57 protein-coding genes (1 of these 57 running past the window's edge) are annotated in these 55,499 nt (G+C 66.3%); 47 read left to right on the forward strand and 10 right to left on the reverse strand.

The annotated features are described in order from the left end of the window. The 5 genes from ACAH41_RS24455 to ACAH41_RS24475 all read left to right on the forward strand — a co-directional run. The coding region (locus ACAH41_RS24455) for a cbb3-type cytochrome c oxidase subunit I (protein WP_370538576.1) at window positions 1–597 on the forward strand (597 nt) is incomplete at its 5' end. 24 nt (window positions 598–621) lie between these two features. After that, window positions 622–741: a cytochrome oxidase small assembly protein gene (locus tag ACAH41_RS24460; protein ID WP_325650461.1), complete on the forward strand. Its 120-nt coding sequence runs from the start codon at window positions 622–624 to the stop codon at window positions 739–741. Between the two features lie 13 nt (window positions 742–754). After that, the gene (locus ACAH41_RS24465; RefSeq protein WP_325650463.1) at window positions 755–1,378 is read left to right on the forward strand and encodes a cytochrome c oxidase assembly protein; all 624 of its coding nucleotides are present in this window, start codon (window positions 755–757) and stop codon (window positions 1,376–1,378) included. Between the two features lie 109 nt (window positions 1,379–1,487). Beyond that, window positions 1,488–1,733, forward strand: coding sequence for a DUF2970 domain-containing protein (locus ACAH41_RS24470; RefSeq protein ID WP_325650465.1), 246 nt, complete (start codon window positions 1,488–1,490; stop codon window positions 1,731–1,733). A 40-nt stretch (window positions 1,734–1,773) separates the two neighbouring features. Beyond that, entirely contained in the window at window positions 1,774–2,670 is an 897-nt protein-coding gene (locus tag ACAH41_RS24475; RefSeq protein WP_325650467.1) for a cytochrome c oxidase subunit 3, read from the forward strand. 55 nt (window positions 2,671–2,725) lie between these two features. Here ACAH41_RS24475 and ACAH41_RS24480 read toward each other — a convergent pair whose 3' ends face one another. Further along, window positions 2,726–2,947, reverse strand: coding sequence for a twin transmembrane helix small protein (locus ACAH41_RS24480; protein ID WP_325650469.1), 222 nt, complete (start codon window positions 2,945–2,947; stop codon window positions 2,726–2,728). A 51-nt stretch (window positions 2,948–2,998) separates the two neighbouring features. On the opposite strand from ACAH41_RS24480, the gene ACAH41_RS24485 reads away from it, so the two are divergent. From ACAH41_RS24485 to ACAH41_RS24505, 5 genes are read left to right on the forward strand one after another with little or no spacing between them, the layout of a single operon-like run. Beyond that, window positions 2,999–3,742: an SURF1 family protein gene (locus ACAH41_RS24485; protein WP_325650471.1), complete on the forward strand. Its 744-nt coding sequence runs from the start codon at window positions 2,999–3,001 to the stop codon at window positions 3,740–3,742. Between the two features lie 10 nt (window positions 3,743–3,752). Continuing rightward, window positions 3,753–4,400: a hypothetical protein gene (locus ACAH41_RS24490; RefSeq protein WP_325650473.1), complete on the forward strand. Its 648-nt coding sequence runs from the start codon at window positions 3,753–3,755 to the stop codon at window positions 4,398–4,400. Beyond that, window positions 4,400–5,545 (forward strand): COX15/CtaA family protein, encoded by a 1,146-nt coding sequence (locus ACAH41_RS24495; protein ID WP_325650474.1) that lies wholly within the window; start codon window positions 4,400–4,402, stop codon window positions 5,543–5,545. Before ACAH41_RS24490 ends, ACAH41_RS24495 begins: the two co-directional genes overlap by 1 nt. Before the next feature lie 8 nt (window positions 5,546–5,553). After that, window positions 5,554–6,471 (forward strand): heme o synthase, encoded by a 918-nt coding sequence (gene cyoE, locus ACAH41_RS24500; RefSeq protein ID WP_325650475.1) that lies wholly within the window; start codon window positions 5,554–5,556, stop codon window positions 6,469–6,471. Between the two features lie 32 nt (window positions 6,472–6,503). Further along, window positions 6,504–7,115, forward strand: coding sequence for an SCO family protein (locus ACAH41_RS24505; protein ID WP_325650476.1), 612 nt, complete (start codon window positions 6,504–6,506; stop codon window positions 7,113–7,115). Window positions 7,116–7,183: 68 nt separating this feature from the next. Here the strand turns inward: ACAH41_RS24505 and rpoH are convergent, their stop codons facing one another. Then, entirely contained in the window at window positions 7,184–8,101 is a 918-nt protein-coding gene (rpoH, locus tag ACAH41_RS24510) for an RNA polymerase sigma factor RpoH (RefSeq protein WP_325650478.1), read from the reverse strand. Window positions 8,102–8,408: 307 nt separating this feature from the next. On the opposite strand from rpoH, the gene ACAH41_RS24515 reads away from it, so the two are divergent. Next, window positions 8,409–9,527: a hypothetical protein gene (locus tag ACAH41_RS24515; RefSeq protein WP_325650480.1), complete on the forward strand. Its 1,119-nt coding sequence runs from the start codon at window positions 8,409–8,411 to the stop codon at window positions 9,525–9,527. Window positions 9,528–9,583: 56 nt separating this feature from the next. Continuing rightward, window positions 9,584–10,852 carry a hypothetical protein gene (locus ACAH41_RS24520; RefSeq protein WP_325650482.1) on the forward strand — a complete coding sequence of 423 codons (1,269 nt, stop codon included), beginning with the start codon at window positions 9,584–9,586 and terminating at the stop codon, window positions 10,850–10,852. Here ACAH41_RS24520 and ACAH41_RS24525 read toward each other — a convergent pair. Beyond that, window positions 10,849–11,820, reverse strand: coding sequence for a hypothetical protein (locus tag ACAH41_RS24525; RefSeq protein WP_325650484.1), 972 nt, complete (start codon window positions 11,818–11,820; stop codon window positions 10,849–10,851). The genes ACAH41_RS24520 and ACAH41_RS24525 overlap by 4 nt on opposite strands. Before the next feature lie 206 nt (window positions 11,821–12,026). Between ACAH41_RS24525 and ACAH41_RS24530 the strand changes: the two genes are divergently transcribed. Then, complete coding sequence (locus ACAH41_RS24530; protein ID WP_325650485.1) at window positions 12,027–13,151, forward strand: hypothetical protein; 1,125 nt, start codon at window positions 12,027–12,029, stop codon at window positions 13,149–13,151. A 57-nt stretch (window positions 13,152–13,208) separates the two neighbouring features. Here ACAH41_RS24530 and ACAH41_RS24535 read toward each other — a convergent pair whose 3' ends face one another. Continuing rightward, window positions 13,209–13,931: a site-2 protease family protein gene (locus ACAH41_RS24535; RefSeq protein ID WP_325650487.1), complete on the reverse strand. Its 723-nt coding sequence runs from the start codon at window positions 13,929–13,931 to the stop codon at window positions 13,209–13,211. A 139-nt stretch (window positions 13,932–14,070) separates the two neighbouring features. Next, on the reverse strand, window positions 14,071–15,162 hold the full coding sequence (ychF, locus tag ACAH41_RS24540; protein WP_325650488.1) for a redox-regulated ATPase YchF: 1,092 nt from the start codon (window positions 15,160–15,162) through the stop codon (window positions 14,071–14,073). Window positions 15,163–15,283: 121 nt separating this feature from the next. On the opposite strand from ychF, the gene ACAH41_RS24545 reads away from it, so the two are divergent. The 7 genes from ACAH41_RS24545 to ACAH41_RS24575 all read left to right on the forward strand — a co-directional run bounded on the left by ACAH41_RS24545 (window position 15,284) and on the right by ACAH41_RS24575 (window position 22,430). After that, on the forward strand, window positions 15,284–16,399 hold the full coding sequence (locus tag ACAH41_RS24545) for an FAD-dependent monooxygenase (protein ID WP_325650490.1): 1,116 nt from the start codon (window positions 15,284–15,286) through the stop codon (window positions 16,397–16,399). Between the two features lie 19 nt (window positions 16,400–16,418). Continuing rightward, window positions 16,419–17,162, forward strand: a complete 744-nt coding sequence (locus ACAH41_RS24550) for a DsbC family protein (RefSeq protein WP_325650492.1) — start codon at window positions 16,419–16,421, stop codon at window positions 17,160–17,162. Between the two features lie 112 nt (window positions 17,163–17,274). Further along, the gene (locus ACAH41_RS24555; protein ID WP_325650494.1) at window positions 17,275–17,748 is read left to right on the forward strand and encodes a DUF3429 domain-containing protein; all 474 of its coding nucleotides are present in this window, start codon (window positions 17,275–17,277) and stop codon (window positions 17,746–17,748) included. Between the two features lie 36 nt (window positions 17,749–17,784). Continuing rightward, window positions 17,785–19,530, forward strand: a complete 1,746-nt coding sequence (locus tag ACAH41_RS24560; RefSeq protein ID WP_325650495.1) for a PDZ domain-containing protein — start codon at window positions 17,785–17,787, stop codon at window positions 19,528–19,530. 89 nt (window positions 19,531–19,619) lie between these two features. Then, window positions 19,620–20,750: a DUF3108 domain-containing protein gene (locus tag ACAH41_RS24565; protein WP_325650496.1), complete on the forward strand. Its 1,131-nt coding sequence runs from the start codon at window positions 19,620–19,622 to the stop codon at window positions 20,748–20,750. Between the two features lie 175 nt (window positions 20,751–20,925). Then, on the forward strand, window positions 20,926–21,714 hold the full coding sequence (locus ACAH41_RS24570) for an enoyl-CoA hydratase (RefSeq protein ID WP_325650498.1): 789 nt from the start codon (window positions 20,926–20,928) through the stop codon (window positions 21,712–21,714). Window positions 21,715–21,842: 128 nt separating this feature from the next. Further along, window positions 21,843–22,430 carry a protein phosphatase CheZ gene (locus ACAH41_RS24575; RefSeq protein WP_325650500.1) on the forward strand — a complete coding sequence of 196 codons (588 nt, stop codon included), beginning with the start codon at window positions 21,843–21,845 and terminating at the stop codon, window positions 22,428–22,430. Window positions 22,431–22,457: 27 nt separating this feature from the next. Here the strand turns inward: ACAH41_RS24575 and ACAH41_RS24580 are convergent, their stop codons facing one another. Together ACAH41_RS24580 and lysS are read right to left on the reverse strand one after the other, a co-directional pair. Continuing rightward, window positions 22,458–23,114, reverse strand: a complete 657-nt coding sequence (locus tag ACAH41_RS24580; protein WP_325650502.1) for a pyridoxamine 5'-phosphate oxidase family protein — start codon at window positions 23,112–23,114, stop codon at window positions 22,458–22,460. A gap of 93 nt (window positions 23,115–23,207) precedes the next feature. Next, window positions 23,208–24,728: a lysine--tRNA ligase gene (gene lysS, locus ACAH41_RS24585; RefSeq protein WP_325650504.1), complete on the reverse strand. Its 1,521-nt coding sequence runs from the start codon at window positions 24,726–24,728 to the stop codon at window positions 23,208–23,210. A 188-nt stretch (window positions 24,729–24,916) separates the two neighbouring features. Here lysS and ACAH41_RS24590 point away from each other — a divergent pair, with 188 nt between their 5' ends. From ACAH41_RS24590 to ACAH41_RS24600, 3 genes are read left to right on the forward strand one after another with little or no spacing between them, the layout of a single operon-like run. After that, complete coding sequence (locus ACAH41_RS24590) at window positions 24,917–26,200, forward strand: nucleotide sugar dehydrogenase (protein ID WP_325650506.1); 1,284 nt, start codon at window positions 24,917–24,919, stop codon at window positions 26,198–26,200. A gap of 5 nt (window positions 26,201–26,205) precedes the next feature. Continuing rightward, window positions 26,206–27,147 (forward strand): Gfo/Idh/MocA family oxidoreductase, encoded by a 942-nt coding sequence (locus ACAH41_RS24595; RefSeq protein WP_325650508.1) that lies wholly within the window; start codon window positions 26,206–26,208, stop codon window positions 27,145–27,147. Then, a complete protein-coding gene (locus tag ACAH41_RS24600; protein ID WP_325650509.1) occupies window positions 27,144–27,734 on the forward strand; it encodes an acyltransferase in 591 nt (196 codons plus the stop codon). Before ACAH41_RS24595 ends, ACAH41_RS24600 begins: the two co-directional genes overlap by 4 nt. Here the strand turns inward: ACAH41_RS24600 and ACAH41_RS24605 are convergent, their stop codons facing one another. From ACAH41_RS24605 to ACAH41_RS24615, 3 genes are all read right to left on the reverse strand, one after another. Continuing rightward, the gene (locus ACAH41_RS24605; protein WP_325650510.1) at window positions 27,735–28,823 is read right to left on the reverse strand and encodes a S41 family peptidase; all 1,089 of its coding nucleotides are present in this window, start codon (window positions 28,821–28,823) and stop codon (window positions 27,735–27,737) included. It lies immediately after the preceding gene. Between the two features lie 69 nt (window positions 28,824–28,892). Next, window positions 28,893–29,597 carry a response regulator gene (locus ACAH41_RS24610; RefSeq protein ID WP_325650512.1) on the reverse strand — a complete coding sequence of 235 codons (705 nt, stop codon included), beginning with the start codon at window positions 29,595–29,597 and terminating at the stop codon, window positions 28,893–28,895. Further along, the gene (locus ACAH41_RS24615) at window positions 29,598–30,971 is read right to left on the reverse strand and encodes an ATP-binding protein (protein WP_325650514.1); all 1,374 of its coding nucleotides are present in this window, start codon (window positions 30,969–30,971) and stop codon (window positions 29,598–29,600) included. It lies immediately after the preceding gene. A gap of 74 nt (window positions 30,972–31,045) precedes the next feature. Here ACAH41_RS24615 and ACAH41_RS24620 point away from each other — a divergent pair, with 74 nt between their 5' ends. From ACAH41_RS24620 to rfaE2, 24 genes are all read left to right on the forward strand, one after another. Further along, the gene (locus tag ACAH41_RS24620) at window positions 31,046–32,146 is read left to right on the forward strand and encodes a DegT/DnrJ/EryC1/StrS family aminotransferase (RefSeq protein ID WP_325650516.1); all 1,101 of its coding nucleotides are present in this window, start codon (window positions 31,046–31,048) and stop codon (window positions 32,144–32,146) included. A 10-nt stretch (window positions 32,147–32,156) separates the two neighbouring features. Next, window positions 32,157–33,413 (forward strand): oligosaccharide flippase family protein, encoded by a 1,257-nt coding sequence (locus ACAH41_RS24625; protein WP_325650518.1) that lies wholly within the window; start codon window positions 32,157–32,159, stop codon window positions 33,411–33,413. Then, a complete protein-coding gene (locus ACAH41_RS24630; protein ID WP_325650520.1) occupies window positions 33,410–34,009 on the forward strand; it encodes an acyltransferase in 600 nt (199 codons plus the stop codon). Before ACAH41_RS24625 ends, ACAH41_RS24630 begins: the two co-directional genes overlap by 4 nt. Window positions 34,010–34,014: 5 nt before the next feature. Further along, window positions 34,015–35,100, forward strand: a complete 1,086-nt coding sequence (locus tag ACAH41_RS24635) for a glycosyltransferase (RefSeq protein WP_325650521.1) — start codon at window positions 34,015–34,017, stop codon at window positions 35,098–35,100. Continuing rightward, window positions 35,097–36,413, forward strand: coding sequence for a glycosyltransferase family 4 protein (locus tag ACAH41_RS24640; protein WP_325650523.1), 1,317 nt, complete (start codon window positions 35,097–35,099; stop codon window positions 36,411–36,413). Before ACAH41_RS24635 ends, ACAH41_RS24640 begins: the two co-directional genes overlap by 4 nt. After that, a complete protein-coding gene (locus tag ACAH41_RS24645; protein ID WP_325650524.1) occupies window positions 36,410–37,579 on the forward strand; it encodes a DegT/DnrJ/EryC1/StrS family aminotransferase in 1,170 nt (389 codons plus the stop codon). The genes ACAH41_RS24640 and ACAH41_RS24645 overlap by 4 nt, the downstream gene beginning before the upstream one ends. 13 nt (window positions 37,580–37,592) lie before the next feature. Further along, on the forward strand, window positions 37,593–38,186 hold the full coding sequence (locus ACAH41_RS24650; RefSeq protein WP_325650525.1) for a sugar transferase: 594 nt from the start codon (window positions 37,593–37,595) through the stop codon (window positions 38,184–38,186). A 21-nt stretch (window positions 38,187–38,207) separates the two neighbouring features. After that, complete coding sequence (locus tag ACAH41_RS24655; protein ID WP_325650526.1) at window positions 38,208–39,338, forward strand: glycosyl hydrolase family 18 protein; 1,131 nt, start codon at window positions 38,208–38,210, stop codon at window positions 39,336–39,338. Between the two features lie 22 nt (window positions 39,339–39,360). Continuing rightward, on the forward strand, window positions 39,361–41,238 hold the full coding sequence (locus ACAH41_RS24660; protein WP_325650528.1) for a nucleoside-diphosphate sugar epimerase/dehydratase: 1,878 nt from the start codon (window positions 39,361–39,363) through the stop codon (window positions 41,236–41,238). A 144-nt stretch (window positions 41,239–41,382) separates the two neighbouring features. Then, a complete protein-coding gene (locus ACAH41_RS24665; protein WP_370538577.1) occupies window positions 41,383–42,117 on the forward strand; it encodes a sugar transferase in 735 nt (244 codons plus the stop codon). Between the two features lie 96 nt (window positions 42,118–42,213). Next, window positions 42,214–42,597 (forward strand): MarR family EPS-associated transcriptional regulator, encoded by a 384-nt coding sequence (locus tag ACAH41_RS24670; RefSeq protein ID WP_325650531.1) that lies wholly within the window; start codon window positions 42,214–42,216, stop codon window positions 42,595–42,597. Between the two features lie 22 nt (window positions 42,598–42,619). Further along, window positions 42,620–43,609: an FAD-binding oxidoreductase gene (locus tag ACAH41_RS24675; protein WP_325650532.1), complete on the forward strand. Its 990-nt coding sequence runs from the start codon at window positions 42,620–42,622 to the stop codon at window positions 43,607–43,609. Window positions 43,610–43,642: 33 nt separating this feature from the next. Continuing rightward, window positions 43,643–44,416, forward strand: a complete 774-nt coding sequence (gene rfbF / locus ACAH41_RS24680; RefSeq protein WP_325650534.1) for a glucose-1-phosphate cytidylyltransferase — start codon at window positions 43,643–43,645, stop codon at window positions 44,414–44,416. 4 nt (window positions 44,417–44,420) lie between these two features. Then, window positions 44,421–45,494 carry a CDP-glucose 4,6-dehydratase gene (gene rfbG / locus ACAH41_RS24685; RefSeq protein WP_325650536.1) on the forward strand — a complete coding sequence of 358 codons (1,074 nt, stop codon included), beginning with the start codon at window positions 44,421–44,423 and terminating at the stop codon, window positions 45,492–45,494. Beyond that, window positions 45,491–46,837 carry a lipopolysaccharide biosynthesis protein RfbH gene (rfbH, locus tag ACAH41_RS24690; protein WP_325650538.1) on the forward strand — a complete coding sequence of 449 codons (1,347 nt, stop codon included), beginning with the start codon at window positions 45,491–45,493 and terminating at the stop codon, window positions 46,835–46,837. Before rfbG ends, rfbH begins: the two co-directional genes overlap by 4 nt. A 5-nt stretch (window positions 46,838–46,842) precedes the next feature. Continuing rightward, entirely contained in the window at window positions 46,843–48,663 is a 1,821-nt protein-coding gene (locus ACAH41_RS24695) for a thiamine pyrophosphate-binding protein (protein WP_325650540.1), read from the forward strand. A 17-nt stretch (window positions 48,664–48,680) separates the two neighbouring features. Beyond that, a complete protein-coding gene (locus ACAH41_RS24700) occupies window positions 48,681–49,559 on the forward strand; it encodes an acetaldehyde dehydrogenase (acetylating) (protein ID WP_325650542.1) in 879 nt (292 codons plus the stop codon). Window positions 49,560–49,564: 5 nt separating this feature from the next. Beyond that, window positions 49,565–50,596, forward strand: coding sequence for a 4-hydroxy-2-oxovalerate aldolase (gene dmpG, locus ACAH41_RS24705; RefSeq protein WP_325650544.1), 1,032 nt, complete (start codon window positions 49,565–49,567; stop codon window positions 50,594–50,596). Continuing rightward, window positions 50,589–51,677 carry an NAD(P)-dependent oxidoreductase gene (locus tag ACAH41_RS24710; protein ID WP_325650546.1) on the forward strand — a complete coding sequence of 363 codons (1,089 nt, stop codon included), beginning with the start codon at window positions 50,589–50,591 and terminating at the stop codon, window positions 51,675–51,677. Before dmpG ends, ACAH41_RS24710 begins: the two co-directional genes overlap by 8 nt. Before the next feature lie 8 nt (window positions 51,678–51,685). Next, window positions 51,686–52,741, forward strand: coding sequence for an NAD-dependent epimerase/dehydratase family protein (locus ACAH41_RS24715; protein ID WP_325650548.1), 1,056 nt, complete (start codon window positions 51,686–51,688; stop codon window positions 52,739–52,741). A gap of 204 nt (window positions 52,742–52,945) precedes the next feature. Next, the gene (locus ACAH41_RS24720; protein ID WP_325650550.1) at window positions 52,946–53,524 is read left to right on the forward strand and encodes a D-sedoheptulose 7-phosphate isomerase; all 579 of its coding nucleotides are present in this window, start codon (window positions 52,946–52,948) and stop codon (window positions 53,522–53,524) included. Window positions 53,525–53,526: 2 nt separating this feature from the next. Next, window positions 53,527–54,465: a D-glycero-beta-D-manno-heptose-7-phosphate kinase gene (gene rfaE1, locus ACAH41_RS24725; protein WP_325650551.1), complete on the forward strand. Its 939-nt coding sequence runs from the start codon at window positions 53,527–53,529 to the stop codon at window positions 54,463–54,465. Next, window positions 54,462–55,475, forward strand: a complete 1,014-nt coding sequence (gene rfaD / locus ACAH41_RS24730) for an ADP-glyceromanno-heptose 6-epimerase (RefSeq protein ID WP_325650553.1) — start codon at window positions 54,462–54,464, stop codon at window positions 55,473–55,475. Before rfaE1 ends, rfaD begins: the two co-directional genes overlap by 4 nt. Beyond that, window positions 55,472–55,499, forward strand: partial view of a D-glycero-beta-D-manno-heptose 1-phosphate adenylyltransferase gene (gene rfaE2 / locus ACAH41_RS24735; RefSeq protein ID WP_325650554.1) — the 5' end (the start) only. 488 nt of this gene lie beyond the right edge of the window; 28 of the gene's 516 nt are visible here — the first part of the coding sequence; it begins with the start codon at window positions 55,472–55,474; the stop codon falls past the right edge of the window. The genes rfaD and rfaE2 overlap by 4 nt, the downstream gene beginning before the upstream one ends.

The following is a 55,499-nucleotide window of genomic DNA, read 5'->3' on the forward strand; positions in this document are numbered from 1 at the left end:
ACGATGTGGCGCGGCTCGATGACCTTCGAGACGCCGATGCTGTTCGCGGTGGGCTTCCTGTTCGTGTTCTCGATGGGCGGCTTCACCGGCCTGATCCTGTCGATGGCACCGATCGACCAGCAGCTGCAGGACACCTACTACGTCGTCGCCCACTTCCACTACGTGCTGGTGGCCGGCTCGCTGTACGGCATGTTCGCCGGCTACTATTACTGGTCGCCCAAGTGGACCGGCGTGATGTATTCGGAGACGCGCGGCAAGATCCACTTCTGGGGCTCGCTGATCTTCTTCAACGTGACCTTCTTCCCGATGCACTTCCTGGGCCTGGCCGGCATGCCGCGCCGCTATGCCGACTACCCGATGCAGTTCGCCGACTTCAATGCGCTGGCCTCCATCGGCGCGTTTGGCTTCGGGCTGATGCAGGTCTATTTCTTCCTGTTCGTCGTGGTGCCCGCGATGCGCGGCAAGGGCGAACCTGCACCGCAGAAGCCTTGGGAAGGTGCCGAGGGGCTGGAGTGGGAAGTGCCGTCGCCGGCGCCGTTCCACACCTTCGAAACCCCACCCAAGCTGGACGCCAGCGCCACGCGCATCATCGGCTGATCACGTTCCCGAGCACGCACTTCCATGGCCCTGACCCCCGAACAACGCAAGGCCAACCTGCGGCTGGCGCTGATCCTGGCGACGATCGCGATCTCGCTGGGTGTCGGCTTTGTGCTCAAGGTCGCGCTGACCCAAGGGCACTGAGCCCATCGCGCCGATGAAGCTGACCGCACTGCGCCGAGACAACCTGCTGATGACGGCCAAGCTGCTGGTCGTGACGGCCGGCATGTTCGGCTTCGGCTTTGCGCTGGTGCCGCTCTACAAGCACATCTGCGAAGCGCTGGGCATCAACGTGCTGTCGCTGGCCGAGCCGAATGGCGGCGGCGCGCGCAAGCTGCCGGCCAACACGCAGGTCGACACCAGCCGCACGGTGACGGTGGAGTTCGATGCCAACGCCCGCGGGCCCTGGGAGTTCAAGCCGGCGGTCAACTCGGTGCAGGTTCACCCTGGCGAAATGGCAACGGTGATGTACGAGTTCCGCAATGTGCAGGATCGAACCATGGCCGCCCAGGCCATTCCCAGCTACGCACCGCACCAGGCCTCGCCGTACTTCAACAAGCTGGAATGCTTCTGCTTCAACGAGTACGTGCTGGCGCCCGGCGAAGGCAAGCAGTGGCCGGTGGTGTTCTACCTGGACCCGAAGCTGCCCAAGGACGTGACCACGATCACGCTGTCCTACACCTTCTTCGAGGTCGGCGGCAAGGTGCCAGCGGCACCGGCCGGGCACACCGCGCAGGCGCCGCTGCCTGTGCTGGCGGATGCCGTGCGAGCGCCGTCATGAACCCCTTTGCGTCATCCTGTTTCGCGCGGGCCGAGCGCCGGGCCGCTCCCAAGCTGGCCCGCATCCCCTCGGGGGATCGGCCGACGTATTCGTTGGACGAGGGGCTGGCGTGACCGACAAGCCCTCTGCTGAACCTTCGCTGCTGGCGCGCAAGGGCTCGTTCCTGGGCACGCTGAAGGCGGTGGCCTGGTCCTTCTTTGGCGTGCGCCGCGGTGCGGATTACGAACGCGACCTGGGCCAGCTCAATCCGCTGCACCTGGTGGTGGCGGCGGTCATCGGCGCAGTGCTGTTCGTGCTGGCGTTGGTGCTGCTGGCGAACTGGGTGGTGGGCAGCGGCGCGGCCGCCAGCGCCTAGCAATTTCAAAGTTTCGAGAGAAGACGAGGAGACCCTGAACATGTCCGCTCACATGCCCGCTGCCGGCAGCCCAGGCACTGCGCCGTACTACTTCATCCCGGCGCCATCGCGGCATCCGGTGATGGCGGCCGTCGGCCTGTTTTTTGTGATCCTCGGTGCTGGCCAGTGGGTCAACGGCCACGGCTGGGGCGCGTATTCACTGGCGGCCGGCCTGCTGATCTGGCTGACCGTGCTGTTCCAGTGGTTCAGCCAGGCGATTGGCGAGAGCGAATCGGGCCAGTATTCGGACCGCATCGACGTTTCCTACCGCTGGAGCATGAGCTGGTTCATCTTCTCGGAGGTGATGTTCTTCGCAGCCTTTTTCGGTGCCCTGTACTGGGCCCGTGTGCACGCGCTGCCCTCGCTGGGCAGCATCGAGAACCAGCTGCTGTGGCCGGACTTCAAGGCCGTGTGGCCCAGCACCGCCGCCGGCATGACGGCTTCGCCGGCCGACACCGTGGCCCCGTTCACCACCATGGGCCCGTGGCCGATCCCAACCATCAACACCGGCATCCTGCTGACCTCCGGCGTGACGCTGACGATTGCCCACCACGCGCTGATCGCCGGCCACCGCAGCAAGACGGTTGCCTGGATGTGCGTCACGGTGCTGCTGGGCATCCTGTTCCTGGGCTTCCAGGTCTACGAGTACCACCATGCCTACACCGAGCTGAACCTGAAACTCAGCTCCGGCATCTACGGTTCGACCTTCTTCATGCTGACCGGCTTCCACGGCTTCCACGTGTTCGTCGGCATGCTGATGCTGCTGTTCATCACCATTCGCCTGAGCAAGGGCCACTTCACGCCGCAGCGCCATTTCGGCTTCGAGGGCGCCGCTTGGTACTGGCACTTCGTGGATGTGGTCTGGCTCGGCCTGTACCTGATCGTGTACTGGATGTGACCGGGCAATTCGCGTGAGAAAAAACGCCGCATTGCGCGGCGTTTTTGCTGACGGCTCAGTGCCCCACTGGAATGCCGCGCGGTTCTATCCAGCCCATCTGCCAGGCCAGCAGCACCAGCAGGAACAGCATGACGGACAAGCCTACCCGCAGCGCCAGGGCCCGCGCCATGCGCTTGGGCTGCGCACCTTCGCTGCCTGGCCTGCGCAGCATGAATACACCGGCGCTGGCCAGCACCACGACAATGGCGAGCAGCGCCAGCAGGATCACGAATTTCATGCCGAGCATTATTTGCGCGCCCTCGCGCTACCGCTGGGCAGGGTTTGCCACATGCAGATGACCGTGCGGCAGCGCCAATGGCTGGTGCTGCTGGCCGCTTTGCTGGGCATGGCCGTGATGGCCCGCATGGGCCTGTGGCAGCTGGACCGTGCCAAGCAGAAGCTGGCGCTGCAGGCCGAGATCACCGAACACGGCCAGCTGCCTGCACTGGGCAACGACAGCCTGGCACGCACGCCGCTGCAGGCCGACGAGCAGGCTTATCGCCCGGTCACGCTGACGGGCCACTGGGTGCCGGGCGCCACTGTCTTCCTCGACAACCGGCAGATGCGGGGCCGGCCCGGATTTTTCATGCTGACGCCGCTGCGGCTGGCCAGCGGTGACGCCGTGCTGGTGCAACGCGGCTGGGCGCCACGCGACCAGCTGGACCGCACGCGGCTGCCGAGCGTGCCGACGCCCGAAGGCGAGGTGCGGGTCACGGGCCGCGTGGCGCCCTGGCCGTCACGTCTGACGCAACTGGGGGAAGACGCGTCCGGCCCGATCCGCCAGAACCTGGACCGTGACGCTTTTGCCGCGCAGCAGGGCCTGGCGCTGCGGCCGCTGTCGGTCCAGGCCTTGGCGCCGATGTCGCTGGCCGGCGCACCGCAGGACGACGGCTTGCTGCGCGACTGGCCGCAGCCGGCGGTGGACGTCGCCAAGCATTACGGTTACGCATCCCAATGGTTTGTTTTCTGCGCCATGATCGCGGGTCTTTATGTCTGGTTCCAACTCATTCGACCCCGCCGTGCCCAGGCATGATCCGCTGGCCATGACGGTGCATACACCGGCTGTGACGCTGCCCGACGCGCAACGCAGGCGTGGCCGCGCGACCATGCTGCTGGTGCTGCTGGCCTGTTTGGCACCGGTGGCGGCGTCCTACTTCCTGTATTTCGTGGTGAGGCCGCAGACGCGCAGCAACTACGCCGAGCTGATCCAGCCCACGCGCAGCCTGCCGGCTGACCTGCCGCTGCGCACGCTGGGCGGCCAGCCGGTGCCGGCCGGCAGCCTGAAGGATCAATGGCTGATGGTCGTGGTGGCCGGTGGTGGCTGCGACGGCCGCTGCGAGGCGCTGCTGTACGACCAGCGCCAGCTGCGCGAGATGATGGGCCGCGAGAAGGACCGGATCGACCGTGTCTGGCTGGTGACCGACGACGCGCCGTTGCGCCCGCCCATCGCGCAGGCCATGCAGGCTGGCGCACCCGCCACGGTGCTGCGCGTGCCGCGCGAAGCGCTGGTGGCCTGGCTGCAGCCGGCGCCCGGCCAGGCACTGGAAAGCCACCTCTACCTGGTCGACCCGATGGGCGAGTGGATGATGCGCACCCCCGTGCCGCTGGCGCCGGAGAAGTTCAAGAAGGACCTGGAGCGCCTGCTGCGCGCCTCGGCTTTCTGGGACCGGCCTGGCCGGGAGCCACGCTGATGCTGGACCCGCGCTGGGCGGTCTTCGTGCCGTTGCTGCTGGGCGCTGCCACGCTGGCGCTGCTGCCGCTGGGCTGGGTCTGGCTGCGCCGCCGCGGGGCGGACACGCCGGCCCGGCTGGCCGCGTTGACAGCCTTGACGCTGTTCCTCACCTTCGACTTGATTGCCTTTGGCGCCTTCACCCGGCTGACCGATTCCGGCCTCGGTTGCCCGGACTGGCCCGGCTGCTATGGCGAGGCCAGCCCGCTGCAGGCGCAGGACGAGATCCACGCCGCGCAGACGGCCATGCCCAGCGGCCCGGTGACCTGGCACAAGGCCTGGATCGAGATGGTGCACCGCTACCTGGCGATGGTCGTCGGCGCGCTGTGCCTGGTGCTGGCCGTCGTCAGCTACGCGGCGCGCAAGCGCCTGCCGCATTCGCTGGCCTGGCCGGTGCTCACGCTGGTCTGGGTCATCGTGCAAGGCATGTTCGGCAAGTACACCGTGACACTGAAGCTGTACCCGGCGGTGGTCACCGGCCATCTGCTGGGCGCGATGCTGCTGCTGGCCTTGCTGATGCTGCAGCACCAGGCCTATCGGGACCGGCCGCTGCTGCTGTCGCCCGGCCTGCGCCGCGGCGCCGCGGTGGTGTTGGGCCTGCTGGTGCTGCAGATCGCCCTGGGCGGCTGGGTCAGCACCAACTATGCCGTGGTGGCCTGCCAGGGCTTTCCGCAGTGCAACGGCCAGTGGTGGCCGCAGGCCGATTTCCACCAGGGCTTCACGCTGCTGCGCGAACTGGGCCGGGCAGGGCATGGCGGCTACCTGACGCTGGACGCGCTGGTGGCCATCCACTTGGGGCACAGGCTGGTGGCGATGCTGCTGAGCGTGGCAATGCTCGCGCTCATCGTGGCCGTGTGGCGCCGCGGTGGCGAAGCGCGCGGCTACGCGCAAGCCTTGCTTGCCTTGCTCGCGCTGCAGGTGGCCAGCGGCATTGGCAACGTGGTCTTGCAGTGGCCTTTGCTGGGGGCTTTGGCCCACAGTGCTGGCGCTGCCGCACTGTTGGCGACAATGGTGGGCTTGCTCGCCCGTGCCAGGTTGGCGCGGGTGCAGCGGGTGTCGTCTTCTCCGGCCGGCGCTGCGTCGCGCGGCCCTGCCTTGTCCACATGAGTTTGCCCATGGCCGCCGCGCCCGCCGTCTCGCCCTCCGCACCGATGTCCAAATGGGCCCAGTACCGCGCCCTGACCAAGCCGCGCGTGGTACAGCTGATCGTCTTCTGCGCGGTGATCGGCATGCTGCTGGCCAGCCCTGGCATCCCGCCCTGGCGGGTGCTGGTGGCTGGCACGTTGGGCATCTGGCTGGTGGCGGGCGCGGCAGCAGCGTTCAACTGCCTGATCGAGGCCAAGATCGACCAGCGCATGAAACGCACGGCCTGGCGGCCGACCGCCAAGGGCGAGCTGGCGCCACGCGACACGCTGTTGTTCTCCGGTGTGCTGTGCCTGGGCGGCTGCCTGATGCTGTGGATCTGGGTCAACCCGCTGACCACCTGGCTCACGCTGGCCACCTTCGTCGGCTACGCCGTCATTTACACCGTGGTGCTGAAGCCGCGCACACCGCAGAACATCGTCATCGGCGGCGCTTCGGGCGCGATGCCGCCGGTGCTGGGGTGGGCCGCGGTGCGGGGCGACGCCGGAGCAGAGGCATGGCTGTTGTGCCTGATCATCTTCCTGTGGACCCCGCCGCACTTCTGGGCGCTGGCGCTGTACCGCGCCGACGACTACCGCCGCTCCGGCCTGCCGATGCTGCCGGTGACACACGGTGCCGAGCTGACGCGGCTGCACATCTTCCTCTACACCATCGTGCTGCTGGCCGGCACCCTGATGCCGTTTGTGTATGGCATGAGCGGCTGGATCTACCTGGCCAGCGCGCTGGTGCTGGGCTTCTGGTTCATCGCCTACGGTTTCCGGCTCTGGCGCAACTATTCGGACGCGCTGGCTCGCCGCACCTTCTTCTTCTCCATCCTCTACCTGGCGCTGCTGTTTGCCGCGCTGCTGGTGGATCACTACCTGAGTCCGCTGCTGGCCGGCTTGCGCTGAGCCTGCCGCGTCGCAACCCGCTGTTCCGCTCGATGAACCCTCAAGCAACCGCCTGGTCCCGCCGCCGCTGGCTGGCCGCCGCCACCGCACTGGCGCTCGCTGCCTGCGACCGCCCAGGCGCCACCGCCGGCTTCAAGGGCGTCGACATCACCGGCGCCGAGTACGCCAGCGGCCTCAGCCTGCAGGATGTGGACGGCCAGCCGCGCACGCTGGCCCAGTACAAGGGCAAGGTGCTGGTGGTGTTCTTCGGCTACACCCAGTGCCCGGATGTCTGCCCGACGACGATGGGCGAGCTGGCCGCCGTGAAGCAGCAACTCGGTGAGCAGGGCAAGGACGTGCTGCCGATCTTTGTCACGCTGGACCCGGAGCGCGACACCGGTCCGGTGCTGAAGGCCTACATGGCCAACTTCGGGCCGGACTTCATCGCGCTGCGCGGCACGCCCGAGCAGACGCTGGCCGCGGCCAAGAGCTTCAAGGTGTTTTTCGCCAAGGTGCCGGGCAAGACAGAGAGCAGCTACACGCTGGACCATACCGCCGGCTCCTACCTGTTCGATCGCCAGGGCAGGGTGCGTGTGTTCACCCGCTACGGCGGCGGGCCGGACGTGCTGGCACAGGACTTGAAACACCTGCTGGCAGAAGGCTGAGCGCCGCCCGGTGGCCCAATGAAAAACGGCTCCCGAGGGAGCCATTTTTCATCGCGGCACGGAAGTGCTCAGGCCGCTTCCAGCGCCTTGCGCATCTTCTTCATGGCCGCCACTTCGATCTGGCGAATGCGCTCGGCGCTGACGCCGTAGTCGGTCGCCAGCTCGTGCAGCGTCATGCCGCCGGAGCTGTCGTCATTGACCTTCAGCCAGCGCTCTTCGACGATGCGGCGGCTGCGCGCATCCAGCTGATCCAGCGCGTGCGCAATGCCGTCGCTTCCCAGCCAGTCACGGCTGCGGGCTTCCAGCACGCGGGTCGGCTCTTGCGTGTCGTCGGCCAGGTAGGCGATGGGAGCGAAGCTTTCTTCGCCTTCGTCGCCCTGCGGCTCGAAAGCCACGTCACCACCCGACAGCCGGGTTTCCATCTCGACGACTTCTTCCGGCTTGACATTCAGGTCGCGCGCCATGGTGGCCACTTCATCCGGCGTCAGCGTCGCGCGAAAGCTTTGGTCGCCAGACTTGCTCTTCAGTGTCTGCTTCATCGAGCGCAGGTTGAAGAACAGCTTGCGCTGGGACTTGGTCGTTGCGACCTTGACCATGCGCCAGTTCTTCAGGATGTACTCGTGGATCTCGGCCTTGATCCAGTGCAGCGCGTAGCTGACCAGACGCACGCCTTGCTCCGGGTCGAAGCGGCGCACCGCCTTCATCAGGCCGACGTTGCCTTCCTGGATCAGGTCGCCCTGCGGCAACCCGTAACCCAGGTATTGGCGCGAGACCGAGACGACCAGACGCAGGTGCGACAGCACCAGCCGGCCGGCAGCCTGCAGGTCGTCCTTGTCGCGCAGCTGGCGCGCAAACTCACCTTCTTCTTCCGGCGTGAGCAGCGGAATGCGGTTGACCGCGGTGATGTAGGCGTCCAGGTTGCCGAGGGGCGGCACCAGGGCCCACGGATCACGCAAGGCCAGGGCGTTGGTGGAGGGCAGTGTCATGCGGTGATGGACTCGTAGACCAGGGAATTGGTTCCGCGGATATTAGCACTCCATCTGTTTGAGTGCTAAGACTGGCCCGCATGCACCCGCTGACACCGGTTGAAGCACGATTCCCCCTAGAACGAAGGGTATGGCAGACCATAATTTCTCTGAGAGACCTCTTGAAGAATGAAAGATGGCTGGCTACATTCGGTTCACGGTACCGGGTGTGGTGATGGATTGCACGCCGGCAACGAGCTTGTGGGCCAGCAACAGCGGCCTTCGTGTGGATGGATTGAGTCTGAGCATAGAGGGGTTCGAAATGTTGATGAGCAAGTCCTTGCCGGCCACCGGCGTGATCGCCGTGGCCATCGCCGCACTGTCGCCTTCGCTGGCACTGGCCCAGACGGCCACCGCGGTGCAGATCTGCGAATGCCTGGTGACCGATCTGTCGAGCGACGGCCAGGCCGCCACCGGCCTGCTCAACGGCGCCTACGAAACCTTCTACTGGAGCGCCCAGGGTGGGCTGCAGGCGCTGGGCCGCGCCACCTTGCCGGTCATCGGCACCATGTCCGGCCTGCCGGCCATTTCGGGCGACGGCAAGAAGGTGGCCGCCACCGTGCTGGACGACACTGGCAGCTACGCCACGCAAGGCGCCTGGACGGCCACCAAGGGCTGGCAGATGCTGAGCAAGACCCTGCCGCCGGACGGCGGAATCATGGACACCGAGGACAGCTCGGTCTACGGCATGTCGCGCGACGGCAAGATCGTCACTGGCCTGTACTGGCGCCCGAACCAGAGTGGTGGCTCTGCCCATGGCAGCGTCTGGCAGGCCAAGGTCGGCATGACCGGCCTGCCCACTGCCGGCGGCTCCGCCCGCATCGACGATGCGAACAAGGACGGCAGCGTGCTGGCCGGCTGGGAAGAAGACCCGGTGAATGGCAGCCGGCTGCCTGCCGTGTGGGTGAACGGCGAGCGCACCTTGCTGGACCTGAACTACGGCGAAGCCGAGGCTGTCAACGGTGACGGCGACATCCTGGTCGGCCAGGCGCCCGACCCGGAGACCGGCATTGGCGCAGCCGCCCGCTGGAAATGGGATGGCAAGAAGTGGGAAACCAAGATCCTGGGCATCCTGCCCAACAGCGATTGGGGCGGCATGGCCTATGCCAATGCGCTGTCTGACGACGGCAAGCTGGTCGGCGGCCTGGCCCGCACCACCTTCACGCCGGCCACCAGCGGCTTCCTCTGGACCAAGGCCACCGGCCTGGTCCTGGCGGCCGATTTCCTGAAGACCTATGGCTACTCGGCGCGGAACTACAACCTGACCAATGTGATTGCCATCACCCCCAAGGGCGACAAGCTGGTCATCGTCGAAGTCATGAAGCGCTCGCCGTACACGATGCGCAGCATGCTGATCACGCTGCCGCCGGCTGCACTGGCCCCCTGAGCTCAACGATACTGGCGGTCGGCCTGTTCCTGTCTGAAGCCGCCGCCAGGGTCTCCATGTCCGTCATTGAACTTTCGCCCGCGCCTGCGCCCGCAGTGGCTGCCGCAACGACCGTTGCCACGGTGGCTGCCGCATTGCGTGCGGCGCTGGCCCCGCTGATCGCCGCGCTGGCTGGCGTGCCCCCGAGGCCGGTGCGGCTGATGCGCAGCGCCGGGCTGGACAAGAGCCTGGCCAGCCGGCTGGTGCAGGCCACGCGCGCCGAGTCCGATGCCGAATTCCTGCACCGCCTGCCGTCGCCCACCGGCTTGCGCATGCTGATCGACGGCGCCCAGGGCCATGCTGATGAGGCGCTGGTCGACGCGCTGGCGCTGGCCATCGACGCCTTCCAGTCGCTGCTGGACCGCCTGCCAGGTGGCCGCCAGGGCCTGGACGCCCAGCTCGGCGCCAACGAGGAAGACGTGCGGGCCCGCCGCGAGCACATGGCCCGCCAGGCTTCGTTCAAGGCCGTGTCCTTCCTGTTCGGCCACTATGCCGAGACCGTCAGCACCGCGCTGTTCATCGTGCCAAACCCGAACGGCCGGCACCTGGATTTCATCGAGGTGCACCGCCGCATCGGCCTGCAGCGCGTGACGCCCGGCACTGCGGTGCCGTTGCTGAGCCTGCATGTGCAGGACGATGTGGCGCCTGACGATGAAGAGCCGCGCATGACCAGCCTGTCTGGCCGGCCGGGCGCGGGCGACGCGCTGGATTTCATCCTCACCGAAGCCAGCGGCCAACCGCTGCCCGCATTGCAGCTGGAGCGCGAAGGACGCATCAACACCTTCGTGCTGCCCGGCGACAGCGCCGCGATGCCAAGCCCCCTGACCACCGGTTTCCGCGCCGACCGCGCGCACCGGCTGGACGAACCTGGCAGCAGCCAGATCCTGCGCATCTACATGCTGCACACCCCGTGCCACCGTCTGGTGCGGGACGTCTTCGTGGCCGAAAGCCTGTGGCCGCGGGCGCGCCCGCGCATCAGCTTCTTCCTGCCCGGGCCGACCGGCGTGCCACTGGCGCCCCCGGACCCCGGCCGCCGCCACTACCGCGAGCTCAACCTCAGCGCCACCATCGATCCGCTGCCGCACGGCATGCCCGACGACAGCAAACCCTGGGCGCTGGCCGGCGTGCCGGACCACCAGGACACACTGGCCTTGGCGCTGCAGCGCGCCGGCCTCGCGAGCCAGCGCTTCCGGGGCTGGCGCTGCGAGATGGCCTACCCGGTGCCGCTGATCGAGATGCACATCGTGGTCGACAACATCGAACCCCCAGCCGGCGGTCAGGCCTAGAAGCTCAGGCCTTCCGGCAGCGTGTAGCGGAAGCGCTTGGCGTCGAACACCAGTTGCCAGGTCTTCTGTGGCCGCTGTTCGCCGTTGACCAGCCCGCCGCCGGTGACGCTGAAGCTCAGCAGCCCCTGCGCCGGCACCGGGCCGGCGCGGTAAGTCCAGCGGGCGTGGCTGCAGCGCCGCTGTCCTTCGGCGCCACCTGGCGCTTCGTCCACCCTGTCATCCGGTTCGGTCGCCGGCGCTTTGGCCGGACTCGCGGCCGGCTCGCAGCCCTTGCCAGGGCCGTCTTCCAGCGAGGCCGGGAAACGCACCAACTCGGCCATGTCGACGCCTTGCGGCGCCATCACCACCTGCCAGGTGGCGGCCGGCTTGTCGTCGGCCTTGGTGGCGTAATGCGTCGTCAGCACCCAGCCCCAGGTCTTGCTGCCCAGCGCCAGGAACTTCACGTCCTGCGGCTGCAGCGGTACGGCGCCCTGTTCCTGCCGCAGCGGCGTGCTGATCTCCAGCAGCGAACCGTCGCGCTTGTCCATGTCGCCCTTGACCTGGAACAGCCCGGTCAGCGCTGGCTCCGGCTGGGTGGGCCGCAGCGGCGTGCCGGCGGCAACAAAATACAGCTCGTCATCCCCTTGCGCGCCGTCTTCCGGCTCCACCTTGGCCCGCTGCACCACCTGCATCAGGTAGGGCGCGTGCTGCGGTCCGGTCCACAGCCAGCCCTTTTGCGCCGGCGAGTAAGCGCCGTAGTTGCGCTGCATGACGGCTTCGATGACCTCGTCCGCATCGATGCGGATCGGTGCATGGTGGCGCTGCGCCTGGACCCAGAAGACCGTGGTGGCCGCGGCCAGCGCGCCCACCGCGAGCAGCGCATGGGGCAGCCAGGCCCGTGGCGCCCGACGCACCGCGACAGGCCGGGGCGGCAGCCGGGAGTCTTGCGAGGAGTCCAGTGAGCTGGAGTCGTAGTCGTCGATCGGCATGGCCAACCATTGTGGCCCGCATTGGCCATGTGCCCGCAGGCCCTGCCGTTGCCGGACTGACATGGCGATCGAAATTCTCTCAGAGAGATCTTGTAGATTTTTAGCACTTTGGCTACATTGTTTTCACGCGCTGCGTCCGACCGGTTCGGTCCAGCAAATTCACGGTTCGGTCGGCATGGTGCCGGCTTGTCTTTGAGGTGTGAGAGATGAATACACGCAAGTTCCTGCAGGGTGCAGGCCTGGTTGCTTCCTTCGCTACCCTGACGCCTTTGGCTGTCCAGGCCCAGGAGGCGGTGGGGCATGTGGTCTGCACCGACTGCTACCTGGAAGGCATGTCGGCCGACACCAAATTCGCCACCGGCCGCATGCTGAACAACTACGAGACCTTCCTGTGGTCGCACAAGACCGGCACCACCGAGCGCCTGGGCCGCAGCACGCTGGATGTGCTGGGCGTGTCCGGCGGCCATCCAGTGATCTCGGCGGACGGCAAGGTCGTCGCGTCGATGATCCTGTCGGACGACGGCACCTACGGCACCGCTGGCCGCTGGACCCGCAAGAGGGGCTGGTCCACGATTCAGCCGCTGCCGGCCGACGCCGCCGTCTCGGACGCCACCGACAGCTCGGTCTGGTCCATCTCAGGGGATGGCAAGACGGTTGGCGGCCTGTACTGGCTGACCAGTGGCAAAGCGCACGGCTTCTACACCGATGCCAGTGGCATGGTGGGCCTGCCCACCGACGGCGGCTCGTCGCGCATCAACGCCATCAACCAGGACGGCACCGTGCTGGTGGGCTGGGAGGAAAACCCGAGCAGCGGCACCTGGCGCACGCTGATCTGGTCGCACGGCAGCAAGACGGTGATGGGCACCGCGGACGACCTGCCGGGCACCGCCGAAGCGGTCAACGCCGCCGGCACCATGGTGGTCGGCCAGAGCCTGGACACCAACACCTTCTTCAACTCGGCCGCGCTGTGGCGCTGGAGCGAGAAGAAACAGGCCTGGAAGAGCGAGATCCTGGGCGTGTGCCCGGGCACCACGATGGGCGGCATGGCCAGCGCAGCCGCGTTGACCGAAGACGGCAAGACCGTCACCGGCATGTGCCGGCTGTACTTCAGCCCCGTGTCCAGCGGCTTCATCTGGACTCAGAAGGCCGGCATGCAGACCGCCAAGGACTACCTGGCAGCGCGCGGCTACAGCAACAGCGCCTACGACATCATGCACGTGCCGCTGGTCTCGGCCGACGGCAAGGCCTTCGCGCTGTGGGAAAAGAAGAAGACCTCGCCGTACACCATCCGCGGCGTGATCGTGCGCCTGAAGAAAACCGCCTCCGATTGAGCTGTGAGCCGGGGGAGGCGACCGGTTTTGGCGGTGGCCGGCCGCGTCCCCGGGCTCTCAGCCCGCAACGTGCGTGAGCATCTCGTGCACGTCGTGCGCCATCACCGCCAGGAAGCCGGCCAGCGCAAGGTAGCAGAAGCCGTATTCCAGCTTCACCGCGGTTGAAACTGCGTAGTAGCTGTTGGCTTCCGGGCCATTCGCGTCGTACTTCCACGCCTTCCATGCCTGCGGTGCCGCGAGCAGGGCCATCAGGATCAGCAGCGGGCTGGGCCGCCACAAGAACAATGCGATCAGCACCGGCACGCCCAGCAGCCAGATGCGCGGCGACAGCACCGCGGTGATGCGGCCGCCATCGAACGGCGAGATCGGGATCAGGTTGAATAGGTTCAGGAAGAAGCCGCTGTAGGCCACGGCCAGCAGCCAGCGCGTGTCGTGGCCGTCGCGCGCGAGGAAATACGCGACCAGCGCGCCCACCGTGCCCAGCAGCGGCCCGGCCAGGCCAACGAAGGCCTCGGTTTCGGCGTCGTGCGGCTGGTCCTTCAGTTCCACCCAGGCCCCGACAAGGGGGATGAAGGTCGGCAGGCCGACATTCAGGCCCTTGTGCCGGGCGGCCCAGAAGTGGCCCATCTCGTGCACGAACAGCAGCACGATGAAACCGGCGGCATAGCGCCAGCCATAAACCCAGGCATAGACCACCAGCGACAGCAGCATGGTGCTGCCGGTCGCCAGCAGCTTGCCGAACTTCAGGCCCGAGAAGAGCAGGAACAGCAGCTTGATCATGGTGGGCGATCTCCTGATCGCTCAGGCCGGATTACTCTTGTTGAGGAGGATCAACGGCATGAACCTGGCTGCGAGCGTGGGTAGGACGGCCAACAGCAGGGCGGGCCGCAGGCGCCGCCACGGGGGCGTTCGTGGGGTGTCAGACGTTGAACAGGAAGTTCAGCACGTCGCCGTCCTTGACCACGTATTCCTTGCCTTCGGCGCGCATCTTGCCGGCGTCCTTCGCGCCCTGTTCGCCCTTGAACTTGATGAAGTCGTCGAAGGCGATGGTCTGGGCGCGGATGAAGCCGCGTTCGAAGTCGGTGTGGATCACGCCGGCGGCCTGCGGCGCGGTGTCGCCGACATGGATGGTCCAGGCGCGCACTTCCTTCACGCCGGCGGTGAAGTAGGTCTGAAGGCCCAGCAGCTTGAACGCGGCGCGGATCAACCGGTTCAGGCCCGGCTCGTCCTGGCCCATCTCGGCCAGGAACAGCGCGCGGTCCTCGTCTTCCATTTCCGACAGCTCGGCTTCGGTCTTGGCGCAGATGGCCACGACCGGGGCGTTCTGCTTGGCTGCGTATTCCTTCAGCCGGTCCAGGAAGGGGTTGTTCTCGAAGCCGGATTCATCGACGTTGCCGACGAACATCGCCGGCTTGGCGGTGATCAGGCACAGCGGCTTGACCAGCACCCATTCTTCCTTGCTGAAAGGAATGGCGCGCACCGGCTGGGCCTGGTCCAGTGCGGCCTGGCACTTCTCGAGGATCTTGACCAGTGCCGCGGCTTCCTTGTCGCCGGAGCGGGCGTTCTTGTTGTAGCGGTGCAGGCTTTTCTCGACGGTGCCCAGGTCGGCCAGGCACAGCTCCGTCTGGATGACCTCGATGTCGGAGATCGGGTCGACCTTGCCGTTGACGTGGATCACGTTCTCGTCTTCGAAGCAGCGCACCACGTTGACGATGGCGTCCGTCTCGCGGATGTGGCTGAGGAACTGATTGCCCAGGCCTTCGCCCTTGCTGGCACCGGCCACCAGGCCGGCGATGTCGACGAACTCGACAATGGCAGGCAGGATGCGCTCGGGCTTGACGATCTCGGCCAGCGCCTGCAGCCGCGGGTCCGGCAGCTCCACCACGCCCACGTTGGGCTCGATGGTGCAGAAGGGGTAGTTCTCGGCAGCGATGCCGGCCTTGGTCAGGGCATTGAAAAGGGTGGACTTGCCGACATTGGGCAGGCCGACGATGCCGCACTTCAGGCTCATGGGGGACTTTCGGAGAGGAGAGAGAGGGACAGGCCTGCAGGCAAATTTCCGTTCGTCGCTGAAAGAAAACCGTCGCGGCACTGTCAAAAGAAGGATTTTAGGGCGTCCCTACAATGGCCACATGACCGCTTTCGACGTGCGCATCCTGGGCTCCGGCATTGTCAGCCGTGCCATGGCGCTGAGCCTGGCCCGCCAGGGCTTGCGTGTGGCGCTGCAAGCCAAACCGCCCGCGCAAGCCAGTGAACGGCGTCCGGACGTGCGGGCTTACGCGCTGAACCCGGCGTCGGTCACGCTGCTGGAAGGCCTGCGGGCCTGGCAAGCGCTGCCGGAAGACGCCCGCAGCGCGGTGCTGGACATGCGGGTGCATGGCGACGCGCCTGGCGCGGCCATCGAGTTTTCCGCCTGGCAGCAGGCGGTGCCGGCGCTGGCCTGGATCGTTGACGCAGCGGCGCTGGAAGCGGTGCTGGAGTCGGCCGCGAGCTTCGCACCGCTGGTCACGCTGCAGCCCGAACCCGGCAATGCGCCGCTGACGCTGATCGCCGAAGGCAAGGCCTCGGCCGAACGCGAGCGGCGTGGCGTCGGTTTCGAGCGCCATGCCTACGGGCACCGCGCGGTCGCCGCCCGGCTGGTCAGCGACCGGCCGCACGGCGGCACCGCGTTGCAATGGTTCCGCAGCCCCGACATCCTGGCGCTGCTGCCGTTTGACCGGCCGCAGCCGCAGCATGCCTACGGCCTCGTGTGGTCGCTGCCCGAGGCGCAGGCCGAGCAGTGGCTGGCCGCGCCGGTGGCCGAATTTGAAGCCGAGCTGAACCAGGCCACCGGCGGTGCCGCCGGCACGCTGAAGCTGGCCAGCGAGCGCATGAGCTGGCCATTGGCCATTGGCCAGGCGGAAGCCGTGACCGGCCCGGGCTGGGCGCTGCTGGGCGACGCCGCCCACCAGGTGCACCCGCTGGCGGGCCAGGGCCTGAACCTGGGCTTGGCCGACGTGGCCGCGCTGGCGCAAGTGCTGGCCGAGCGCGAGTCCTGGCGCAGCCTCGGCGACGCCGCGCTGCTGCGCCGCTACGCCCGCCGCCGCGGCCCGGCCCAATGGGCCATGGCCCGCGCCACCGATGGTTTATGGAATTTGTTCACGCCCGATCACCCAGGGCTGCGGGAACTTCGCAACCGCGGCCTGAGTCTCGTCAACCAGCTGGCGCCCGTGAAGCGCTGGCTCGCCAGCCATGCGCTGGATGTCTGAAGCCCCACCAGGATTTGAAATGACCTCCTTTTCCCGCGCGGCCACTGCCGCATTGCTGGGCGCACTGGCGCTGACCTTCGCCGGCACCGCGCTGGCCGACGAAGCGGCGATCCGCAAGACCCTGGCCGACCGCATGCCCAACCTGCCGAAGATCGACGAGGTCAGCAAGACCTCGATGCCAGGGCTTTGGGAAGTGCGCATGGGCACCGACGTGGTGTACAGCGACGACACCGGCAACTACATCATCGAAGGTTCGCTGTTCGAGACCAGGACCAAGAGCGACCTGACCAAGGCCCGCATCGACAAGCTGACCGCGATCGACTTCGACCAGCTGCCGGTCAAGGACGCGCTGGTGGTGAAGCAGGGCACCGGCGCCCGCAAGATCGCCGTCTTTGCCGACCCGAATTGCGGTTACTGCAAGCGCCTGGAAAAGGACTTGCTGACGCTCAAGGACGTGACGATCTACACCTACGTGATTCCCATCCTGGGTGGCGATTCGCCGGCCAAGTCGCGTGACATCTGGTGCGCCAAGGATTCGATGAAGACCTGGCGCAACTGGATGATCGACGGCGCGCAGCCGCCGAAGTCGATTGGCGAGTGCGATTCCACCGCCATCAGCCGCAATTCCGAGCTGGCGCGCAAGTACAAGGTCAACGGCACGCCGGCCATCGTCTTCGAAGACGGCACGCGTTCGCCAGGCGCGATGCCGGCTGCAGCCATCGAGAAGCAACTCGGTGCCCAGAAGGTCAGCAGCAAGGGCTGAACGCCGGCCCGGAAACTGGCCAAAGGAAGCGGTGGGAAGCCTGTCTTTTTCCCGCTTCTGTGTTGCGCAGCAGCCGTTGCCGCGGCTTGACATGCGGTCACAATGGCGGTTCATGAACCTCCTGTCCGCCTCCGGTCCTGCCCACCCCACCTTGCCAGAGGCGGCCGAGCCGCCACCCAGGGCTCGCTGGCTGGCTTACCTGGGCCTGCTGCCGTTTTTCCTCGGCGCGCTGGTGATCTGGAACCTGCAAGGCGAGAACCGGGAGCGCCTGGCCCTGGTCCTGGCGAGCTACGCGGGGGTCATCGTGGCTTTCCTCGGCGGCATTCACTGGGGCCTGGCGATGCGTGTCAATCCGGAGGGGCCGCGCAGTTTCGGCTGGGCGGTGGTGCCGCCCATCGTCGCCGGTGTCGGCATGGCGATGCCGGCTTCGGCCGGGCTGGCCTTGTTGGGGCTGGCGCTGGTGGTCTGCTATCTGGTTGACCGCCGCTTGTACCCCGCAGGCGGCATGGCCCACTGGCTGACGCTGCGCTTTCGCCTGAGCATGCTCGCAGCGCTGTGCTGCTTCCTCGGTGCCGCTGGCGCCTGAGCTTCGGCGGACCCTCCGTCAGACATCCACTGCACGATGATCGCCTACCGCATTGACGTGGCCGACGCGGCCACGCACCGTTTCCGCGTCACGCTGAGCGTGCCGGCACCCGAAGCCCAAACCACGCTGAGCCTGCCGGTGTGGATCCCGGGCAGCTACATGGTGCGCGAGTTCGGCCGCCACCTCAGCCAACTGCAAGCCACGCAGGGCAAGCAACCGGTGGTGCTGGAACAGCTGGACAAGACCACCTGGCGCGCCGCCTGCACCGGCCGCGGCACGCTCACCGTGCAGTACGAGGCCTATGCCTTCGACACGTCCGTGCGCACCGCCTACCTGGACGACAGCCGCGGCTTCTTCAATGCCACCGGCCTGTGCCTGCGTGTGCATGGCCAGGAAGCGCAGCCGCACCAGGTGCAGATCGGCACGCTGCCCAAGGGCTGGCAAGTTGCCACGGCGATGCCGCCGGCCACCGCCATGCCCGTGGCCGGCGGCAAGCGCAGCTACCTGAGCGCCGACTACGACGAACTGGTCGACCACCCGTTCGAGCTGGGCACCTTCTGGCGCGGCGAGTTCGAGACCAACGGTGTGCGCCATGAATTTGTCGTCTCCGGTGCCTGGCCGGGCTTTGACGGTGAGCGTCTGCTGGCCGACACCAAGCGCATTTGTGCCACCCAGATCGGCTTTTGGCACGGCAAGAAAAAGCCGCCGTTCAAGCACTACGTGTTCATGCTGAACGCGGTGGAAGAGGGCTACGGCGGCCTGGAGCACCGCGCCAGCACCGCCTTGATCGCCAACCGCCGCGACCTGCCGCGCGCCGGCATGGAAGGCCTGCCGGACGGCTACCTGACGCTGCTGGGCTTGATCAGCCATGAATACTTCCACACCTGGAACGTCAAGCGCCTGAAGCCTCGCGAATTCCTGCGCTACGACTACACGCAGGAAAACTACACCCGGCTGCTGTGGCTGTTCGAGGGCTTCACCTCCTACTACGACGACCTGATGCTGGTACGCGCCGGCATCCTGGACGCACCGCGCTACCTGAAGCTGCTGGCCCGCACCGTCAACGGCGTGGCCGCTTCCCCCGGCCGCCAAGTGCAGAGCGTGGCCCAGTCCAGCTTCGATGCCTGGGTCAAGTACTACCGCAGCGACGAGAACACGCCGAACGCGACCATCAGCTACTACACCAAGGGCTCGCTGATCGCCTTGCTGCTGGACCTGCGGCTGCGCGCCAACGGCAAGACGACGCTGGACGAGCTGATGCGCCACCTGTGGGCGCAGCACCTGGCCAGTGGCGTCACCGAAGACGCGGTGTTCGCCGCGGTCAGCGAGCTGGACGGCGCTGCGCTGGCCGACGACCTGCGCAGCTGGGTGCATGGCCGCGACGAACTGCCGCTGCCGGCCGTGCTCGCAAGTGCCGGCATCACCCAGGGCAGCGAAGCCGCGGGCTGGGCGCCGTCCTTCGGGCTCAAGCTCAGCGAAGGGCCCATCACAGGCGTGCAGGTCAAGGGCGTGATGGCCGGCAGCGCCGCCGCGGCGGCCGGCCTGTCGGCAGGCGACGAATTGCTGGCCATCGACGGTTGGCGCATTCGCCGTTTCGACGACGCGCGCGCCTGGGTCGCCCCGGGTGCGGCGATGCAGCTGACCCTGGTGCGTGGCCAGCGCTTGCGCGAGCTGACGCTGAAGCCCGCCACCACGCCGCTGATCGCGCCCCTCACGCTGTCATTGGCCGACAAGCCCGAGGCTGCGGCCCAGGCCCTGCGCCAGGCCTGGCTGGGCCGCTGAGCGCGGACCCTGCGCAAGATGCGGGCGGGCAAGGTGGCCGTAGTGGCCGCCGGTCACCAGCCGAAGTTGTGTGATCAAGTGAGCTGCAGGTGACGCCTCCCAAGCCTTCGCATCGGCGCCGAGGCGCGCTGGCCGCGCTCGCCATGGCGGTGCTGGGACTGCACCTGTGGCTGGCCAATGGTGCGCTGCAGGACCGGCTGGGCGAGGGCGCGTCCGACCGCTCGCCTGCGGCCATTGAAGTCGCTTTCGTCAAGGCACTGGCACCCAGCCTGCCGCCGGTGGCCGTGGCGCCGCCGCCTCCTGCACCGCGTCCGGCGGCCCGGCCAGCCGTCATTGCGCCGCAGCCGGCAGCGTCCGCCCCCGAGCCCGAAACAGCGCTGGCCGATCCGGCGATGGCACCTGGCCTGCCCGACGTGGGTGTGTCGCAGCCTGAGCCGGCGGCCTCCGACGCACCGGCGGTCGTTGCCGAAGCGGCGTCGGCGGCCAGCGAGCCGGCGTCAGCCCCTGTGGTCGCCAGCGTCGCTTCCGCCGCTTCTGCCGCTTCCGCGCCTGAAGCCTTCGACTGGCCGCCGTCCACCCGGCTCAGCTACAAGCTCACGCTGACCAACTACAGCGTGCGGCCGATCTTCGGCAGCGCCCGGGTCGAATGGCTGCGCCAGGGCGAGCGCTACCAGGTGCGCGTAACCGCCAAGGTGCCGGGCCTGGTCGAGCGCCGTCTGCTGAGCGATGGCCTGCTCGGCCCCGAAGGCCTGGTGCCGCAGCGCTTCGACCAGGAGACCGATGCGCTGATGCTGGCCACCCGGCGCGAAACCGTGTTCTTCCGCAACGGCAAGGTCGAGTTCACCAACGGCAAGGTCCTGCCTGTGGTGCCCGGTTTGCAGGATTCGTCCAGCCAGTTCGTGCAGACCTCATGGTGGTTCCTGACCCACCCGGAGCTGCTGAAGCCCGGCCAGGTGCTGGACGTTCCGCTGGCGCTGACGCGGCGCCTGGGCGTCTGGCGCTACATCGTGCAGCCGCCCGAGACCTTGCAGCTGCCAATGGGCCCGGTGCAGGCCTACATGCTCAAGCCCGAGCTGGCCAACCGCAAGGCCAATGAGCTGCTGATCACGATGTGGATCGCGCCCAGCCTGCAGTACCTGCCCGTCAAGGTGACGATGCTGCAGGACCCGAACGTCCTGCTCGAAATGGTGCTCGAAGGCGCGCCGCTGCAGTCGAAATGACGCACCTGGTCCTGCGGGTACGCAGGCCCACCCGCCGGGCGGGTTGCGCGGTCCGCTTGGGGCGGCCCGGCGCTGGACCGCGGCGCGCTGCACGCATGGCGATCACGTAAGCCTCGCTCAATTCCTTTGGCTTCGGCTAGCCTTGTGTTTTTCGAGTAAGAGCCAGGAGACCCTGATGGACTACGAATGCATCCTGACCGAGGTGCGCGGCGAGAGCGCGCTGAAGACCGGGCTGATCACGCTGAACCGGCCCAAGCAGATGAATGCGCTGAACGACCGGCTGATGGACGAGCTGGGCGCGGCGCTGCTGGCCTTCGACGCCGATGCCGGCATCGGCTGCATCATCGTCACCGGCAGCGAGAAGGCCTTTGCCGCAGGTGCCGACATTGCCGCGATGGTCACGCTGGGCCACATGGACGCCTGGAAGGCCGGCTACATCTCGCGCAACTGGGAAACCATCCGCCAGGTGAAAAAGCCGGTAATCGCCGCGGTGGCCGGCTTTGCGCTGGGCGGCGGCTGCGAGGTGGCGATGATGTGCGACATCGTGCTGGCGGCCGACACCGCCAAGTTCGGCCAGCCCGAGATCAAGCTGGGCATCGTGCCGGGCGCCGGCGGCACCCAGCGCCTGCCGCGCGCCATCGGCAAGGCCAAGGCCATGGACATGCTGTTGACCGGCCGCATGATGGGCGCCGAAGAGGCTGAGCGTGCCGGGCTGGTGTCGCGCATCGTGCCGGCCGCCGGCTTGCTGGACGAGGCTTTTGCGACGGCAGAGCTGATCAACGCGCTGGGCGCGCCCAGCATCGCGCTGACCAAGGAATTGGTCAACGAAGCCTTCGAGAGTGGCCTGTCCTCCGGCGTGAAGGCCGAGCGCCGGGTGTTCCATTCGCTGTTCGGTACCGAGGACCAGCGCGAGGGCATGGAGGCCTTCCTGGCCAAGCGCAAACCGACCTTCAAGCACCGTTGATCGCACCGCCGAGGTGCGCTGGAAGCGGCTGGCAAGGCGGGCCGGGAAATCCTGCAGATGGCGGCTTAACCCTGGCGGGGCGTGGCCGATAAGGACTCATCATCAGACTGAGATCTGGAACCATCGTCATGCAGGTCGTCGCAGCCCACACCGCCATCCCTTCCCCGTGTCCCGAAGCCTCGCGCCCGCCGGTCGCCGCCGAGCTTCGCCAGGTCAGCCGCGAAATGCCGGACGCTTGCGAGCGCCTGGAATACGTCGGCAAGATGACCGAGAAGGCCGCCAACAAGGTGCTGGCCTCCATCGACGCTGCCAAACCGGCATGCGAGCAATTGGTCAAGCGCGGCGAAGACCTGGCCGCGGTGATGCGCCGCCAGGCCGACCAGCCCGAGATGACCGTCGAGAAGGCGCGGGCGCTGATGCGCATGTGCGCCGACTACGTGGACAACACCACCAAGTTCGCCCGCCAGCAGAACGACTGCCTGACCGACATCATGATGGCCCAGGATTTCCAGGACCTGTCTGGCCAGGTCATCAAGAAGGTCACCGACATCCTGCTGCGTGCCGAGGCCGAACTGCGCCACATCGTCGAAGACGAACTGCCCAACGGCTGGAGCGAGGCAGACATCGTGCAGCCCGAGTTGGCTGGTGTGCAGACGCCGGACCGCGCCATGCAGCAGGACGACGTCGACGCGCTGCTCGCCGCGATGGATTTCTGAACGAAGCGCCCCGTCAGGGCTTCTTCGTCACGGTTGCAGCCAACAAGGCTCGGCACCTGCCGAGAACCGGGCGCGCCGGTGGCCGCCGGGTGCCAGGCCCAACCAGTCCAGCTTGCGGACCTCGCCCATCACCATTGCAAAGTATTCGCGGCTGCTCAAAGCGGGCGTCTGCAGCGCTGCCGTCGCCGCTTGCGCGGCAGGATCGATGGTCGCTGGCAGGTCCTGCGGCGCCAGCGTGGTGCCGGGGGCGCGCTGTGACAGGTAGTCCAGTGCAGCAGGCGTCAGCTTCAGTTGGGCCCAGCGCGAAGAGGCGGCGAGGCCCTCCTCGTGAACCTCGCAGTCCAGCGTCAACCGCAGCTGCCAGGCCAGGCGCGGGCACCACATCAGCAGCATCGCCTGTGGCTGGTGGCGCAGGTGGGTCACCTTGGGCGCGCGTGCATCGGTGAAGAAGCACAACCGGCGCATCGCAGGGTCCACCTCGCGCAGCACCACGTTGCGCGCGTCCGGCAGCCCGTCCGGCCCGACGGTGGCCAGCGCGGCAATGCGCCAGCCATGGCCCTTGGTCGCCGCCGCAAGGCTCAGTTCCTGCCACAGCCTTTCTTCCAGCGCGGCCAGGCCGCCCGGGCCTTGCCATGCGGCCTCGTCCGCCAGCAGCGGGGTGGCAATGTCGGCGTTGTGGTTCATCGGTCCTTACCCAGGTCTACTGCAAAAGGCAAAACGCAAAAGCACTGAATGCAGACTCGAGAACGCCGCCGCTCGTTCCCTTCTTGCGCTTTCTTAACCTTCGCGGCGCAGCGCAGGGAACAGGATCACGTCGCGGATGCTGGGCGAATCGGTCAGCAGCATCATCAGCCGGTCGATGCCGATGCCGCAGCCACCCGTCGGCGGCATGCCGTATTCCAGCGCGCGGATGAAGTCCGCGTCGTAGAACATGGCTTCTTCGTCGCCGGCGTCCTTGTTGGCCACTTGCGACTGGAAGCGCGCGGCCTGGTCCTCGGCATCATTCAGCTCGGAGAAGCCGTTGGCGTATTCGCGGCCGGTGATGAACAGCTCGAAACGTTCGGTGATGGCCGGGTTCGCGTCCGAGGCCCGGGCCAGCGGGCTGACTTCCACCGGGTAGTCGATGATGAAGGTCGGCTGCCAGAGCTTTTCTTCCACCGTCGCCTCGAACAGTCCGAATTGCAGCTGTGCCAGGCCCCAGTGCTTGGGCGGCTCTTCGCCCAGGCGCTTGAGCGCCGCATGCACGGCTTCGGCCGAATCGGCTTCGGCTTCGGTCAGCCCGGCGTGGGCGACCAGTGAGTCGCGCACCGACAGGCGGGCGAACGGCTGATCCAGGTGCACTTCCTTGCCGGCGTAGGTCACGCGGGCCGAGCCGGTGGCCTGCTCGGCCGCATGGCGCAGCACGCCTTCGGTGAAGTCCATCAGGTCGTGGTGGTTCCAGAAGGCCGCGTAGAACTCCATCATCGTGAATTCGGGGTTGTGCCGAACCGAGATGCCTTCATTGCGGAAACTGCGGTTGATCTCGAACACGCGCTCGAAGCCACCCACGATCAGGCGCTTCAGGTACAGCTCGGGCGCGATGCGCAGGAACATTTCCTGGTCCAGCGCGTTGTGGTGCGTCACGAAAGGCCGGGCGTTCGCGCCACCCGGGATCGGGTGCAGCATCGGCGTTTCCACTTCCATGAACTGGTTCGCCACCATGAACTGGCGGATCGAGCTCAGGGCCTTGCTGCGCGCGGCAAAGCGGTTGCGCGCCTTTTCGTCGGTGATCAGGTCGACGTAGCGCTGGCGGTACTTCTGCTCCTGGTCGGCCATGCCGTAGAAGTCGCTGGGCAGCGGCCGCAGGCTCTTGGTCAGCATGCGGATGGACGTGGCCTTGACCGACAGCTCGCCGGTCTTGGTCTTGAACAGCCTGCCTTCGCAGGCCAGGATGTCGCCCAGGTCCCACTGCTTGAAGGCGGCCAGCACTTCGGGGCCGACGGCGTCCTGCGTGATGTAGAACTGGATCCGGCCGGTGGCGTCCTGCACCGTGGCGAAACAGGCCTTGCCCATCACGCGCTTGAGCATCATGCGGCCCGCCACGCTGACCTTCACCGCCTGCGGCTCCAGCGCCTCGTTGGCCAGGCTGTCGTAGGCCTCGTGCAGCGCCGCGGCGCGGTGCTCGGGCTTGAAGTCGTTCGGAAACACGGCCGTGCCGGCGGCCTTGGCCTGCGCGCGCATCCCAGCCAGTTTCTCGCGGCGTTCGGCGATCAGCTGGTTGTCGTCGGGTGGCACGGGAGGCTGGGTGTCGTGGCTCATGGCACTGGGCAGGCAGGCGAAGGCGCGGGGCGTCTCGCGGGGAACAACAGGGTCGGTGGCCGGGCGTCAAGCCGGGGCGCCACCGGAAGAACCCGCGATTTTAAGCGGCCAGGGCCGGGGCGCCGCAGCGCCCGGTCCTAAAATCGCCCGCTTTGACACGCCTGGGCGCCGCTTCGGCATCTTTCCTCATGCATCGCAAACTTGCCGTGGTCGGTCTGGGCTACGTGGGCCTGCCGGTGGCCGTGGCCTTTGGCCGGAGCCATCACGTGGTCGGCTTCGACATCCAGGCCAGCCGCATCGCCGAACTGCAGACCGGCCATGACCGCACCGGCGAGGTCACGCCCGAGGCCTTGCGCGAAGCGGACATCCGCTACACAGCCGACATCGCCGACCTGCATGCTGCGGACTTCTTCATCGTCGCCGTGCCCACGCCAGTGGACAAGGCCAACAAGCCGGACCTGTCGCCGCTGATCTCGGCTTCGAAGAGCGTCGGCCAGGCGCTGAAGAAGGGCGACATCGTCGTCTACGAGTCCACCGTGTACCCCGGCGCCACCGAGGAAGACTGTGTGCCGGTGCTGGAGCAGGTTTCCGGCCTGAAGCATGGCGTGGACTTCTTCTGCGGCTACAGCCCGGAGCGCATCAACCCCGGTGACCGCGAGCACCGCTTCGAGACCATCAAGAAGGTGGTTTCGGGCTGCGACGCGGCCACGCTGGACACGGTCGCCGAGGTCTATGCCTCGGTGGTCACTGCCGGCGTGCACCGCGCCCCCAGCATCAAGGTGGCCGAGGCCGCCAAAGTGATCGAGAACACCCAGCGCGACCTGAACATCGCGCTGATGAACGAGCTCTCGGTGCTGTTCGCCCGCATGGGGATCGACACCGCCGAGGTGCTGGCCGCGGCAGGCAGCAAGTGGAACTTCCTGCCATTCCGACCCGGGCTGGTGGGTGGCCACTGCATTGGCGTGGACCCGTATTACCTGACCTACAAGGCTGAGCAGCACGGCTACATCCCGCAGGTCATCCTGGCGGGCCGTCGCATCAACGACAACATGGGCCGCTATGTGGCGCGCAACACCGTCAAGCTGATGCTGCAAAAAGGCATGGACGTGCCGCGTTGCCGCGTTGGCGTGCTGGGCATCACCTTCAAGGAAAACTGCCCGGACATCCGCAACTCCAAGGTCGTGGACCTCGTGCGCGAGCTGCGCGACCACGGCACCACGGTGGTGGTGATGGACCCCTGGGCTGACGCCGCCGAGGTGCAGCACGAATGCGGCTTCGCGCTGGCCGACCCGGCGCTTGAGGCGCCATTCGACGCGCTGGTTGTCGCCGTGGCCCACCGCGAATACCGCGCGTTGACCGTGCTGCAGCTGCGCGCCATGCTGCGCGGCGAGCAGCCGGTGCTGGCCGACGTGAAAGCCCTGTTCCCGCGCGACGAACTGGCCGCAGCCGGCGTCAGCGTCTTCCGTTTGTGATTCGAATGAACAAGAACTTCGCGCTGATCGGCGCCGCCGGCTACATCGCGCCGCGCCACATGCGCGCCATCAAGGACCTGGGCCACACGCTGGCCGTGGCCTACGACATCAACGATTCGGTCGGCATCATCGACAGCCAGCATCCGCAGGCCGAGTTCTTCACCGAGTTCGAGTGTTTCCTGGAACACGCGAACCAGCGCAAGCGCACGCCTGGCAAGGCGCTGGATTACGTGGCCGTCTGCAGCCCCAACCACCTGCACCACCCGCACATCGCGGCTGGCCTGCGGCTGGGTGCGGACGTGATCTGCGAGAAGCCGCTGGTGCCCACGGTGGCATTGCTGGACGAGCTGCAACGCGTCGAGGCCGAGACCGGCAAGCGTGTCTTCAACATCCTGCAGCTGCGCCACCATGACGCGATCTTGAAGCTGCGCGACAAGGTGGCCGCTGCCCCAAAGGACACCAAGTTCGACGTGGAGCTGACCTACATCACCTCGCGCGGCAAGTGGTATGCGCAGAGCTGGAAGGGCGACCCGCGCAAGAGCTTTGGTGTCGCGACCAACATCGGCGTGCACTTCTTCGACATGCTGCATTTCATCTTCGGCCAGCTGCAGCAAAGCGTGGTGCACCTGAACGAAGAAGCGCGCGCCGCTGGCTTCCTGGAGTACGAACGGGCGCGGGTGCGCTGGTTCCTGTCGATTGACGCGAACGACCTGCCGGCCGAGGTGCAGGGCAAGAAGACCACCTTCCGCAACATCGACATCTCCGGCGAGCAGCTCGAATTTTCCGAAGGCTTCACCGACCTGCACACCGTGAGCTACCGCGAGATCCTGGCCGGCCACGGCTACGGGCTGGCCGATGCGCGGCATTGCATCGAGACGGTCGCCGCGATCCGCACCGCCAGCGCTGCCGCGCTAGGCGCGGATGCGCATCCGTTCCTGAAACGATGAGCGACGTTTTCTGGGCCCACGCCAGCGCCATCGTCGATGACGGCGCGCAGCTCGGCGCCGGCACCAAGGTCTGGCACTTCAGCCACGTCTGCGCCGGTGCACGCATTGGCGACAACTGCTCGCTGGGCCAGAACGTGTTTGTCGCCAACGACGTGACCATCGGCCACGGCGTGAAGGTCCAGAACAACGTTTCGGTCTATGACGCAGTGACGCTGGAAGACGATGTGTTTGTCGGTCCCAGCGTGGTCTTTACCAACGTCTTCAACCCGCGCGCCGCCGTGCCGCGCAAGGCCGAGTACCGGCGAACCTTGGTCAGGCGCGGCGCGTCGCTCGGTGCCAACAGCACGCTGGTCTGCGGCGCCACGGTTGGTGAATACGCCTTCGTCGGCGCCGGCGCGGTGGTCACCAAGGACGTGCCGGCCTTTGCGCTGGTGACCGGCGTGCCGGCCAGGCAAACCGGCTGGATCAGCCGCGTCGGCGAGAAGCTGGCGCTGCCGGTGCGTGCGGTGGACGGCGCCGAAGCCGTGTGCCCGGCCAGCGGCGAGCGCTACCGGCTGGTGGCCGGCGCGCTGCTGCCGCTCGACTGATCAATCCAGCTCGGCCAGCTGCTGCTGCAGCCGGCGGCGCCACTCGGCGTCCTTCTCGGCGGCGATCAGCCGCTTCAGGATCTCGACCTGGGCCAAATCGAGCGCCTTCTTTTCAGAAACCTCAATGTCCGGCTTCACGCCAACGCCTTCCCAGTCGGTGTGCGTGACCGGGCTCACGCTGAGCCCGGTCGGCACGTTCATCATGAAATGCGCGGTCAGCCGGCGGCGGTCGCCAGGGTGGGCGCCGCCACCGGTCACTTCGCCGACCAGCGTCGCCCGGCCGGTGTCCTTCAACGCCATCGCGAAGTCCTCGCCGGCCGAGAAGGTGTCCTCGCTGGTCAGCAGGTAGACCGGGCGCGACTGGCCGTAGCGCTTGCCCGGCACCTTGGCGGTGGTCCAGCGCGCCTCGGTGCGGTTGTTCTCGCGCGGCCAAACGATGTCGTTCAGGTGTGTGGGCTGGTCGAACAGGTAGCTGGCCAGCAGCATCACGCTTTCCGGATCGCCACCTCCGTTGCGGCGCAGGTCGATGACCAGTGCTTGCGTGTCGGCCAGCAGCGTCATCGCTGCGGCAATTCTCTCGGCCACGAATTGCGGCCGACCGAACTGGTGCAGGTCCAGGTAGCCGATGTTGCCGCGCAGCCGCCGGACCTCGGCAAAGCCGAAATTGAGGCGCTGCGATCGGATGAAGTCCCTGGCCTGGTCTTCCTGTGTCTCGTCCTGGCCCGTGTCTTCGGGAATGGCCTGCTCGAAGTAGCGCATTTCCAGGTGCTTGTCGTGCAGCTGCTGCTGCATCGCCTCGGTCAAGGTTTCGGCCAGCTTCTGCGCGCTGGTGATGCGGTCGAAATCGCCTTGCTGCAGGCGGGTCTGCAGCGCCTGCGCAAGCTGCCTCGCCTTGGCCTCGTCCACATAGTGGCGCTGCATCTGCGCGTTCAGCTGCGTGATGACCTCCCGCCGCATCGACGCGTCCAGCGGCATGTCCTTTTGCGGCGGGCCCGACTGGGCCATGCCCAGCTGCCAGGCCAAGCCGGCCCCCACCGCTGCCAGCAACATGGCCGCACCAGCCACCCGCTTCTTCGTTCCTGTCTTCATTGCGCTGCTCCAGTTGAGACCGCGTGATGGCGGTCGACAACAGCAGCATCGCGACAGAGTGTGGAGAAACTATGGAGACGAGGGCGCGGGCAAGGCACCAGGCGCCGCCGGCAGCTCGACCCGGTAGCCCAGTCCGTAGACCGACTGCACCACGTCTGCCTCTGGCCAGTGCGCGGCGATCTTGCGGCGCAGGTTCTTGACGTGGCTGTCGATCGCGCGGTCGGTCACGTCCAGTGCGTCACCGCGGATCAGGTCCAGCAGCTGCGCGCGCGACCAGATCGCCCCTGGCCGCCGCGCCATCGCGGCGAACAAGGCGTATTCGGTGGGCGTGAGCAGCAGCGACTGCGAATGCATGGTCACGCTGCGTGTCTCGTCGCTGACGATCCAGGGCGGCTCGGGCGCCGTGGTCATGGGCAGCCTGCGCCGCAGCACGGCCTTGATGCGCGCCACCAGTTCGCGTGGGCTGAAGGGTTTGCACAGGTAGTCGTCTGCCCCCAGATCCAGCCCGTGCAGCCGGTCGATCTCCTCGACACGCGCGGTGACCATGATGATGGGCACGTCCGACTGTTCGCGCACGGCCTTGCAAAGCGACAGGCCGTCCATGCCGGGCAGCATCAGGTCCAGCACGATCAGGTCCGGCATCTGCTGCAGCACGCGGGCCAACGCCTCGCGGCCGTCGGCCAGCACCTGGGCCTGGTGGCCGGCGGCGGTGATGTAGTCGGCCACGATGGCCGCCAGGTCTGCTTCGTCTTCCACGACGAGGATGCTCGCCATTCAACAACTCTCCAGCGGCAGCACAAGGCGGGCCCGCAATCCGCCCAAGGGCGACGGGCTGAACAGCAGCCGGCCGCCATTGGCTTCGATGATCTGCCGGCTCAGCGCCAGCCCCAGCCCTGCGCCGCCGCTGCGCCGGTCACGCGAGGCTTCGACCCGGAAAAAACGCTCGCCCAGCCGCGCCAGCGAAGCCGCCGGCACACCGGGCGCGCTGTCGTCGATGTCCAGCTGCAAGGCCTGATCCTGCACTTGGGCATGGAGCTCGATGCTGCCGCCATGCGCGGTGTAGCGCACGCAATTTTCCAGCAGGTTGCCCAGCACCTGGCGCAGCCGGTCCGGGTCGCAGCGAACCGTGCTGGCCGCGGGCGCCACGCCGCTGCGGGCGTGCAGGCCAGCCTCGGCGAATCGCGGTGCAAAGGCCTGCAGCACGTCGAGGGCCAGCGGCCAGGCATCGACCGGCACAGCGGTGTTGGCCAGCTGGCCGACATCGGCCTTGGCCAGCTCGTGCAACTCGTCGACCAGCCGGGCCAGCGCCAGCACCTGCCGGTGCATCAGCGCCAGGTGCTCGGGGCTTGTGTTGCGCACGCCGTCCTGCAGCGCCTCCAGCTGGCTGCGCAAGACGGCCAGCGGCGTGCGCAGCTCGTGCGAGGTGTTGGCCACCCACTGGCGGCGGCTGTCTTCGGCCGCAGCCAGCTGGGCGGCAAGTTGGTTGAAGCTGCGTGCGAGTTCGCCCAGTTCGTCCTGGCGGCTGTCGGCCAGCCGGGCTTCGAAATGCCCGGCGCCGAGCTGTCGCGCGCCGTGCACCAGTTGCTGCACCGGTCGGCGGAAGCTGGCTGCCAGCGCTGCCGCTGCCAGTGCCGCCATCAGGACGCCGATGGTTGCCAGCACAGCCAGCGAGCGCTGCTGCTGGACCAGGAAGGCAACGGCCAGGTTGTCGGCCGGGTTCTCGGCACGCGCCAGCAGCAGCGAGCCGACCACGGCGCCGTCGACCACGACCGGGCGTTCCAGGGTGTCGATGGAGGCGAGCGCGATCAGGCCTCGGTGCGCCTTCACGCCAGCCAGCAGCTGGCGCTGCGTGTTCAGCAGGCCCAGGCGCTCGCCGAGCGCGGCGGGAGCCAGCGTGTCGCGCAGCCAGGCCTTGCGCTGGGCCGCATCGGCCGGCAGGAAGGACCAGTCGCCGTGCTGGCTGAAGCGTTCGGCCAGCGCCTGGGCCAGCAAGTCCAGTGCAGCCCGGTCTGGCGCCGATGACGCCTGGGCTCCGCCCGACAGGCTCCAGCGCACCAGGCCCACGCCTGCCGCGCCCACCAGGAGGAAGGCGGCCAGGATGGACACGAACAGGCGCTGGCCGATCGAGAGCTTCAGGCGGGTGAACACGGGGCGAGGCGGGGTGCGAGCTGCGTGGAAAGGGTCGCATCATCGCGGGCCTTGGCTTGTCCGACAATCGGCCCATGCAATTCACCGACCTGCAGGCCCAGTATGCGGCGCTGAAAACCGAGATCAATGCGCGCATGCAGCGTGTGCTGGACCATGGCCAGTACATCATGGGCCCCGAAGTCGCCGAGCTGGAGACGGCACTCGCGGCCCGCACGGGGGTGCGCCATTGCATCACGGTGGCCAGCGGCACCGAGGCGCTGCTGATCGCGCTGATGACGCTGAGGCTGCAGCCTGGAGACGAGGTCGTCACCACGCCGTTCACCTTCGCCGCGACGGCCGAAGTCATCGTGCTGCTGGGCGGTGTGCCGGTGTTCGTGGACGTGGAGCCGGACACCGGGCTGATCGACGCGGCGCGCATCGAGGCGGCCATCACGCCGCGCACTCGCGCGCTGATGCCGGTGAGCCTCTACGGGCAGGTCGCGGACATGGCGGCGATCCAGGCCGTGGCCAACCGGTACGGCCTGTCGGTCATCGAAGACGCGGCGCAAAGCCTGGGCGCCACCTACCTGGGCCAGGAAAGTTGCAGCCTGTCCACATGGGGTGCGACCAGTTTCTTTCCCAGCAAGCCGCTGGGTTGCTACGGTGACGGCGGCGCGCTGTTCACCAACGACGACGCGCTGGCGCAAGCCGCGCGCGAGATCCGCGTGCATGGCCAGAGCGCCCGCTACACGCACACCCGGCTGGGCGTGGGCGGCCGCATGGACACGCTGCAATGCGCCGTGCTGCTGGCCAAGTTGCCGCGCTTCGAGTGGGAGCTGCAGCGGCGCGCGGCGCTGGGCCAGCGTTACCGAGAGGCGCTGGCCGGGCTGAACCTGGACCTGCTCGCTGTGCGCCCTGAGCGAACCTGCGTCTGGGGCCAGTTCACTGTGATGGTGGACGGCCGTGACGAGGTCGTGGCTGCACTGAAAGCCGCCGGCATTCCGACAGCAGTGCACTACCCACGCCCGCTCCACCGCCAGCCCGCCTACGAGCGATACGCCGCTGGCGCGTTCTGCCCTGTCAGCGAACAGCTGGCCGCGCGCGTGCTGAGCCTGCCGATGAGCGCGGACCTGACCGAGTTGGACCAGGACCGTGTGATCGCGGCTTTGTCCGCCGCCGTGGGCCTGCGCGGCTGAACCGGCCTGGATGCGCGACACCGCCACACCACCGCTGCAGGGCCTGCTGCGTGCCAGCCTGACACTGCTGGCCGGCGGCGCGCTGGCGCAGGCGCTGCCGCTGCTCTTGGGGCCGCTGCTCACGCGGCTGTTCACGCCGGCCCAGTTCGGCCAGTACCACCTGTTTGCCGCTGTCGCGGCCAACCTGGGCGTGGTGGCCTGCGCGCGCTATGAATTCGCGCTGCCGCTGGCGCGGTCCGACGACGAAGCGCAGGCGCTGCGCGTGCTGTCGCTGCGCATCCTGCTGGGCGTGACGCTGGCCAGTGCGCTTGGCGCGCTGGGCTGGGCTGCGTTGGGTGGTGGTGCCTGGGTGGCGTGGCTGCCACTGGCGGTCGCGGCGGCTGGCGTGGTGTCGCTGGCGACGCTTTGGGCCACCCGCGAGCAGCGCTTCTCGGCGCTGGCTGCGGCGCGGGTGCTGCAGTACGGCGGCGCGGCGCTGGCGCAGGTGGCGGCGGGCTGGGCAGGCGCGGGTGTGGCCGGGCTGATCGCCGCGCCCATCGCGGCGACCTTGCTGGCGACTGCCTGGCTGCGGCTGCCGCTGGGCGGCGCGGCGACCGGGCTGCGCGCGGCGGCGGGTCAGCACCGTGTCTTTCCATTGCTGAACACGCCGCATGCTTTTACCGGCGCGCTGCAGGACACGCTGGGCGTGGCCTTGATCGCCGCCAGTCTGGGCCCCACGGCGGCTGGTTTCTGGGGCCTGGGCCTGCGCTACCTGAAGGCACCGGCCACGCTGGTGGGCAGCGCGGTCTCGCAGGCGCTGTACCCGAAGCTGGCGCTGGCTGGCACACGGCCCACGCGCGCGGCGCGCGCGGCGCTGCGCAGGGTCATGCTGGCGTTGGCTGCGCTGGCGCTGCCGCTGGTGGCGCTGCTGTGGGCGCTGGCGCCCTGGGGCTTTGCCTGGCTGTTCGGTGCCGAATGGCGCGAGGCCGGCGAGCTGGCGCGGGCGCTGGCGGTCTACATCGGGCTGCATTTCATCTCGGCGCCGTTGGCCGTGGTGACCATGGCCTGGCAGGCGCAAGCCTGGGCGCTGAAGCTGGCGCTGGTGGGGCAGGTGGCCTTCGTCGCCGCGCTGGCAGCCGGGCTGCACTGGGGCGGGCTGACCGGGGCGGGCTGGGCGGTTTCAGGCGCAATGCTGCTGTACTTTGGCTTTTACCTGCTGCAACTGGCGTTCTGGCCGGTGGACGACGACACGGCCACCTCGCCAGTGGTGAAAGAATCGCGGCTGTGACTTCGTTCAATGCCTTCCTGAATCGCTGCCGCCGGCGCGTGGTGCGCTCGCTGCTGTTCCGCGTCGTCTTCGGCGAACGCTCCGGCGGCAAGCTGCTGCCGCACACCCGCATCTCACCTGCCGCCCACCTGGAGGCGGAGGACAAGCTGGTGATGGGCGACCACGTCTACATCGGTCCGTTCAATTACCTGGAGGCCAGCGGCGGCATCACGCTGGGCGAGGGCGTGCAGATCACCAGCCACTGCGCCATCGTGACCCACAGCTCGCACCGCTCGGCGCGTTTGATGGGCGAAGGTTTCGTGCGCTGGCCGGCGGCAGGTTTCGGCGAGCGGCCGGGCTGGATCGCCGGGCCGGTGGAGATTGGCGCGTACAGCTTCATCGGCCCGCATTCGCTGATCGAAGCGAACACCAGGCTGGGCCGCGGCACGCTGGTCTGCGCCGGCAGCTTCGTGCGAGGCGAATTCCCGGACTTTGTGATCCTCGAAGGCCGGCCCGCCCGTGTGGTCGGCGACAGCCGGCGCGCTGACGAGCGGCTGCTGGAACGTTTCCCCGAACTGCGCCCGCTGTATGACGCCTGGGCCGGGCCTGTGGCGTGAACCCCTTGCGAATTCCGCTCCGGCTGGTGCTGATCGGCGACGGCGAGAGCCCGCACCTGCTGAAGTGGGTGCGGACACTGGCCGCGTTGTCGCAGCAGGTCGAGCTGCATGCCGTTTCCAGCCGCGGTTTCCTGCCCGAGATCGAGGCCTTGCTGCCGGCCGAGCGCCGGCTGGCGCTGGGTCATGCGATGCAGTTCGAGGGTGGCAATGGCGCGCTGCTGCGCCAGTTGCCGCGACTGGCGCGCTGGCTGAAAGCGGTGCAGCCCGACTGGCTGGCGCCGCATTACCTGACTTCGCACGGCACGCTGGCCTGGCTGACGGTGCGGGTGTTCGGCGTGCACGCCCGCATCGCCGGCTCGGCCTGGGGTTCGGACATCCTCGTCACGCCCGGGCGCAGCGCGCTGATGCGCTGGGTCACCGGCCGCGTGCTGCGGGCCTGCACGCTTTGCACCAGTGACTCGCAGCACATGACAGCGCGCATGCAGGCGCTGGGCGCGGGGGAGGTGATGACCTTTCCGTTTGGCCTCGAAGCGCTGCCGCCGGCACCTGGCACGAAGGACGCGAACCTGTTTTTCGCCAACCGCGGCCTGGAACCCATCTACCAGCCGCAGCGTGTGCTGGCGGTGTTCGCCGCGCTGGCGGTCGACTGGCCCGAGGCTAGGCTGGTGCTCGCGCATGACGGCTCGCTGCGCGCCGAGCTGGAGGCGCAGGTGGCGCGAGATCGCCAGTTGCAGGGCCGCGTGCGCTTCGTAGGCCGGCTGGACGCCGCGACCCAGGCCCGCTGGTATGCGCGCGCTGGCTGGTACCTCAGCCTGCCACAGAGCGATTCGGTGTCGGTCTCGGTGCTGGAGGCCATGGCCCACGGCTGCGTGCCCATCCTGTCGGACCTGCCAGCCAACCGCGAGCTGGTGGCCGATGGCCGCAATGGCATGGTCCTGGCGGACGGCGAAGTGCCGTCGCCTTCGCGGCTGGCCGAGCTGTCTCTGCGGGCTGCCGACGTGGCGGCGGCCAACCGCGCCTGGGTCGGCGGACACGCCTTGTTTCCCGCAAGCGTTGCCGTTTATGTGCAGCGACTGCAAGCCCTGTCATGAACATCCTGTACCTCAATCACTACGCCGGCTCCCCCGAGCTGGGCATGGAATACCGGCCGTATTACCTGGCGCGCGAATGGGTGCGCGCCGGCCATGCCGTCACGATGCTGGCGGCCAGCTTCTCGCATGTGCGGGCCAAGCAGCCGAAGCTGGACCCGAACGCCGGGGCAGACGGCACGCGCGAGACGATTGACGGCATTGCCTACCGCTGGTTCGACACCCCTGCCTACCAGGGCAACGGCATGGGCCGCATGCGCAACATTGCCAGCTTCCTGGCCCAGGTCTGGCAGCAGGCGGATGCGCTGGTGGCCGAGCTGAAGCCGCAGGTGGTGATTGCGTCCAGCACCTATCCGATGGACATCTGGATCGCGCAGCGCCTGGCGCGAAAGGCGGGGGCGAAGCTGGTCTTCGAGGTACACGACCTGTGGCCGCTGTCACCCATCGAGCTGTCGGGCATGTCGCCCTGGCACCCGTTTGCGCTGATCTGCAGCAGCGCCGAGCGCGCGGCTTACCGGGATGCGGACGTGGTGGTCTCGATGCTGCCCAAGGTGCACGAGCACATGGCCTCGCGCGGCCTGGACCTGAAGAAGCTGGTCATCGTGCCCAACGGCATTTCGCCCGAGGAATGGGACGGCAGGCCCGAGCCGCTGAAGCCCGAGGTGGCCGCCTGCATCGGCACCGCGCACAAGGCCGGCCGCCACGTGATCGGCTACGCCGGCTCGATGGGCCGGCCGAACGCGCTGGACACGTTGCTGGACGGCGCCAAGCTGTTGGCCGATTCGCCGGTCGAGTTCGTGCTGGTGGGCGACGGGCACGAGCGCGAGCGGCTGGTCAGGCGCATCGAACAGGAAGGCTTGTCCGCCCGGGTGCACTGGTGCGGGACGATTCCGAAGGCGCAGATCCCGTCCTTCCTCGGCGCCATCGAGGTCGCCTACATCGGCTGGCAGCGTGTGCCCATCTACCGCTTCGGCATCGCGCCGAACAAGCTGATGGACTACATGATGGCCGGCTGCCCGGTGCTGCATGCGGTGGAGGCGGGCAACGATCCGGTCGCCGAAGCGGGGGCCGGCATCACCGTGCCGCCCGAGTCGCCCGAGGCCGTGGCCGAAGGCATCAAGCGCCTGCTGTGCCTGCCGGCGGCCACGCGCAAGGCCATGGGCAGGCAGGGCAGGGCGTTTGTGCTGGCCGAGCATGCCTACCCGGTGCTGGCCAAACGTTTTCTCGCGGCTTGCACGCCGCCGGCGCCCAAGCCGGGGCAGGCGACAATCCAGGGTTTGCCGCCCCGTCCTTCCCAATCTCCTCGCCGCCCATGAGCACTGAACCGTTGCCCTTCCTGCCGTTCGCCTTGCCCGAGATCGGCGAGGAGGAGATTGCCGAAGTGGTGGACACGCTGCGCTCCGGCTGGGTCACCACCGGCCCCAAGGCCAAGCGTTTCGAGGCGATGTTCACCGAGTTCCTGGGCGATGCGTCGCTGCAGTCCATTGCGGTGAATTCGGCCACCGCCGGCCTGCACCTGGCGCTGGAGGCGCTGGGCGTGGGCCCGGGCGACGAGGTCATCACGACCACGCACACCTTCACCGCTTCGGCCGAAGTGGCGCGCTACCTGGGCGCAGACGTCAAGCTGGTGGACATCGACCCGGCGACGCTGTGCATCGACCCGACCAAGATCGAGGCGGCGATCACGCCGCGCACCAAGTGCCTCGTTCCCGTGCACTACGGCGGCCTGGCCTGCGACATGACGGCGATCCTGGCGATTGCGAAAAAGCATGGCCTGAAGGTGGTCGAAGACGCTGCGCACGCGCTGCCCACCACGCTGAACGGCGAGCTCGTCGGCACGCTGCAAAGCGACGCCACGGTCTTCAGCTTCTACGCCAACAAGACCATGACGACCGGCGAAGGCGGCATGCTGGTCACCCGAAACCCTGAACTGGCCGCGCGGGCCAAGGTCATGCGCCTGCACGGCATCAGCCGCGACGCGTTCGACCGATTCACGGCCAAGGTGCCGAGCTGGTACTACGAGATCGTCGCCCCTGGCTTCAAGTACAACCTGACCGACATTGCCGCAGCGTTGGGGCTGCATCAGCTGGGCCGCGCGCATGGTTTCCAGCAACGCCGTGCCGAACTGGCTGCGCAGTACAACGAGGCGCTGTCCGAGTTGCCTGTCATCCTGCCGCCGCAACCGCCCGCGGACGAACTGCACAGCTGGCACCTCTACCCGATCCGCTTGGCCGAAGGCGCGCGCATCGGCCGGGACGCCGTGATCGAGGCGCTGTTCAACGACGGCATTGGCTGCAGCGTGCACTACATCCCGCTGCACCAGCAGCCGTACTGGCGCGACCGCTACCAGCTGCGTGCAGAGGACTTCCCGCAAAGCCAGCTGGCCTACGAGCGCATGCTGAGCCTGCCGCTGTACACGCGCATGACGGACGCTGACGTGATCCGCGTGGTGGCCTCGCTGCGGCGCGCACTGGTGGACTGAGGGCTTTGGCGCAGTGGCAAAGCGGCTGTTTGACTTGCTGGCGGCATTGCTGGGCCTGGCCTTGCTGCTGCTGCCGGGGCTGGTCGTGGCGCTGCTGATCAAGCTGGACTCGCCCGGCCCGGTCCTCTTCCGTCAGCAGCGCGTGGGCCGCTTCGGCGCGCCGTTCCGCATCCACAAGTTCCGCACGATGCGAGTCGATGCCGAAGCGGCAGGCCAGCTGACGCTGGGCGCCGATGCGCGCGTCACACGGGTCGGCGCCTGGCTGCGCGCGCACCGCGTGGACGAACTGCCGCAGCTGATCGACGTGCTGCAGGGCACGATGAGCCTGGTGGGCCCGCGCCCCGAGGTGCCGCGCTACGTCGCGCTGTATCCCGAAGCTTTGAAGGCCCAGGTGCTGGCCGTGCGCCCCGGCATCACCGATCCTGCCTCGCTGCGCTTTCGCAACGAAGGCGAACAACTGGCGGCCGCGGCCGACCCCGAGCGCGAATACCGCGAGGTGATCCTGCCGGCCAAGCTGGCCTGCGCGGCCGAATACGCGGTTCGCGCGTCGCTGTGGACCGACCTGGGCGTGTTGCTGCGCTCGCTGCGTGTCTTGTTGCGAGGCTGAAGCCTTGCCGTCTGGAAACCAATGAACTCCTCGAAACTCATCGGCCGACCGACCCGTCGTCAGCTGCTTGGCGCTGTTGCCGCACTGAGCCTTGCGGGCGCGCTGCCGTCGCAGGGCTCAGCCGCTACGGCGACACCGCTGGTGCTGGCCTACACCGACGGCCAGGTGCCCGCGGCCTACACCAACCTGCAGGCGTTCTACGCGCAGCTGGGTGCGGTTGGTCTGGGCTCGACCTGGTCGCTGCTGGCGGACGGTTCGCTGAGCGACGTGGGGATGAGCAGCACCACGCAGAAGATCATCAAGTTCGCGAAGAAGAAGGCGCTTCCGCTGTACCCCACGGTGTCGGACTACAGCGACGCGCTGGGCGACTTCGACCCAGCCGTGTCGCGCGGCATCCTGGCGAACGCCGCCGCGCGTGAAGCCGCGCTGGGCGCGATGCTGCAACTGGCCGTGAGCCAGGGCTTTGCCGGCATCGACCTGGACTGGGAAGCGGTGGAAGAGGGCAATGCCGCAGCGTTCTCGTCCTTTGTGGCGGACCTTGCCACGCGCCTGCATGCGCAAGGGCTGAAGCTCATCCTCAGCGTGCCGCCGAAGTTCGACGACACATCCTCGCCCTGGCTGGCCGGTTACGACTACGCGGCGCTGGGCGCCTCAGTCGACTGGCTGCAGGTGATGACTTACGACGAGGTCGGCCCCGGCTGGTGCACCACCGGCTTCAACCACGGCAAATGGCCAGGCCCGGAGTCCGGCCTGGACTGGCAGCAGGCGGTGCTGGGCTACACGCTGGCGCGCGTGCTGGCAGCCAAAGTGCTGTCCGGTCTGCCGGCCTATGGCTACGACTACAGCACCGGCAAGGTTGTGCATTGGTCCAAGTACGGCAAGACGATTGCTGCTCACGCTGGCGCGGTGGCGGTGCGCGATGGCGCCTCGGCCACGCCGTCTGCCAGCTGGGGTGCGGTGACACCGCAGCGCGACGGCAAGCCCTGGAGCAAGGCCACCCGCCAACCCGTGCTGTGGTTCGACGACGCGCAAAGCCTGGCTGCCAAGACCGCGCTGGTGCGCAGCCTGGGCCTGGGCGGCACCAGCGTCTGGGCCATGGGCTATGAAGATGCGGCGTTCTGGGGCGCCGTTCGCAGCGGCCTTGCGCCCTGAGCCCGCCAACACCGTCGACCCGATGACTGTCCCCACTGCTTCGCGCTGGCTGCGCCTGGAACAACTGCTGGCCCGGCTGCGGCCGCATCGTGCGCCGCTGAGCCTGGCCATTGACGCGCTGATGGTGGCGTTGGCCTGGAATGCCACCTACCTGTTTCGCCTCGGTTTCGAACGCTGGTGGGAAGCGCGGCCGTGGTACGACAGCTGGGTGCTGCTGGGTGTGGTCGCGGCTTACCTGGCCGCGTTTGCGCTGCTGAAGGTGCCGCAAAGCATGTGGCGCTTCTCCGGCTTCGGCGAGGTCAAGCGGCTGACATTTGCGTGTGGCGCCGCCGGCCTCGCGAGCGCCGCGGTGGTCATGGGCCTGCAGCTCTACCAGGTGCCTCGCTCGGTGCTCGCACTGCACCCGCTGTTCAGCCTGATGGCCGTCTGCATGGTGCGTGTGGCCTACCGCATGCTGTACGAACATGCGCGCGCACGGATCGCCGGCAGCAACGGCGCAGAGCCGCGCCGCGCGCTGGTGTTGGGCGCGGGCGAGGCTGCAAAGCGCCTGTTGGCCGGCATTCAGCACCAGGGCTGGATCGTCACCGGGCTGCTGGACGATGATCCCGCGAAGCAGGGTGCGCGCATTGCGGGTGTGCCGGTGCTCGGGCCGCTGGAGGCGATCCGCGAGCGCGGCGTGCGCGGCGATGCGACGCACCTGATCATCGCGCTTCCCTCGGCCACGGCCGCCCAGCGTCGCCGCGCTGTGGAACTGGCCAGCGCGCTGGGTCTGCCGGTGCTCACCGTGCCGTCGGCAGAGGAACTGCGCAGCGGCGAGGCGGCGGTCGACCGGGTGCGCGACATTGAGCCCGAAGACCTGCTGGGCCGCGAGCCGGTGCAGCTGGACGAAGCTGGCATCGGCGAAGTGCTGCGCGGCAAGACCGTGCTGATCACCGGCGGCGGCGGCAGCATCGGCTCCGAGCTGTGCCGCCAGGTGGCGCGCTTCCAGCCTGCGAAGCTGGTCATCGTCGAACTCTCGGAGTTCAATCTCTACACCATCGAGCAGGACCTCAGCCTGCGTTTCCCAGCGCTGCCGGTGGTCAAGCTGATCGGCGACGTGAAGGACCTGGACGGCCTGCGCGCCATCTTCGAGCGCGAACGTCCGCAAGTCGTCTTCCACGCCGCAGCCTACAAGCACGTGCCTTTGATGGAGGTCGACAACGCCTGGGCCGCGCTGCGCAACAACACGCTGGGCACCTACCACGCCGCGCTCGCCGCCGCTGAAGTCAAGGCAGAACGCTTCGTGCTGATCAGCACCGACAAGGCCGTCAACCCCACCAACGTGATGGGGGCCACCAAGCGTGCGGCCGAGCTGGTCGTCTCCGCAATGGCCGCCGAACACGCCAGTACCCGCTTCATGGCCGTGCGCTTCGGCAACGTGCTCGGTTCCTCCGGCAGCGTGATCCCGAAGTTCAAGCAACAGATCGCCGCCGGCGGCCCGATCACCGTCACCCACCCCGACATCATTCGCTACTTCATGACCATCCCCGAGGCCGCGCGCCTGGTGCTGCAGGCCGCAGCCATCGGCGAAAGCGGCCAGGTGCTGGTGCTGGACATGGGCGAACCGGTGAAGATCGTCGACCTCGCCAAGACCATGATCCGGCTCGCCGGCAAGAGCGAACAGGAGATCCGCATCGTCTTCACCGGGTTGAGGCCGGGGGAGAAGTTGTATGAGGAGTTGCTGGCGGATGGGGACTTGACGGTGGCCACCGCGGTCAAGGAATTGCGGCTCGCGCGGTTGGACGACTCGCTCGAAGGCGCGCAGCGATTGCTGGCTTGGGTCGCAAGTTCACCGGTGCAGTCGGCCGATCTGGTGCGAGAGGCGTTGAGCACCCTTGTCAAGGAATACGGGCGGCGCTGATCACCTGCTTGCGCCGAATGCCCGACAACAGTGTTGTTTTCACTTCTTTACCTTTGGGGTCGCGGGGATAATGCTTGGTTTTGGGCCTAACCCGCCAGCTCCGAGAGCTCGTTGCGCACCGAGCCCTTTGTCGAGAGGAACGACATGTACAGAGATGATGGCCCCCGCGATCTGGGTGGCTCGCATCCGGCATCCAGCGCAGGTGTTTCGGAAGCATTGAGCATGAATGATGTCCAGGAGGCGCAACAGATTGGCCTCGGCCCCTTCAGCTTCGCGCTCAAGCGCTTGTTCGACCTGATCAGCATTGTCGTGATCCTTGCCCTGTTTGGCTGGCTCATGATCCTGATCGCGCTTGCGGTGCGGCTCAGCAGCGGTCCTGGCGTTATCTACGGCCACCAGCGGGTCGGCAAGGACGGGCGACTGTTCAACTGCTACAAGTTTCGCTCGATGGTCGCCAATTCGGATGAGGTACTTCAAGAACTGCTTGATGGCAGCCCTGAAGCTCGCGCCGAATGGGAGCGCGACTTCAAGCTCAAGGACGATCCCCGCATCACGCGCGTCGGTCGTTTCATCCGCAAGACCAGCCTGGACGAGTTGCCGCAGTTGTGGAACGTGGTCTGCGGCGAAATGAGCATTGTCGGGCCCCGCCCAGTGGTGCAGGCTGAGCTTGATCGCTATTACGGCGATGCGAAAGCGCACTACCACAGCGTGCCGCCCGGCCTGACCGGTCTTTGGCAGGTGAGCGGTCGAAACGACCTCGACTATGACCAGCGCGTGCAGCTCGACAAGGCTTACGTGGAGAACTGGAACGTGTTCACTGACTTCATGATCGTGATGCGCACGGTCAAGGTCATGGTGGGGCGCCACGGGGCGTATTGATCCCAGGCGCTTTGATCGCGTGGGGGCGGGCGGCCCTGTGGGGCCCCCGACTGTTGTCGATGACGGCGGAACCCGTTGGGTTACAATCGCAGTTCAATGGTTGAACACTCGCCTTCCGACAGATCGGACACTCAAGGCTCGCATTTGGAATTGTTGAGTCTGATCGAGCAGCACCCTGAGTACTCTCAGAGGCGGCTGGCGCAGGCCATGGGCATCAGTCTCGGCAAAGCGCACTACTTGCTGAAGGCCTTGTTCGACAAGGGTTTGGTGAAGGCAGGCAATTTTCGGCGTAGTGACAGCAAGTTGAGTTACCTCTATGTGTTGACGCCGGATGGCGTGCGCCATCGCTTGCAACTGACGCAAAGCTTTCTTCGTCGCAAGGAGCAAGAGTTCGAGTTGTTGCGTGACGAGATTGATCGTCTGCGGGCGGTCCTGGGTGAGCAAGCTTCAGGTTCACGCGCGCCTGACACTGTCAATTGAGCCATTGGGCACGTTCTTATTCATGACCATCGTGACCTTGGCCAGTGGCCTCCAGTTTATCTCCGAGCCCGGCAGCACGGTGTTGGATGCAGCCTTGTCTCAGCAGGTTGTCATTGAGCACAGTTGCCGCACCGGTCGTTGTGGCAGTTGCAAGGCCAAAGTGATATCAGGCCATGTGGGGCTGCTGCGTGAGGCTACGGCCTTGTCTCAGCAGGAAGCCGAAGCGGGGTGGATCCTGACCTGTGCACACGAGGCGCGCAGCGATCTGCAGTTGGACATCGAAGACCTTGGCGCATTGGCCGGCATCGCGTCCAAGACCTTGCCAGCGCGCATCGCCTCGCTGGATCGTTTGGCACCAGATGTGTTGCGCGTGGTGCTGCGCCTGCCGCCAACTGCGGCTTTCCGCTTTCTGGCAGGGCAGTACATTGACCTGACCAGCCCGACAGGCGTGCGTCGCAGCTACTCAATCGCGAGTGCGGCGGCGAGAGCTGGACAGCTTGAGCTGCAGATCCGGCAGGTGGAGCACGGTGAGTTCAGCCGCTACTTGTTCGAGCAGGCCAAGGCCAACGACTTGCTCCGCTTTGTCGGGCCGCGCGGCACCTTCTTCCTTCGTCCGGTAGCAGGACTGGACCTCATGTTGTTGTGCACCGGCACCGGCATTGCGCCGATGTTGTCCATGCTGGCGCAAGTGGCCGAGATGCCTGCAGAAGTGCAGCCGGCCTCTGTGACCCTGTATTGGGGCGGTCGACAGTCTTCCGACCTATACGTTGATCCTGCTGCATCGCTCGCCACACTGCGATACGTGCCTGTGCTGTCTCGTGCCGATGCAAGTTGGACGGGTGCACGCGGCCATGTGCAGGACGTGCTGCTGGCCGAAGTTCGGAACTTGGCGAACGCGGCGGTCTACGCATGCGGCTCAGAACAGATGATCCACGGTGCGCAGCAGAAGCTGTTGGCGGCCGGGCTGGATCCCAAACGGTTTTTCTTTGATGCCTTTGTCAGCTCCAACTGAGCCGGCTTTTTTCCCCTGTAGGTGAGGACTCCAATGAAGGCAGTGATTCTGGCCGGCGGCCTTGGCACCCGGCTCAGCGAGGAAACAGCGACACGGCCCAAGCCCATGGTCGAGATCGGCGGCAAGCCTATCCTTTGGCACATCCTGAAGATGTACTCCCACCACGGCATTAACGACTTCGTGATTTGCTGCGGCTACAAAGGCTATGTGATCAAGGAGTACTTCGCCAACTACTTCCTGCACATGTCCGACGTCACTTTCGACATGGCGCACAACAAGATGGAAGTGCACAGCAAGCGCGCGGAGCCGTGGAGCGTGACGCTGGTAGACACCGGCGATGACTCGATGACCGGCGGCCGCTTGCGCCGCGTGGCCAAGTACGTCGAAAACGAGGAGGCCTTCTGCTTCACCTACGGCGACGGCGTGAGCGACATCGACATCTCGGCGTCGATCGCGTTCCACCGTGCGCACGGTAAGGCGGCCACGCTTACCGCTACTTTCCCTCCAGGCCGCTTCGGTGCGCTGGACATGAAGGACGGCCGCGTCAACAGCTTCCGCGAGAAGCCCAAGGGCGACGGCGCAATGATCAACGGCGGTTTCTTCGTGCTGTCGCCCAAGGTGCTCTCGGAACTGAAAGACGACTCGACCATCTGGGAGCAAGAGCCGCTGGTCAACCTGGCTGACCGGGGCGAGTTGATGGCGTTCGAGCACGGCGGCTTCTGGCAGCCGATGGACACCTTGCGCGACAAGCACCACCTCGAAGAGCTGTGGGCTTCCGGACGCGCGCCGTGGAAGAAATGGGACTGAGCGCATGAGCGTCGACGCATCGTTCTGGCGCGGCAAGCGCGTCTTCCTGACCGGTCACACCGGCTTCAAGGGCGGCTGGCTGAGCCTGTGGCTGCAGAGTCTGGGCGCGGAGCTGCAAGGCCTGGCGCTGGCGCCCGAGGGCCCGCATAACCTGTTCACCGAGGCGCGCGTCGGCCACGGCATGGCAAGTTCGGTGGGCGACATCCGCGACCTGGAGACCTTGCGCTCGGCGATGGTGGCGTTCCGGCCCGACATCGTCATCCACATGGCGGCACAGCCGCTGGTGCGGCTGTCGTACGCCGAGCCGGTGCAGACCTATGCCACCAACGTCATGGGCACGGTCCATCTGCTGGAAGCCGTGCGCCAGACGCCCAGCGTGCGCGTGGTCGTCAACGTGACCACCGACAAGTGCTACGAGAACAAGGAGTGGGCCTGGGGCTACCGTGAAGACGAACCCATGGGCGGCTACGACCCTTACAGCAACAGCAAGGGTTGTGCCGAGCTTGTCTCCAGTGCCTACCGCCAGTCCTTCTTCCAGCAGGGCGGCCCGGCGCTGGCGACCGCACGCGCGGGCAATGTCATTGGCGGCGGCGACTGGGCGACCGACCGCCTGGTGCCCGACATCCTGCGCGCGTTCGAGCGCAACGAGCCGGCGGTGATTCGCAACCCGCATTCCACGCGCCCCTGGCAGCACGTGCTGGAGCCGCTGGCCGGCTACCTCGTGCTGGCTCAGCGGCTGTGGGAAGGTGGCGCCTCCTTCGCTGAAGGCTGGAACCTAGGCCCGCGCGAAGAGGATGCACGCCCGGTGCAGTGGATCGTCGAGCAGCTCGTCGACCAGTGGGGTCGCGGCGCCCGCTGGCAGCTCGACGGCGGCACGCATCCGCACGAAGCCAACTACCTCAAGCTCGACATTTCCAAGGCCAGGGCTCGCCTGGGCTGGCAACCCAGCTGGCGCCTTGCCGACGCACTGCGCCACATCGTCACCTGGCATCAGGCCTGGCTGGCCAAGCAGGACGTGCGCGCCCTGTGCCTGCAGCAGATTGCCCAATACACACACGACTCGAAGAGCATTGCATGACGACCGCAGCCCCCATCAATTTCGTCAAGAAGACCCCCGATCAATTGCGCGCCGAGATCGCGGCGCTGGTCCAGCAGTTCTCCGATGTGGTGCACGCCCCCCGGCCATTCGTGCCGGGCGAGAGTGCGGTGCCTGTTTCGGGCAAGGTCATCGGCGCAAAGGAACTGCAGTTGATGGTCGAGGCCAGCCTTGACGGTTGGCTTACCACGGGCCGCTTCAACGCGATGTTCGAGGAACGCCTCGCGAAATTCCTCGGTGTAAAGCACCTGATCACCGTTAATTCCGGCTCGTCCGCGAACCTGGTGGCTTTCTCGACGCTAACTTCCGATCGCCTGGGTGAGCGCGCGATCAAGCCGGGTGATGAGGTCATTGGCGTCGCTGCCGGCTTTCCGACGACCGTCAACCCGATCCTGCAGTTCGGCGCCGTGCCGGTCTTTGTAGACGTCGATCTCGCGACGCACAACATCGACGCCTCGAAGATCGAAGCCGCCATCTCGCCAAAGACCAAGGCGATCATGCTGGCGCACAGCCTGGGCAATCCGTTCAATTTGGATGTTGTCACCGCGATCTGCAAGAAGCACGGGCTGTGGCTCGTCGAGGACTGCTGCGACGCACTCGGGGCGAAGTACAACGGCCAGTTGGTCGGCACCTTCGGTGACATCGGCACGCTCAGCTTTTACCCCGCGCACCACATCACGATGGGCGAGGGCGGCGCAGTGTTCACCAATGACCCCGAGCTGAAGCTCATTGCCGAATCATTCCGCGACTGGGGTCGCGACTGCTATTGCCCGCCCGGCAAGGACAACACTTGCAACAAGCGCTTCTGCTGGAAGCTGGGCGAGCTGCCGGAAGGCTACGACCACAAGTACACCTACAGTCACCTCGGCTACAACCTGAAGATCAGCGACATGCAGGCTGCCTGCGCGCTGGCGCAGATGGACCGGGTGGAGGACTTCATCGCCGCGCGCAAGGCGAACTTCAAGTACTTGAAGGAACGCCTGGCCAGCTGCGGGCAGTTCCTGCACCTGCCCGAGGCGACGCCCAACTCTGAGCCGTCGTGGTTCGGCTTCCCGCTGGTGCTCAAGGAGGACGCCGGCGTCAAGCGCGCCGACCTCATCAACTTCCTCGACCAGAACAAGATCGCCACGCGCCTGCTGTTCGCAGGCAACCTGACGCGCCAGCCTTACATGATCGGCCGCAACTTCCGCGTCAGCGGTGAGCTGACGAACACCGACACGGTGATGAACCAGACGTTCTGGCTGGGCGTGTGGCCGGGTTTGACCCACGAACAGCTCGACTACGTTGTCGACAAGCTCGAAGAGTTCTTCGGCCTCAATTTCTGATCACCATGACCAACGAAGTCAAAGTCAGCGACCAGGTTGCGATCCTGCTCGAGGAACTGGGCATCCGCCACGCGTTCGGCATCATCGGCGCGGGCAATGTTCACCTGTTCGAATCGATCAGCCGGCACGGCTACACCGAGATCGTCTGCGTCCACCACGAGCAGGCTGCGACGATGGCCATGCAGACCTACTACCGCATGCACGGCAAGCTCGCCGCTGCGCTGCTGACCACGGGCGGTGGCGCTACCAACGGCGTGACGGGAATCGTCTCGGCCTGGGCCGACTCGATTCCCGGCCTGGTCATCGCTGGCAACGAGAACTCGAAGTACATGACCAGCGACAGCCCGCTGCTGCGCATGTGGGGCGTGCAAGGCTACGATTCGTCGGGCATGGTCGAGAAGGTCACCAAGAGCTCGGTGCGCGTGCTTGATCCGGCGCTGACGCTGCTGGAGCTGGAGAAGGCGGCACACGTCGCGCTCGAAGGCCGGCCGGGTCCGACCTACGTCGAGATCCCGATGAACATTCAGTCGACGCGCATCGACGCCAGCAAGCTCCAGCGTTTCATATCGCCGACCGACAAGCCGACACCGGTGCCTGCGGGCGCCATGGCGCGCATCGTCGAGGCACTGCGCAAGGCCGAGCGGCCATTGCTGTGGCTGGGCAACGGCATCCGACTGGCCGGCGCCGTCGAGGAACTGCCTGCGCTGCTCGACAAACTCGACCTGCCGGCACTCGTGAGTTGGGCGGGCATCGACATGCTCGACTCCAGCCATCCGCGCGTTGCCGGCCGCGCTGGCGTCTACGGCCAGCGCGCGGCGAATTTCACGCTGCAGAACTGCGACTACGTGCTGGCGATCGGTACCCGTCTGGCTATTCCCCAAGTTGGCTACGACCTCACCGAGTTGGCGCGTGGCGCGCAGATCGACGTGGTGGACATCGACCTTGAGGAGGGCCGCAAGCTGGCCTCGCGCGTTCGGGAATACATCCGCGCGGACGCTGGCGTGTTCGTGCGTGAGCTTTCCGAAGCCGTCACCGGCGGCGTGGGTTCCAAGGCGGCATGGAATGAGCGCTGTACGGCCTACCAGCGCGAGTTCCCGTGGGTGGGCGAGGAGCATGCCGACCCGGCAGGCTTCATCAATTCGTACCGTTTCATGGAGCGCCTGAACGGCTTCTTCAAGCCCGATCAGGTCGTGGTCACCGACATGGGCACCGCGCTGCTCTGTGGCCACCAGGTACTAAAGTTCGGCCCGGGCCAGCGTCTGATGACTTCGACCGGCCTCGGCGAGATGGGCTATGGCCTGCCGGCGGCGATCGGCGCGTCGTTTGCCACCGATCGCGGCGAGGTGATGTGCCTGAACTGCGACGGCGGCATGATGATGAACCTGCAGGAGCTGCAGACCATCGTGCACCATCAGTTGCCGATCAAGCTGTTCATCTTCAACAACGACGGCTATCTGATGATCAAGCATACGCAGAACGCGCTGTTCAACAAGGCGGGCTACGTGGGCACCACCAAGTCCTCCGGCATTTCGTGTCCTGACTTCAGCAAACTCGCCGCGGCTTTCGACATGCCGGCGTTCCAGATCCGCGGCTGGGAAGAGTGCGATGACGTGCTGGCGAAGGTCCAGGCCTGTGAAGGCCCCGTCATCTGCGAGGTTTTCATGCACCCCGAACAGCTCTTCACGCCGAAGCTGGGTCTCGTTGCCAAGCCCAACGGCGATCTCGTGTCGCCACCGCTCGAGGACCTGTCACCGCTCGTGTCGCTCGAGGCGCTGACCGACGCCATGATCGTTGGCGTGCATCCGAAGTCGACGTCGTTGCGTTGAGCCCAAGAAGGAAATTCATGATCAAGAAAGCGCGTGTTGCCATCCTCGGCACCGGCAACATCGGTACCGACCTGTTGATTAAGGCCATGCGGTCCGAGGCGCTGGAATGCACCCTTTTCGTCGGTCGCAACTTCCGATCCGACGGCATGCAGAAGGCCAGTAACCTAGGCGTCAACATCTCCGACCGTGGCCTCGACGGCATCGTGGCGCAGGCCGACGATATCGACATCGTCTTCGACGCGACTTCCGCAGCCGCGCATCTCGAACACTGGCCCGTGCTGCAGAGGTTGGGCAAGACCGTGATCGACATGACGCCCGCCAAGGTCGGCGATCTGTGCGTGCCGGCCATCAATTCCGAACAGATCGTGGCCAGCGGCGCGCGCAACATCAACATGATCACCTGCGGCGGCCAGGCGTCGGTGCCGATCGCCAATGCGATCGCAGCTGTTCAGGACGACATCGACTACATCGAAGTCGCCTCCAGCATCTCATCGCGCAGTGCGGGGCCAGCCACCCGCGCAAATCTGGACGAATACATCGAGACGACCGAACAGGCTTTGCTGAAATTCAGTGGCGCAAAGCAGGCCAAGGCCATTTTGATCCTGAATCCAGCACGGCCGCCCATCGACATGCAGACGACCATCTACGCGAAGATCCGCAATCCGGACCTGAAGACAATTCGAGCCTCGGTCGATGAAATGATGGCTCGCATCGTCGCGTACGTGCCGGGCTATCAGCTGATCGTGCCGCCCACAATCGAAGGCGGCAAGGTCATGACAACCGTCAAGGTTCTGGGCAACGGTGACTACTTGCCGCGGTACGCTGGCAACCTTGACATCATCAACTGTGCCGCCATTGGCATCGCTGAAACTATCGCCCGCCAGGGTGGGAGGTGACCGACATGAGCAAGCAGATCCTCATCAGCGACCCGACCCTGCGGGACGGCAATCACGCTGTGCGCCATCAGATCACCAAGGAAAACTTTGCTGCCTACTGCAAGGCGGCCGACAACGCTGGCGTTCCCATCGTCGAAGTAGGACACGGCAACGGCCTTGGGGCCTCGTCCATGTTGGTGGGCGAATGCCTGCTGACCGACGAAACAATTCTTCGCACGGCGCGTGAGAGCTTGACAAAGTCCAAGATGGCCATCCACGCCATTCCGGGTTTCTGCACCATCCATCGCCACCTCACGATGGCGCTGGAACTTGGCGTAGATGTCTTCCGCATCGCCTCGCACTGCACCGAGGCCGACATCACGCAGCGCCACATTGACTTCGCCCGAAAAAGCGGCAAGGAGGTCTACGGCGTATTGATGATGAGCCACATGGCCTCGCCCGAGACGCTCGCGGACGAGGCGCGCAAGATGGAAGCCTACGGCGCCGAGGGTCTGGTGATCATGGATTCGGCGGGTGCCTACCTGCCGGCCGAGGTTACACGCCGTATCCGCGCGCTGGTCGACGCGCTCAACATCCCCGTGGGCTTCCACGCGCACAACAACCTCGGCATGGGCATCGCAAATTCTGTAGCGGCCGTCGAGGCGGGCGCCACGATCATTGACGGCAGTGCGCGCGGGTTCGGCGCCGGAGCCGGCAATGCCCAACTCGAGGTGCTGGTCGCCGTGTTTCAGCAGATGGGCTATTCGACAGGAATCGACCTTTACAAGATGCTCGATGCGGCTGACCTCGCCGAGAAAACAATGATTCCTTCGCTGCCGTACATCTCTTCGACGAGCATCGTCAGTGGCATGTCCGGCGTGTTCTCCGGGTTCATCAAGCAGGTGAACAGCATTGGAGCGGAACACGGCGTTGATCCGCGAGACATCTTCTTCGAGCTCGGGCGGCGCAACGCTGTTGCGGGCCAGGAGAGCCTGATCCTCGAAGTGGCGCTGGAGCTGAAGGCCAGCAAAGCCCGCGAAGGCGCTGAACATGCTTGACGAGCTCCAGCAATCGTTGCGCAATGACTGTCTTGTTTCGCTGGGGGGCTTGGGGGACTTATCCAAGCGCTTGACCGGGCATCGCATCGCCGTCGTCGGAGGCACAGGATTCGTTGGAGCCTGGCTTGCCGAGGCCGTTGCCGCGCTCAATAAGGACCTTGGCAGCCAAGTGCGCATCGACCTGCTTGGCCGCAGCGCTGCGGCTTGGCTGGAGGCACATCCTCACCTGAACCATGATTTCGTATCAGCGCAGACGATGGACGTGCGCTCGCCGTTCGAGCTCGCACGCGACACCACGCTTGTGCTGTTCGCCGCAGGCCATGCAGATCCGCGCATGCACGCCTCGGACCCGCGCCAGGTGTTTGAGACCAGCGTGCACGGTGTCGGTCACGCGCTGGCGGCCGCTGCGCGACTCGAACTTCTGCAGCGTTTCGTGAACATCAGTTCCGGCTTGGTGCTCGGCGGGGTGCCGGGCGATCGGGCGCTCAATGAGAGCGCCATCGGCGCGCTCGATTTCACGCGTTTGCACAACGTGTACGCGGAAGCGAGGCGGTCCGCTGAGAGCTTGACTACGGCCTACGCAAGCCAATATCGAATTCCGGTGAGCACCGCTCGCGCATTCACGTTCATTGGGCCTTACCAAGCGCTTGACGCACCGTGGGCACTGAACAACTTCATGCGCGACGCACTTTCAGGCAACAACATCCGCATTCACGGAGATGGTGCGACGCGGCGCGGCTACCTGTACGGCAGCGACGCGGCGGCATGGTTGTTGAAACTTCTGCTCGATGGGCGAGACGGTGAGGCCTACAACCTCGGCGGAGAGGAGCCCATTAGCCATTCCGATGTGGCGTCGCTCGTCGCATCCCTGATTGCATCCGCTCCGGAGCAGGTCCATAAGAGCCGGCCCGGAGCCAGCGGCCGAAATCACGATTTCTTTCCCGATCTTGCGCACACCATGGCAACCCTGGGTGTGCGCCAGACCGTTGGCGTGAAGGCTGCTATCGAAAAGTCCTTGCATTGGCATGCGCGACGCCTGGGTGTGATGCGTCGCCTGCGGGACCATCAGGGAGTCAGATGAGCGTGGCCATGAATCCGGTGATCGCGGAGGATGTGCAGCGCATCCTGGCCCAGCCCTTGCCTTGGGACGAACTCAACGGTTCGACCGTCCTTATCTCCGGCGCCTCGGGCTTCCTGCCTGCGTACATGGTGGAGACACTGGCCGTCCTTAATAGGCGTGGCGCCGGGATGCGGATCGTCGGCTTGGTGCGTAGCCGCGAGCGCGCCGCCGCGAGGTTGGCGCACCTGCTCGATGCTGGCCTGACGCTGGTGGAGCACGACGTATCGACGCCATTGCCGCCCGATCTCATGGCCGCCGACTACATCGTCCATGCGGCGAGCCAGGCCAGCCCTCGCTTCTACGGCGTCGACCCAGTCGGCACGCTGGAAGCCAACACCATCGGCACGAGTCACCTGCTGCGGCACGCTGCTGGCGGCGAGACCCGCTCTTTCCTCTTTTTCAGCAGCGGCGAGGTTTACGGCGTGCCCGTCGATAGCTCGCGTCGACTCACCGAGACTGACTTCGGCTTTCTCGATCCGGCTACCGTGCGTGCCTGTTACGGCGAGAGCAAGCGCATGGGTGAAACCTTGTGCGTCTCGTGGGCCCAACAATTTGGGGTGCCCGCCCGCATCGTTCGCCCGTTCCATACCTACGGCCCCGGTATGAGTCTGACCGATGGACGGGTGTTCGCTGATTTTGTGGCGGATGTCGTGGCGCGACGCGATATCGTGCTCAAGAGCGATGGCCTCGCGATGCGGCCGTTCTGCTATCTGGCGGACGCGACGACTGGCTTCTTCACTGCGTTGCTCAAGGGCGAGGCAGGCAAGGCATACAACGTCGGCAATCCGGCTGCCGAGACATCGATACGGGATCTGGCTCATTTGATGACACAGCTGTTTCCGGATCTGGGTCTCAAGGTAGAGCTGGCAGGCTCGACGGCTGCACCGACTGGCTATCTGCAAAGCCAGGTCAATCGATCCGTTCCTGATGTGGCTCGTATCGAGGCGCTTGGGTGGCAAGCAATGACAGGTCTTTCGGAAGGGTTTCGGCGTACCGTCCGCAGTTTTGACCCTCGATTAGTCTGATGTCCCGCGACATCTTGTCATTCATGAATAAATTGCCAGTGTTATCTGAAATTGAGGACATGGGTACAGAGTTTAAGGGCGGGGACACCTCAAGCCATTCTTGCGGTTTGACAGTGGCACTGCGTTGCTTCTTGTCACTTGGTTCTCATGGGATTTGTCCCCCATTTCTATCTATTCGTCCCTGATATTTCCTTAGGAAGCTTGATGAGCTCGCTGTATCTTGACAATCTAAAAGAACATCTCGCGTTGTTCGCCGAGCTGCATAGCTTGTCGGCCGATGTGGACGCCGCTGCCGCTGTGCTTGTTGAATCGCTGCGTGCAGGCAATAAAGTCATGTTTTGCGGCAATGGCGGTTCGGCGGCTGACAGTCAGCATCTTGCCGCAGAACTCACGGGCCGGTTCGTTGATGACCGTCGTCCGCTCGCAGCGATTGCGCTCAGCACTGACACGTCGGCGCTGACCTGCATCGCCAATGACTACTCGTTTGCCCACGTCTTTGATCGCCAGGTGCGAGGACTGGGACGTCCCGGGGATTGCTTGGTTGGCATCTCGACTTCAGGCAACTCTGAGAACGTGCTGCGCGCAGTGACTTCTGCAAAGGAAATGGGTATCCACACGATTGGCTTGCTGGGGCGCTCGGGTGGCAAGCTGAGGGCGCTGTGCGACGTGACCATCATCGTGTCGAGCCCGACCACAGCGCGAATCCAGGAGGCCCACATTCTCATCGGCCACACCCTGTGTGGCCAGATTGAGCGAGGCCTTGGCCTCTGCGCTGCGGAGTGAGCATGCCCATGACCGTGCCCGACAAGTCCCGCCTTGCCAAGTCACGCGTCCTTGTCGTGGGTGATGCCATGTTGGACCGCTACTGGTTCGGTGACGTGGAGCGAATTTCGCCAGAGGCACCTGTGCCGGTTGTGCGTGTCACGCGCGAGGAAGACCGCCTCGGCGGGGCCGCAAATGTGGCGCTTAACGTGCGGCGTCTCGGTGTTTCTTCGACGCTGATGACAGTGGTTGGCGAAGACGCTCCCGCCGCAGCGCTCGAGCGTTTGCTGGAACGCGAGGGCGTCTCGACGCTCCTGGGACGGGACGCTCAACTGATGACTGTGGTGAAGCTGCGTGTCATAGGTCGCGCTCAGCAACTCATGCGTGTCGATTTTGAGAACAAGCCGGACCACGAAGTGCTGGCGCAGATGCTGGTTTCCTTCGAGAAGGCCCTGGCCGATTGCGACGCCATCCTGTTCAGTGATTACGGCAAGGGCGGCTTGACCCACATTCCGCGCATGATCGAGCTGGCCCGCAAGGCAGGTAAACCGGTACTCGTTGATCCGAAGGGTAGTGACTACGCCCGCTACGCCGACGCGACGGTGTTGACGCCCAACCGTGCCGAACTCGCCGAAGTTGTTGGCCGTTGGCATGATGAAGCGGACCTTGAACAACGTGCGCAATCGCTGCGTCACAAGCTGGGCCTAGAGGCATTGCTCCTGACGCGATCAGAAGAAGGCATGACGTTGTTTACGGCCGGCGCCCGGCTCGACGTTCCAGCGCAGGCGCTCGAGGTTTTTGATGTCACAGGGGCTGGCGACACGGTCATTGCTACGCTGGCAGCAATGCTCGCTTGCGGCGTTGGCCTGCGCGACGCGGTTCCTATCGCCAACCGGGCCGGCTCGATCGTGGTCGGCAAGTTCGGCACAGCGAGCGTTTCCTACGAGGAGTTGTTTGCATGAGAGTGGTTGTGACAGGGGCTGCCGGTTTCATCGGCGCCAATCTCGTCCGCGGACTGAATGCAATCGGCATCGACGACGTCATTGCGGTCGATGACCTGACGGATGGTCACAAGTATCAAAATCTCAGCGGGGCGACGATCTCTGACTACTTTGATCGTTCAGAGTTTTATGGACAGTTCGCTGCAGGGGCTTTCGGGAAGGTGGACGCGGTATTTCATGAGGGAGCCTGCTCCGACACGATGGAGCACGACGGCCGATATATGCTCGAGAACAACTACCGTTGCTCGAAAAATCTGCTCGACGCTTGCATGGCTCAGGGGACACGTTTGCTGTACGCGTCCTCTGCGGCAACCTACGGCGGTAGCGACACCTTTCGTGAGGAGCCGGCGTACGAGCAGCCGTTGAACGTCTATGGCTATTCGAAGCTGTTGTTCGACAACGTTGTACGCCGCATGATCGAAGCTGCACCGCAGCAGGTAGTGGGCTTCCGCTACTTCAACGTCTACGGCCCGCACGAGCAGCACAAGGGCCGCATGGCTTCAGTCGCGTTTCATCACTACAACCAGTTCCGTGACGAGGGATGCGTACGCCTCTTCGGTGAGTACGGTGGTTACGGGCCGGGCGCGCAGTCGCGTGACTTTGTGTTTGTGGACGACCTTGTCGCCGTGAACCTATGGTTCCTGCAGAACCCAGGTGCACGCGGTATTTTCAACCTTGGCACGGGTCGGGCTCAGCCGTTCAATGAGATTGCGCTCGCGAGTGTCAATACCGCGCGCGAACTGAGTGGCGAGGCGCCATTGCCTCTCGCTGAGTTGGTGCGGCACGGGCTGGTTGAGTACATACCGTTTCCCGACGCGCTGGTCGGCAAGTACCAGTGCCTTACGCGAGCGGACCTTGGCAACCTGCGCCGCGCGGGCTGCCATCACGAGTTCGCTGATGTCGCCACCGGCGTTTCTCGCTATGCACGCTGGCTGCACGAGAACGATGAATCTCGTCGGGGGCAAGCATGACGCGCTTGCTCTTGGAAAAGATTG

Source organism: Ideonella sp. (genome assembly GCF_041287625.1).
Lineage (GTDB): Bacteria > Pseudomonadota > Gammaproteobacteria > Burkholderiales > Burkholderiaceae_C > Ideonella.

Coding starts and splice junctions, on each gene's coding strand:
- ACAH41_RS24460 (WP_325650461.1), top strand. CDS start 622: ATGGCCCTGACCCCCGAACAACGCAAGGCCAACCTGCGGCTGGCGCTG.
- ACAH41_RS24465 (WP_325650463.1), top strand. CDS start 755: ATGAAGCTGACCGCACTGCGCCGAGACAACCTGCTGATGACGGCCAAG.
- ACAH41_RS24475 (WP_325650467.1), top strand. CDS start 1,774: ATGTCCGCTCACATGCCCGCTGCCGGCAGCCCAGGCACTGCGCCGTAC.
- ACAH41_RS24480 (WP_325650469.1), bottom strand. CDS start 2,947: ATGAAATTCGTGATCCTGCTGGCGCTGCTCGCCATTGTCGTGGTGCTG.
- ACAH41_RS24485 (WP_325650471.1), top strand. CDS start 2,999: ATGCAGATGACCGTGCGGCAGCGCCAATGGCTGGTGCTGCTGGCCGCT.
- ACAH41_RS24490 (WP_325650473.1), top strand. CDS start 3,753: ATGACGGTGCATACACCGGCTGTGACGCTGCCCGACGCGCAACGCAGG.
- ACAH41_RS24495 (WP_325650474.1), top strand. CDS start 4,400: ATGCTGGACCCGCGCTGGGCGGTCTTCGTGCCGTTGCTGCTGGGCGCT.
- cyoE (WP_325650475.1), top strand. CDS start 5,554: ATGGCCGCCGCGCCCGCCGTCTCGCCCTCCGCACCGATGTCCAAATGG.
- ACAH41_RS24505 (WP_325650476.1), top strand. CDS start 6,504: ATGAACCCTCAAGCAACCGCCTGGTCCCGCCGCCGCTGGCTGGCCGCC.
- rpoH (WP_325650478.1), bottom strand. CDS start 8,101: ATGACACTGCCCTCCACCAACGCCCTGGCCTTGCGTGATCCGTGGGCC.
- ACAH41_RS24515 (WP_325650480.1), top strand. CDS start 8,409: ATGAGCAAGTCCTTGCCGGCCACCGGCGTGATCGCCGTGGCCATCGCC.
- ACAH41_RS24520 (WP_325650482.1), top strand. CDS start 9,584: ATGTCCGTCATTGAACTTTCGCCCGCGCCTGCGCCCGCAGTGGCTGCC.
- ACAH41_RS24525 (WP_325650484.1), bottom strand. CDS start 11,820: ATGCCGATCGACGACTACGACTCCAGCTCACTGGACTCCTCGCAAGAC.
- ACAH41_RS24530 (WP_325650485.1), top strand. CDS start 12,027: ATGAATACACGCAAGTTCCTGCAGGGTGCAGGCCTGGTTGCTTCCTTC.
- ACAH41_RS24535 (WP_325650487.1), bottom strand. CDS start 13,931: ATGATCAAGCTGCTGTTCCTGCTCTTCTCGGGCCTGAAGTTCGGCAAG.
- ychF (WP_325650488.1), bottom strand. CDS start 15,162: ATGAGCCTGAAGTGCGGCATCGTCGGCCTGCCCAATGTCGGCAAGTCC.
- ACAH41_RS24545 (WP_325650490.1), top strand. CDS start 15,284: ATGACCGCTTTCGACGTGCGCATCCTGGGCTCCGGCATTGTCAGCCGT.
- ACAH41_RS24550 (WP_325650492.1), top strand. CDS start 16,419: ATGACCTCCTTTTCCCGCGCGGCCACTGCCGCATTGCTGGGCGCACTG.
- ACAH41_RS24555 (WP_325650494.1), top strand. CDS start 17,275: ATGAACCTCCTGTCCGCCTCCGGTCCTGCCCACCCCACCTTGCCAGAG.
- ACAH41_RS24560 (WP_325650495.1), top strand. CDS start 17,785: ATGATCGCCTACCGCATTGACGTGGCCGACGCGGCCACGCACCGTTTC.
- ACAH41_RS24570 (WP_325650498.1), top strand. CDS start 20,926: ATGGACTACGAATGCATCCTGACCGAGGTGCGCGGCGAGAGCGCGCTG.
- ACAH41_RS24575 (WP_325650500.1), top strand. CDS start 21,843: ATGCAGGTCGTCGCAGCCCACACCGCCATCCCTTCCCCGTGTCCCGAA.
- ACAH41_RS24580 (WP_325650502.1), bottom strand. CDS start 23,114: ATGAACCACAACGCCGACATTGCCACCCCGCTGCTGGCGGACGAGGCC.
- lysS (WP_325650504.1), bottom strand. CDS start 24,728: ATGAGCCACGACACCCAGCCTCCCGTGCCACCCGACGACAACCAGCTG.
- ACAH41_RS24590 (WP_325650506.1), top strand. CDS start 24,917: ATGCATCGCAAACTTGCCGTGGTCGGTCTGGGCTACGTGGGCCTGCCG.
- ACAH41_RS24595 (WP_325650508.1), top strand. CDS start 26,206: ATGAACAAGAACTTCGCGCTGATCGGCGCCGCCGGCTACATCGCGCCG.
- ACAH41_RS24600 (WP_325650509.1), top strand. CDS start 27,144: ATGAGCGACGTTTTCTGGGCCCACGCCAGCGCCATCGTCGATGACGGC.
- ACAH41_RS24605 (WP_325650510.1), bottom strand. CDS start 28,823: ATGAAGACAGGAACGAAGAAGCGGGTGGCTGGTGCGGCCATGTTGCTG.
- ACAH41_RS24610 (WP_325650512.1), bottom strand. CDS start 29,597: ATGGCGAGCATCCTCGTCGTGGAAGACGAAGCAGACCTGGCGGCCATC.
- ACAH41_RS24620 (WP_325650516.1), top strand. CDS start 31,046: ATGCAATTCACCGACCTGCAGGCCCAGTATGCGGCGCTGAAAACCGAG.
- ACAH41_RS24625 (WP_325650518.1), top strand. CDS start 32,157: ATGCGCGACACCGCCACACCACCGCTGCAGGGCCTGCTGCGTGCCAGC.
- ACAH41_RS24640 (WP_325650523.1), top strand. CDS start 35,097: ATGAACATCCTGTACCTCAATCACTACGCCGGCTCCCCCGAGCTGGGC.
- ACAH41_RS24645 (WP_325650524.1), top strand. CDS start 36,410: ATGAGCACTGAACCGTTGCCCTTCCTGCCGTTCGCCTTGCCCGAGATC.
- ACAH41_RS24655 (WP_325650526.1), top strand. CDS start 38,208: ATGAACTCCTCGAAACTCATCGGCCGACCGACCCGTCGTCAGCTGCTT.
- ACAH41_RS24660 (WP_325650528.1), top strand. CDS start 39,361: ATGACTGTCCCCACTGCTTCGCGCTGGCTGCGCCTGGAACAACTGCTG.
- ACAH41_RS24665 (WP_370538577.1), top strand. CDS start 41,383: ATGTACAGAGATGATGGCCCCCGCGATCTGGGTGGCTCGCATCCGGCA.
- ACAH41_RS24670 (WP_325650531.1), top strand. CDS start 42,214: ATGGTTGAACACTCGCCTTCCGACAGATCGGACACTCAAGGCTCGCAT.
- ACAH41_RS24675 (WP_325650532.1), top strand. CDS start 42,620: ATGACCATCGTGACCTTGGCCAGTGGCCTCCAGTTTATCTCCGAGCCC.
- rfbF (WP_325650534.1), top strand. CDS start 43,643: ATGAAGGCAGTGATTCTGGCCGGCGGCCTTGGCACCCGGCTCAGCGAG.
- rfbG (WP_325650536.1), top strand. CDS start 44,421: ATGAGCGTCGACGCATCGTTCTGGCGCGGCAAGCGCGTCTTCCTGACC.
- rfbH (WP_325650538.1), top strand. CDS start 45,491: ATGACGACCGCAGCCCCCATCAATTTCGTCAAGAAGACCCCCGATCAA.
- ACAH41_RS24695 (WP_325650540.1), top strand. CDS start 46,843: ATGACCAACGAAGTCAAAGTCAGCGACCAGGTTGCGATCCTGCTCGAG.
- ACAH41_RS24700 (WP_325650542.1), top strand. CDS start 48,681: ATGATCAAGAAAGCGCGTGTTGCCATCCTCGGCACCGGCAACATCGGT.
- dmpG (WP_325650544.1), top strand. CDS start 49,565: ATGAGCAAGCAGATCCTCATCAGCGACCCGACCCTGCGGGACGGCAAT.
- ACAH41_RS24710 (WP_325650546.1), top strand. CDS start 50,589: ATGCTTGACGAGCTCCAGCAATCGTTGCGCAATGACTGTCTTGTTTCG.
- ACAH41_RS24715 (WP_325650548.1), top strand. CDS start 51,686: ATGAATCCGGTGATCGCGGAGGATGTGCAGCGCATCCTGGCCCAGCCC.
- ACAH41_RS24720 (WP_325650550.1), top strand. CDS start 52,946: ATGAGCTCGCTGTATCTTGACAATCTAAAAGAACATCTCGCGTTGTTC.
- rfaE1 (WP_325650551.1), top strand. CDS start 53,527: ATGCCCATGACCGTGCCCGACAAGTCCCGCCTTGCCAAGTCACGCGTC.
- rfaD (WP_325650553.1), top strand. CDS start 54,462: ATGAGAGTGGTTGTGACAGGGGCTGCCGGTTTCATCGGCGCCAATCTC.